Raw genomic sequence first — 50,844 nt, forward strand, 5'->3', positions numbered from 1 at the left:
ACGCGTGAGCTCGCCGTGCAGGTCTCCGAGGCGATGCACCGCTACGGCCACGAGCTGGGTACGCGCGTGCTGCCGATCTACGGTGGCCAGCCGATCGGGCGGCAGCTGAAGGCGCTGGAGCGGGGCGTCGACGTCGTCATCGCCACGCCGGGGCGCGCGCTCGACCACATCTCCCGTGGCACGCTCTCGCTCGGCGAGCTGACGATGGTGGTGCTCGACGAGGCCGACGAGATGCTCGACATGGGCTTCGCCGAGGACATCGAGGCGATCTTCCAGCACATCCCCGAGGAGCGGCAGACGATGCTCTTCTCGGCGACCATGCCGCCACGCATCAGCGGGATGGTGGACCACTACCTCACCGACCCCGCCCGCATCGAACTCGGCCGCGCGGCCTCGGCGAAGGACGAGCCCTCGACGGTGAGCCAGAGTGCGTACGTGGTCCCGAGGGGACACAAGCCCGCCGCGCTCGGGCGGATGCTCGACGCCGAGTCGCCCGCGGCCGCGATCGTCTTCTGCCGCACCCGCGAGGAGGTCGACCAGCTCACCGAGACGCTGAACGGCAGGGGCTACCGGGCCGAGCCGCTGCACGGTGGCATGAACCAGCAGCAGCGCGACCGTGTGGTGGAGCGACTGCGGTCGGCCACCGCCGACCTGGTGGTGGCCACCGACGTCGCCGCGCGCGGGCTCGACATCGAGCAGCTCACGCACGTCGTGAACTACAACGTGCCGAGCGCGCCCGAGGCGTACGTGCACCGCATCGGCCGCGTGGGCAGGGCCGGGCGCGAGGGCACCGCCATCACGCTCGCCGAGCCTCGTGAGCACCGGATGCTCAAGACCATCGAGCGGGTCACCGGCATGAAGATCGCCGTCCGGAAGCTGCCGACGATCGCCGACGTGAAGGCCCAGCGCCTCGAGCAGACCAGGGCCGCCCTGTGGGAGAGCCTGCAGGACTCCGACGGCTCCGACGGCCTCGACCGCTTCCGCGCGGTGGTGGAGCCACTGGCCGAGGAGTTCGACGTGATGGAGGTGGCGCTCGCCGCGGTCAAGCTCGCGCACGAGGCGGACGGCACGATCACCGACGAGGAGGAGATCCCCGAGGTCACCTCGTGGCCGCCCGCCGACGGCAGGCGCGGCCGCAAGGACGGGCCGGGCGGGCGTGAGCCGCGCCGCGGCCGTGCCGTGGGCCGGGGGATGACGCGCCTGTTCGTCGGCGTCGGGCGCACGGCCGGGGTCCGGCCGCAGGACCTCGTCGGCGCCATCGCGGGGGAGTCCCGGCTGCGTGGCCGCGACATCGGGGCCATCGACATCGCCGACCGGTTCTCGCTGGTCGACGTGCCCGAGGGCGCCGCCGACGACGTGATCGCCGCGTTGAAGGGCACCACGATCAAGGGCCGCAAGGCCACCATCCGGCGCGAACGGTTCCAGTCGCGCTGACGCGGTCCCGCCCGGCGTACCCCGAGGCCACCGTGGTCGCGTCGAGCGCGACGGAGCTGGCCGCGGGGAGCCCCGGGCAGGGTCAGTCGCGGCGGCCGGTCAGGCCCAGCAGGTCGGCGGCGAGCTGCTGGCCGCTCTCGAACGGGCCGCCCGTGTCCTTGGCCCTGCGCAGCGCCGACGGGCGGATCCGGCTGTAGCCGCGCACGGACACCGGGCGCCGGGAGCGGAGCTCGTACGCCGGTTCGCCGGCGAGCTGCTTCGCCAGCTCGCGGTCCACGAGGATCGTGCCCGGGCGGGCGATGGAGGTGAGCCTGCTCGCCAGGTTGACGGTCTCGCCGTACACGTCGCCGAAACGGCTCAGCACCCGCCCGGCGGCGAGCCCCGCCCGCACCGGCGGCAGCTCCTGGTCGGCGCTCGTACGCTCCGAGAGCGTCAGCGCGATCTCGGCGGCGGCCACCGGCGCATCGGCCACGAACAGCACCTCGTCGCCGATCATCTTGACCACGCGCCCCCTGCCCTCGGCGATCACCTCTGTAGCGAGCCCCTCGAAGCGCTCCAGCACGTCGCCCAGCACGGACTCGTCGATCCGCCGCGTCATGCGCGTGTAGCCGACCATGTCCACGAAGCCCACGACCTCGGTCCTGGACTCCAGGTCCTCGTCGGGCGCCGCGAGCGCCCGGCCCGCGTACGCCCCGAGATGCCGCCGCCACACGAAGCTCTGCACCTGCTCCAGCTGGGGCACCAGCTGTTCCACGAGCTTGATGAGCTTGCGCTCGTCGGCGGCGAGCTCGGGACGTTCCCGGATGAGCGACCACAGCAGGTCCGCCTGCCATTCGGCCAGGCGGGACAGGTGCAGGCCGAGCGCCCGCGTCACGGCGGTCTCCAGCTCCTGGTCGAAGATGCCGGCGTCGATCATCCGGTCGGCGATGCGGACGGCCTCGACGTCGGCGTCGGTGAACACCACCTGGTCGTCGGGCACGGCGGCGAAGCCCAGCGCCCGCCAGAGCTGCCGCGTCCGCTCCTCGGGCACCCCGGAGCGCTCGGCGACCTGGAGCCGGGTGTACTTGCGCCTGCCACCCAGCAGGATGCGCTCCAGCCTGCGCTGCAGAGCCTCGTCGGCCATCACGCCTACGTCGTGTGCACGATGAGCACGTCGACGCCGGACTTGCGCGCCACCTCCGACGGCACGGAGCCCAGGATGCGCCCGGCGAGCGTGTTGAGTCCCCGGTTGCCGACCACGAGCAGGTCGGCGGAGCGTTCCTTGACCACGGAGCGCAGCGCGTCGACGGGCTCCCCGCGCACGGCGACCGTCTCGACCTTCACCGCGCCCGCTCGCACGGCCCGGTCGCGGGCCGACTGGAGTGTGTCCTCGGCCGGGGCCGAGCCGACGACCTGGTACGCCTCGTCACGCAGCTCGTCCTGGGCCCGCTCGACCTCCTGCTTGCTCGCCGGGTAGTACGCACAGGCGATCACCAGCGTGGCGGCGGCGTCGGCGGCGACGGCCGCCGCACGGTCCACGGCGGCGAACGACGAGTCCGAGCCGTCGGTGCCGACGACCACGGTCTGATAGGCGGCCATCAGGTCCTCCTGCGGGGTGCACGGGCGGTCTGCACGAGGACAGTAGCGTGCCGCGCGGCACCGCGCAGCAGTAACCTACTCGCGAGTTGGCTTCGAGCCGACCGAGGCCGTGGCCTTCAGGTCGCGGCGGGTGGGGGCCTCGGATTCGTCGACGTCCCCGGCCCCGGCGTCGCCCGTGGCCGGAGCGTCCGCGGTCTGTGCCGCACCGTCCTCGAGCGCCTCGTTGGCCTCCGCGAGCATGGCGCGTGCCGCGCGCACCTGTTCGGCGATCTTGCCGCGCAGTGTGCGCAGCGACTCGACCTTGGCCGTGGCCTCGGCCAGCCTGCGGTTGGCCTCCTCGGTGGCCTCCCGCACCCGGCGGTTGGCCTCGTCGGTCGCCTCGGCGACGCGCGCGTTGGCCTCGTTGATCGAGTTCTGCTTGCGCCGGTTGGCGTCCTCGACCGACTCGCGCTGCCTGCGCTCGATCTCGGCGTGCGCCTTGGTCTGCTCCTCCGCGACCTCCTTGCGGATGGCCGCGGCCTCCTCGGTGGCCTCGCGGACCCGCCGTTCGGCCTCGGCCTTGCTGGCGGCCTCCTGCTCGGCGAGCAGGCGCATGGACTCCGTGCGCCGCGTCGCCATCGCGATCTCGAAGTCCTCTTCGACCTGTGTGCGGCGCTGCTCGGACTCACGGTCGAGGCGGTCGCGCTCCGCCTTGGCCGTCGAGGTGATCGACTCGGCCTCGGCGCGGGCGTCGGCGAGCACCTTGCGGTGCTCCGCCTCCATCTCCCTGCGGCGCTCGGCCAGCTCGGTGAGCAGCTGCTCGTAGCGGGCGCGCATCGCGCTGGCGTCGGACTCCGCCTTCGCGCGGATGTGCCCGGCCTCGGCCTCCGCCCTCGCCTTGGTGTCGTTGGCTTCCTCCTGCGCCAGCCTCAGCATGCGCTGCAGGCGCTCGGAAAGGCCCTCGATCGTGGTCGGTGGCTGCGCGAGCCGCTCGACCTGCCCGCGCAGGTCGTCGATCTCGATGCGGGCCGACTCGAGCTGCCTCGCCAGGTCGCCCGCCTGCGAGATGGCCGCGTCCCGGTCGGACGTGAGCATCTTGAGGTCGGCGTCCAGCCGCTCCAGGTGTTCGTCGACCTGCGCACGGCTGTATCCACGCTTCTCGAAGTCGAAGCCGGCTCCCAGCGGCACGAGCTCCCGTTCTTCGCCAAGGCTCATGTACCCACCCTAACGGGCGGCGAGAACTACACGCCGCGGAACGTCTCGATAGCGGGCAGGTGTTTCGCGCGCGTTTCCGCGTCGCGCACGCCGAGACCTTCCTCAGGGGCCAGGCAGAGCACGCCGACCTTGCCCTGGTGGAGATTCCGGTGCACGTCGTAGGCGGCCTGGCCGGTGTCGGCCAGTGAGTACGTTTTGGACAGAGTCGGGTGGATGTGCCCCTTGGCGATCAACCGGTTGGCTTCCCACGACTCGCGGTAGTTCGCGAAGTGCGAGCCGATGATGCGCTTGAGGTTCATCCAGAGATAGCGGTTGTCGAACTGGTGCAGGTATCCCGACGTCGACGCGCACGTGACGATCGTGCCGCCCTTGCGGGCCGCGTAGACAGACGCGCCGAACGTCTCCCTGCCGGGGTGCTCGAACACGATGTCCGGGTCCTCGCCACCGGTCAGCTCGCGGATCCTCGCGCCGAACCGTTGCCACTCCTTCGGGTCCTGGGTGGTCTCGTCCTTCCAGAAGCGGTAGCCCTCGGCGGTGCGGTCGATGACGAGCTCGGCCCCGAGCCTGCGGCACAGCTCGGCCTTCTCCGGGCTGGACACCACGCACACGGGAATCGCGCCACCGTTCAGCGCGTACTGCGTCGCGTACGAGCCGAGCCCGCCCGAGGCGCCCCAGATGAGCACCACGTCGCCCTGCTTCATGTCCGCGCCGTTGCGGGAGACGAGCTGCCGGTAGGCGGTGGAGTTGACCAGCCCGGGGCAGGCGGCCTCCTCCCACGTGAGGTGCGCGGGCTTCGGCATCAGCTGGTTGGCCTTGACCAGTGCGATCTCGGCGAGGCCACCGAAGTTGGTCTCGAAGCCCCAGATGCGCTGCTCGGTGTCGAGCATTGTGTCGTTGTGCCCGTCGGGCCCCTCGAGCTCCACGTCGAGGCAGTGGGCCACCACCTCCTGGCCGGGCTTCCACCGGTGCACGCCGGGGCCGGTGCGCAGCACGACGCCGGAGAGGTCGGACCCGACGACGTGGTAGGGCAGGTCGTGGCGCTTGGCCAGCTCCGAGACGCGGCCGTAGCGCTGCAGGAACTTGAACGTCGGCAGCGGCTCGAAGATCGAGGTCCACACGGTGTTGTAGTTGATCGCGCTGGCCAGCACGGCCACGAGCGCCTCGCCCGGCCCCAGCTCCGGCACCGGCACGTCGTCGAGGTGCAGCGACTTGCGCGGGTCCTTGTCCCGGCTCGGCAGGCCGGCGAACATCTCGACGTCCTCGGCGTGCACCGTGACGCCCCGGTAGGACTCCGGCATCGGCAGCGAGCCGACGGCGTCGGACTCGCCGGCGAGCACGGCCTGCAGGATCTCACTCAGCTCGTTCGCCATCGGGGGCCTCCGTGAGGTCGGGTGAGTGGGGCTGGGCGGCTGAAGTTACCCGGTGGTAACCAGTGGCACAACTGTACGACCGCACAGGTCACCCCGCATGCCCGCGAGTTACTCCGACCGTGACCAATCCGTGTTTGACCGGCCGGCCAACCAAGGCGCACGATGGTGGTGGAACCGCGTGCTCACGGTCTTCCCGCGGTGGATGCCCCGGCGTGTTCGCCGCGTCGTTGCTGCTCCTGGAGGTGATCACGATGGCAGATGTCTCGGCACGTCCCTGGACGCGTCCGCACGACTGGGCCGAGGTCGTGCTGGGTGCGGTGCTGGCCTTGTCCCCGATCTGGATGGACACCGACAACGCCGCGATGTGGACGATGATCGTGCTCGGCGCGCTCATCGCGCTGGACGGGCTCGTGTCGCTCGCGATGCCCGGCCTGATCTACGGCGAGGGCCTGCAGGTGGTTCTCGGTGCGCTGGCGTTCATCTCACCGTGGGTGATGACCTACACCGAGTTGGACGGAGCGGCCTGGACGTCCTGGATCGTCGGTGCGCTGACGGTGCTCGCGGGAGCGGCGGCGCTGCCTGTCGCCAACTCCGTCCACCGCACGGTGCGCGGCCACTGACAGCAAGTCCCCTCCGCGGGCCCGCGACCACACCGTCGCGGGTCCCGCGGCCGTGCGCGGCACGCTATCGTGACCGCGGGCGGTGAGGCGTCGAAAGGGGGACAGATGGCTCGCCAGCAGGCCGAGGATCCCTCGGCCAGGGAGCGCATCCTCCTCGCCGCCGAGCACCTGTTCGCCGAGACCGGCTTCGACGCGACCCCGACGTCGCGGATCGCCGAGGTGGCCGGCGTGCCCAAGGGTCTCGTGCACTACTACTTCCGCCGCAAGCGCGACCTGCTGACCGCGCTGGTCGAGCGGCTGCCCGACGAGCACATCGAGCCCGCGCACGTGGTGGTGCCCGGCGACATCGCCGAGAGCCTGCGCAGGCTCGTCGCCGAGCTGGACCGCAGGCTGGCGACCTCCCGCGTGCTGTCGCACCTGCTCTGGCGGGAGGCCGACACGCACCGGGCCGTGCGCGACGCGCTGCAGACGCGGTACGAGGTCCTGGTGAAGCAGGTGCGCACGGTGATCCTCGCCGCGGCGGGAGCGGGCACGCTCGCGCTCGCCGACGTCGACAGCGCCTCGGCGCTGCTCGCGCTCGCGGTCAGCTACCGGCACTCGATGGCCCGGCACACCGGAGAGTCGTCGGCCGACGAGATGGAGCGCGAGCTGACGTTCATCGCGGGCGCGCTCACCTCGCGCGCGAACGACTCAGTGCCCGGCGGCCGGCTCGACTAGCTCCACCAGCACGCCACCGGCGTCCTTCGGGTGGACGAAGTTGACCCGGCTGCCCGCCGTGCCGCGCCTGGGCTCCGGGTACAGCAGGCGCAGACCCTTCGCCCGGAGCGCCTCCGCCGCCGCCTCGATGTCGGTGACGCGGTAGGCCAGCTGCTGCAGGCCAGGGCCCCTGGTGTCGAGGAACTTGCCGATCGTGGAGTCGGGCCGCAGCGGCGCGAGCAGCTGCACCGCGGGGCCCGCGGAGTCGCCGGGCGCGTGCAGCATCGCCTCCCGCACGCCCTGCTCCTCGTTGACCTCGGTGTGCGTCACTTCGAGGCCGAAGTTCTCCGCGTAGAACGCGATGGCCTCGTCGAGGTCGGGGACGGCGACGCCGACGTGGTCGATCGTCGTGATGAACGGCTTCAGTGCCTCATTCATGGAGGCAGAATAGGGGGACGGCACAGGCGCCGGACGTGCGGATGTTCACACCCCGCGCGGCCTTTCGCGTTCGATTCAGAGCGCGCCGGAGCCGGTATCGTCGACGAAGCGGCTCGTGCAGCGAGGCAGCGTGTCGATCGAGATTTCAGGAGGCTGTTGTGTCCGGTTCCGTGATCCTGGGTGCCGCCCGTACGCCGATCGGCCGGCTGCTCGGCTCGTTGAAGGACTTCTCAGGGGCCCAGCTCGGCGGTATCGCCATCAAGGCCGCGCTGGAGCGCGCCGGCGTGGCCCCCGAGGCGGTGCAGTACACGATCATGGGTCAGGTCCTCACCGCGGGCGCGGGCCAGATCCCGGCGCGGCAGGCCGCCGTCGCCGCCGGCATCCCGATGAGCGTCCCCGCGCTGAGCATCAACAAGGTGTGCCTCTCCGGACTCGACGCCATCGCGCTGGCCGACCAGCTCATCCGCGCGGGCGAGTTCGACCTCGTGGTCGCGGGCGGACAGGAGTCGATGACCCAGGCGCCGCACCTGCTGCCCAAGTCGCGCTCCGGCTTCAAGTACGGCGACACGACGCTCGTGGACCACATGGCCTACGACGGCCTGTTCTGCGCGTTCGACCAGGTCGCGATGGGCAGCTCCACCGAGAAGTACAACGCCCGCTATGGCCTGACCAGGGAGCAGCAGGACGCCTTCTCGGCGCGTTCGCACCAGCTCGCCGCCAAGGCCATCGCGAACGGCGTCTTCGCGGACGAGATCGCCGAGGTGTCCATCCCGCAGCGCAAGGGTGACCCGGTGGTCTTCAGCACCGACGAGGGCGTGCGCGGCGACACCACCGTCGACGGCCTCGCCAAGCTGCGGCCCGCCTTCGCCTCCGACGGCACCATCACCGCGGGCTCGGCGTCCCAGATCTCCGACGGTGCCGCCGCCGTGGTGGTGGCCAGCAAGGCCAAGGCCGAGGAGCTCGGCCTCACACCGCTCGCCGAGATCGGCGCGCACGGCGTCGTCTCCGGCCCGGACGCGAGCCTGCACGAGCAGCCGTCGAACGCGATCAAGGCCGCGCTCGCCAAGGCGAAGCTCGACGTGGGCGCGCTGGACCTCGTGGAGATCAACGAGGCGTTCGCCGCCGTGGGGCTCGTCTCCACCGAGAAGCTCGGCATCGACCCCGGCATCGTGAACGTCAACGGCGGCGCGATCGCGCTCGGCCACCCGATCGGCGCCTCCGGCGCCCGGCTCGCCGTGCACCTCGTGCACGAGCTGCGCCGCCGTGGTGGCGGGCTCGGCGCGGCCGCGCTGTGCGGTGGTGGCGGTCAGGGTGACGCGCTGCTGATCAGTGTCCCCCAGAGCTGACGTAGGCCAACTGGTCGGGCAGACGCGGGACGGCTCGCCCCGCGCGATCGCCAGGCTGCTCTCGCTCGTCGAGGACGGGCACCCGCAGCTGCCCGAGATCGCGGCCGCGCTGACGCCGCACACCGGCAACGCGCGGATCGTGGGGCTCACCGGGCCACCAGGCGTCGGCAAGTCGACCTCCACGTCGATGCTGCTCACCGCGCTGCGTGAGCAGGGCAAGCGGGTCGGCGTCCTCGCCATCGACCCGTCCTCGCCGTTCTCCGGCGGCGCGCTGCTGGGCGACCGCATCCGGATGACCGAGCACGCCACCGACCCCGGCGTGTTCATCCGCTCCATGGCCACCCGAGGCCACCTGGGCGGGCTCTCCTGGGCCACCCCGCAGGCCGTGCGGGTACTCGACGCGGCGGGCTTCGACGTGGTGCTCATCGAGACCGTCGGCGTTGGACAGTCCGAAGTGGACGTCGTGCGGCTCGCCGACACCACCGTGGTGCTGCTCGCGCCCGGCATGGGCGACGGCATCCAGGCCGCCAAGGCCGGGGTGCTGGAGATCGCCGACGTGTTCGTGGTCAACAAGGCCGACCGTGCCGGCGCCGACGCGACCGTGCACGACCTGCGGCAGCTGATCGCCATGAGCCGCAGGGGCGTCACCGGGCCGGCGTGGCGGCAGCCGATCGTGCCCACGGTCGCCGCCGAGGGCAAGGGCGCCGCCGAGGTGCTGCAGGCCCTGCGGGACCACCACGACTGGCTCACCGCCCACGGCGAGCTGGAGCGAAGGCGGACCGTGCGGGCGAGCGCCGAGGTGGAGGCCATCGCGCTGCGGCGGCTGCGCGCCGAGCTGGGGGAGCTGCGGGGCGGCGACCGGCTCGCCGGGCTCGCCGCCCGCGTGGCGGCCCGCGAGCTCGACCCCTTCGCGGCGGCGGACGCACTGGTGGCCGACCTGCGCGGTCAGTAGCCTCCGGCCACCGCCCGCAGCGTCGCACCGGCATCGGCGGTGAGCGGGTCGCCGTGGCCGAAGCACACGACACGGGGATCGAGCCCGGCGAGCCGCTTCAGCGCCGCGACCGCGCGCTCGCGGTCCTGGTTGAACACGCCGAGCAGGACGTCGCCGCCGTGCTCGGCGACCGTGTCCCCGGTGAAGAGCACGCCGTGCGCAGGCAGGTGCACGGCGATGCTGCCCTCGGTGTGGCCGGGGACCCAGAGCGCCACGGCGCCGTCGCCGAAGCCCAGGTCGTCGCCGTCGTCCACCTCCACGTCGACCTCGGCGGGCGGGCCCGCCAGGTGCCCGCTCACGGCCTCGAACAACGGGCGCTCCCAGTCCTCGAGCACCGGCGGCGGCACCGGTCGCCCGCTGCGGACGTACGGCGCGTCGAGCCGGTGCGCGGACACGGTCGCGCCGCTCCACGCCCGGAGCTCGGCCAGCGAGCCGGTGTGGTCGCCGTGGGCGTGCGTGAGCACAATCCGGCCCAGTTGCCCGCCGAGGTCCTCGATCGCCCGCCGGATCTCCCCGCCCTGTCCGCGCGGGCCCGCGTCGACGAGTGTCAGCCCGTCCGCGTCGCGCCACAGGTACGCCTGCCCGACGTCGAAGCGGAGCAGGTGCAGCCGGTCGGTCAGCTCGACGACGTCCATGTGCCGCAACGTATGCGGCCTGCACGCCGGTGGCGAGCGAATCCGCTCAGCGCGAAACGTCGGCCAGCGTCTGCCCCAGCGCCGCCAGCGTCGCCGAGAACGCGTGCTCGGCGGGAGTGGCGTAACCCAGCACGAGCCCCTGCGGGTGCTCGCCCTGACTGATCCAGTGTGGACCGAGCCCCTGCAGCGCCAGCGACTGCCGTTTTGCCGACGCCAGCACCTCGGCCTCGCCCGGGCCGTCCTCGGGGAGGGTGAGCAGCAGCTGCACGCCGGCCGAGATGCCGTGCGGCGTGAGGTAACCGGGCAGCGCGGCGAGCAGCCGGTCGCGGCGGGCTCGGTAGGCGGCGCGGCAGCGGCGCACGTGCCGGTCGTAGTCGCCGGAGCCGATCAGGTCGGCGAGCACGAGCTGCTCCAGCACGGGGGTGCGCCAGCCGTGGGTCGCCATCGCCGCCCGCACCGGCTCCACGAGCGTGCGCGGCAGCACGAGCCAGCCGAGCCGCAGTCCCGGCGCGAGCGTCTTGCTCGCCGTGCCCGCGTAAGCCACGCGCTCCGGTGCGAGCGCCTGCAACGCGCCGACCGGCTTGCGGTCGTAGCGGAACTCGCCGTCGTAGTCGTCCTCGATCACGTACCCGCCCTGCTCGACCGCCCAGCGAGCCAGCTCGGCCCGTCTGCGCGGCGCGAGCGTCATGCCCAGCGGGTACTGGTGCGCCGGTGTCACCACCACCGCCGGACTGTCCAGTTCGGACACCCGGATCCCCGCCCCGTCGACGGGCACGCCGGTGATCCGGGCGCCCGCCGCGCGGGCGTAGTCGCGGAACACCCACAGCGACGGGTCCTCGAACGCCAGCTCGCCCCGTTCCCGCAGGGCGATCGCCAGCAGCGAGATCGCGTGGGCGTAACCGGCGCAGACGACGATCCGCTCCGGGTCGGCCACCACGCCCCGGCTGCGGGCGAGGTAGCCCGCGAGCGCCTCGCGCAACGATGCGACCCCGCGCTCGTCGACGTAGCCGAACGCGGAGGCGGGCGCGTGCTGAAGCACCCGCCGGGTCGCCGACAGCCAGGCCGCGCGGGGGAAGGCGGACAGGTCCGGGTGGCCGGGCAGCAGGCTCCAGCGGGCCTCGGGGGAGCGGGGCCGGGTGCGCGGCGGCGACGCCTGCTGGACGCCGTCGGCGACCACGACGGTCGGCGCGCCCTGGCTCGTGTGCACGTAGCCCTCGGCGGCGAGGTCGGCGTAGACGCGGGTGACCGTCCCGCGCGCGACGCCGAGGTCGCCCGCGAGCGCGCGCGTGGAGGGCAGGGCGTCGCCGCGGGCGAGCCTGCCCGCGCGGATGGCGTCGCGGATCGCGTCGGCGAGGCCCTCCCGCCCGGTCGCCGGGTCCCAGTCGAGATGCACGTCCCCGCCCCAACTGGTCCATGATCCCGCCATAAAACTGGACCATACTCGTGGGCCAGTGCGGGATACGTTGGCGGAGTGACGAAGCGAACCCAACTCAGCGCCGCGCTGCCCGAGGCGTACCAGCACCTGATCGCCGTGCACACCACCGTGGAGAAGGCCGCGGCCGACGCCGGGCTCGACCAGCGCCTCATCGAGCTGGTGAAGATCAGGGCGTCGCAGCTCAACGGCTGCGCGTTCTGCGTGGACATGCACTCGCGCGACGCGCGCAAGGCCGGCGAGACCGAGCGGCGGCTCTTCCTGCTCAGCACGTGGCGGGAGACCGAGCTGTACACCGACCAGGAGCGCGCGGCGCTCGCGCTCACCGAGGCCATGACCCGCCTGCCGCAGCACCAGGACGTGCCCGACGACGTCTACGAGCAGGCGAAGGCGGTGTTCACGGAGGAGCAGTACGTGGCCGTCGCCTGGGCCGCCACGGTGATCAACGCCCTCAACCGGCTCGGCGTCACGAGCCGCAAGCCGTTGCCGCCGGAGAAGCCGTGACCGCAGGCCTGCTCCGGGAGCTGCACGTGCCGGGTCGCCCGCTGGTACTGCCCAACGCGTGGGACGCCGACAGCGCGCGCCTGGTGGAGGAGGCCGGGTTCCCGGTGGTGGCCACCAGCTCGGTCGCGGTGGCCCGCTCGCTCGGCTACGGCGACGGCGAGCAGGCGCCCGCCGCCGAGATGTTCGCCGCGGCGGCCCGGATCGCGCGCGCCGTGAGCGTGCCGGTGACGGTGGACGCCGAATCGGGGTACGGCCTGGCGCCTTCGGAACTCGCCGAGCGGCTGCTCGCCACGGGCTTGGCCGGCTGCAACCTGGAGGACACCGACCACCCGCGTGGCGGGCTCCGCGACGCCGCCCAGCAGGCCGACCGGATCGCGGCGGTCCGGGAGGCCGCGGGCGAGGATCTCGTGCTCAACGCCCGCGTCGACGTCTTCCTGGGCGCCTCCGGCGCCGCCGGCGAGCGGGCCCTGTTGCCCGACGCGCTCGACCGGGCCCGCCGTTACCTCGAGGCGGGCGCCGACTGCGTGTACCCGATCCACGTGCGCGACCCCGGCGTGCTGCGGGCGTTCACGGAGGCGGTGCGCCCGGCGGCGGTCAACGCGACGTACCTGCCCGGCGGGCCCGGCCTCGCGGACCTCGCCGGACTCGGCGTCGCTCGCATCTCGCTCGGCGGCGGCCTCTGGAAGGCCACGCGCACGTGGCTGCGCGGCACCCTCACCGCCCTCGCCGACGGCACGCTCCCGTACTGACCCGGCCGCAGTGAAGGCCACCCTGCCTGCGCCCAACGCAGTGAAGGTGGCCTTCACTGCGGGCGCCTGCTTCTTACCAGCGCCCGAGCGGAGGTCTTCCGCGCCGCTGTGTCTGGTTCCACGCAGTGAAGGTGGCCTTCACCGCAGTCAGCCAGGCCACCCACCGCGGCGCGTTGCCGTCGCTACGGGGCGGGCGGGCGGCAGCGGACCACGGTCGCCTCGCCGGTCAGCTCCAGCTCGCCCGCCGCGTGCGGCACGACGAGCGTGTCGCCCTTGCCGAGCGGGAACGCCGCACCCGAGGAGGTGCGCAGCGCTCCCTCGCCGTCGAGCACCACCAGCACCGCGAACGAGGGGTCCAGCGCGAGCGCGGCACCGCCGGGGCGCAGCGTGTCCGCGCGGAAGAACGGGCTCGCGCCCTCGGCGAGCAGGTCCACAGTGGACGATGTGTCGGACGCGGTGTGCCGCACGATCGTCTCCAGCCGCCCCGCGTCCCAGCCCGCCGTGTCGAGCGCCCGCAACGCCGTGTCGAAGCCGATGCCGAGGTGGCCCTTGTCGGGCGAGGCGAGGAAGTCGCGCCACTCGAGGGTCAGCGAGAAGTCCGTCGGCTGCTGCAACTCCACCACGAAGACGCCCTCGCCGATCGCGTGCGGCAGCCCCGCGGGGATGTAGACGGTGTCGCCGGGCCGCACGCGGATGCTGTTGAGCGCGCCGAGCATCGCGGGCGCGTCCTGGTCGCGCACCCACTCACCGACCGTCGCCGGGTCCTGGGAGCGCTGGAACCCCGCGTACACGGTGGGCTCGGGCCCGCTCGTGCCGGCCACGATCCACGCCTCGGTCTTGCCGAAGTGCGAGTCGAAGTGCTTGCGGGCGAACGAGTCCGACGGGTGGAAGTGCACGGGCAGGCGCTGGCCCGCGTCGAGCAGCTTCACCAGCAGCGCCGTCGAGTCGCCGAAGCGCTCGACGTGGGCCGCGCCGAGCCAGCCGCGCGGGTCGGCGCGCACGGCCTCGCGCAGCAGCCGCCCGTCCGGCAGCCTGCTGAGCCCCTCGGCGTCCTTGCCGAAGAGCGTGGTGGTGGAGGCGACCCAGTCCTCGGGCCCGAAGTCCTGACTCGACTCCGCGCCGCGCAGCGCGGCGATCGCGGCGCCGCCCCGGTAGAACTGCGCGGGCTGGTTGGCGGGGAGCCTGACGGGTTCGTGGGTGCCGGTCATGCGGGAGCGACCTCTCCGGAACCGCGGGCGATGAGACGCACGGGCAGAACGACCTTTCTCGGTGGTGACTGATCTCCTTGCAGGCGGGCGAACAGCAGCTCGGCCGCCGTCCGCCCGAGCAGGCCGACGTCGTGCGCGACCACCGACACCGGCGGGTCGAGCAGGTCGGCCAGCTCGAAGTCGTCGAAGCCGACCAGCGCGGGACGGCGTTCGCGCCCGCCCAGCGCGCGGAGCAGCTCCACGGTGACACGGTTGTTGCCCGCGACGACCGCGGTCGGCGGATCCGGAGCGGCGAGCATCCGGTGCACCGGCTCCGCCACGCTGTCCTCACCGGGCTCGCGCATCACCACGACGCGTTCCTCCGGGCCGATGCCCGCGCGGGCACAGCCCTCGCGGAAGCCCCGCAGCCGCTCGCGTGCGGTGTGGATCTCCGGGCTGTCGCCGACGAACGCGATGCGGCGGTGGCCGTGCGCGGCCAGGTGGGCGGCGGCCTGGGCGGCGCCTGCCGCGTTGTCCACGAGAACGGTGTCGGCGGCGAGGTCGCCCGGCGGGCGGTCGACGAACACCACGGGCGTGCCGGAGCGCAGCTCCGGGCCGAGGTAGGTGTGCCGGTCCCCGGCGGGCACGATCAGCAGCCCGTCGACCCTGCGCCCGCAGAACTCCAGCGCCAGCTCGCGTTCCCGGTCCGGGTTCTCCTCCGACGAACCCGTGAGCACCTGCCTGCCGAACGCGGTCGCGACCCGCTCGACGGCCCTGGTCAGCTCCGAGTAGAACGGGTTGCCCACGTCCTCGACGATCAGGCCGAGCGTGCCCGTGGTGGAGCCCCGGCGCAGGTTGCGGGCGCCGGCGTTGCGCCGGAAGCCCAGCTCCTCGATGGCCGCCAGCACGCGGGCCGCCGTCTCGGGATGCACCGCGGGCTCGTCGTTGACCACGCGGGACACGGTCTTGATGCTCACGCCGGCCAGCCGGGCCACGTCGTTCATGGTGGCCCGGCGCGCGCTGTCCGAGGTCGACGACAACGTTGTCATAGCCAGTGGATCGAACACCGCCACGCCGGTTCCTGTCAACCCGGACCTGACCGGTGGCCCAGCCCGCTAATGTCCGTGGCATGCCCCCGACCTCGCCACTCAGCGTGTCCGGCATCCACCTCAGCTATGGCGACGTCCGCGCGGTCGACGGCGTCTCGTTCGACGTCGCCGAAGGCGAGTTCTTCGGCATTCTCGGCCCCAACGGCGCAGGCAAGACCACGACGCTGGAGATCGCGGAGGGCCTGCGCGAGCCCGACTCCGGCTCCGTGCGCCTGCTCGGCGAGCCGCCGTGGCCGCGCAACCTCGCGCTGCTGCCCCGCATCGGCGTGCAGCTGCAGGCGTCGGCGTTCTTCGACAAGCTGACCGCGCGCGAGCAGCTGGAGACCTTCGGCGCGCTCTACGGCGTCACGGCTGCGCGCGTGGACGAGGTGCTGGAACTCGTCGGGCTCACCGACAAGGCGGCCACGCCCGAGGCCAAGCTCTCCGGCGGTCAGCGGCAGCGGCTCTCGATCGCGTGCGCGCTGGTGCACGACCCGGACATCGTGTTCCTCGACGAGCCCACCGCGGCACTCGACCCGCAGGCGCGGCGCAACCTGTGGGACGTGCTGCGCGAGGTGCAGGCGCGCGGCAAGACGATCGTCTACACCACCCACTACCTCGACGAGGCCGAAATCCTCTGCGACCGTGTGGCGATCATGGACGACGGCCGGATCCTCGCGATGGACGCGCCCGCCCGGCTCGTCCGCGACCTCGACGCCGCCACCCGCGTGATCCTGGAGCGCGGCGCGCTGCCCGCCGAGCAGGCCCGCGCACTGCCCGGCGCTGACCAGGTCGCCGAGGACGAGCTGTCGCTCACCATCTCCACGCGCTCGCCCGCGCCGCTGCTCTCGGCGCTCGCCGAGCGCGGCACCCTCGACGGCCTGCAGGTGCGGACGGCGACGCTGGAGGACGTGTTCCTCGAGCTCACGGGACGGGAGTACCGGGCATGACCCTCATCGAGACCCCGCGCGAGCGGACCGCGGCCCGCCCCGCCTCGTCCACGGCGTTCCTGGCGCTGTCGAAGGCCGGCTTCCTCGGCTTCGTCCGGGACAAGGCGACGCTGTTCTTCACGTTCCTGTTCCCGATGATGTTCCTGGTGATCTTCGGGCTGCTGTTCGGCAACGAGGGCGCCTCCGGGACCTCGATCGGCATCGTCGGAGACGGCCCGGTGATCTCCGCGCTCGAACGGTCCGAGGCGGTGGAGCCGACGCGGCTCGACTCGGCCGAGGCCGCGCGCGAGCAGGTGCGCGACGGCGACCTGCCCGCCTACGTCGAGCAGAACGGCGACACGATCACGCTGCGCTTCGCCGCGAGCGACCGGACGCAGGCCGGGCTCGTCAACGGCCTCGTCGCCGGCGTGGTGAACCAGGCCAACATCGCCGCGACCGGGCAGGCTCCCCGGTTCACCCTCGACGCCGCGCAGGTGGAGGACGAGTCGCTCAAACCCATCCAGTACCTGACGCCGGGCATCATGTCGTGGGCGATCTCGATCTCCGCCGTGTTCGGCGCCGCGCTGACGTTCGTGAACTGGCGCAAGAAGCAGGTGCTGCGCAGGCTGCGGCTGGCTCCGGTGCGGCCCATGACCGTCCTCGGCTCGCGGCTGCTCGTGGCGCTCGGCGTGGCGGTGCTGCAGTTCATCGTGTTCGTGGGCGTGGCGATGCTGCCCGTGTTCGGGCTGCGGCTGTCGGGGCAGTGGTGGCTCGCGATCCCGCTGCTGTTGCTCGGCACGCTCTCGTTCTTCGCGATCGGCATGCTCGTCGGCGCCTTCTGCAAGACCGAGGAGGCCGCGAGCGGTGTGGCGAACCTCATCACGCTGCCGATGGCGTTCCTCTCGGGCGCACTGCTGCCGCTCGACGCCATTCCCCAGTGGCTGCAGAACGTGTCGCTGGTCTTCCCGATGCGCCACCTCAACGAGGGGATGCTCGACGTCATGGTGCGCGACCAGGGGATCGGCGCGCTCCTGCTGCCCGCCGTGGTGCTGCTCGGGTTCACGGCGGTTGTCGGCCTCATAGCGGCGAGGGTGTTCCGCTGGGAAGCCTGACGCGCCGCGCGTGGCGATGATCACCGGCCCCCGGTGTCCCGGTGATGGCCATCACGCCTCACACTGGTATCGAGACGTCCGACAGCGTGGTTGACGTGGACAGAAGTTGTATTCGCGGCCGCTGTTCGGGCGGTTTTTCGTGACCGAGGAGGAACCCTTGTCGAACAAGGCTGCCGTCTTGTTCCGCGTGGTCGCCGTTGCCGAAGCCTTTTCCTGGGCAGGCCTGCTGGTCGGCATGTTCCTGAAGTACGTCGTGGAGCTCGGCGAGGGCGGCGTGCCCGTGCTGGGCATGGTCCACGGCGTGATGTTCGTCCTCTACCTCGCCGTGACGCTCGCGGTGGCCCGCCCGCTCGGCTGGTCCGGCAAGGTCCTGATCGTCGCGCTGCTCGCCAGCATCCCGCCGCTGTTCACGTGGGTGTTCGAGAAGTGGGCGCTGCGCCGCGGCCGACTCGACGGCCCCCAGCGCCTGCGCAACGGCGGCACCGGCCTGTTCGTGACCGAGAGGGAGCCGGAGCCCGCCGGCGCCTGAGGGTTCACTCGGCGAAGTCGCCCGCCGCCTTGCGGACCTTCGTCAGCAGCTCGGTGAGCTGGTCGGTCTGCCGTGAGGTGAGGCCGACCAGCCCGAAGTCGATCGCCGTGACCGCCTTGGTCGCCTGCTCGCGCCGCACCCGACCCTCGTCGGTGATCTCGACGAGCGTGGTGCGCCGGTCCGTCGGGTGCGGCAGCCGCTTGACCAGGCCGTCCTTCTCCAGCCGGTCCACGATGTTCGTGACACTCGTGGGATGCAGCTGCAGGCGTTCCCCCATCACGCGCATGGGCAGGCTCGAGCTGCGCGCGAACGTCAGCAGCACCAGCGCCTCGTAGCGCGCGAACGTCAGCCCGTGCGGTTTGAGCGCGCCGTCGACGGCGGACTGGACGATCTGCTGCACCCGCATCAGGCCGGTCACGGCGGCCATGGTCTCGGAGGGCCCGATGCGGTCCTCCCACAGCTGCGCCGCGCGCGCGATCGGGTCGAACGGCAACGGACGGTTCATGGGCCTCGAAGTTAGCAGCGACTGTCGGCAAGCTGGGTACCGGTATCGCTCACTACGTGGAGGAACACATGATCGTCGCGGTCCGCGAGTCCGGTCTGCCCTGCGAGACGAAGGGCATGCCCGCAACATCCGTCGATTCAGCGCCCAGGTACGGAGGCTTGACATGCTGATCGCGTTCTCAGTCGCTCCATCCGGCACCGGCCGTGCCGACGGCTCGGTCTCCGACGCCGTTTCCGAGGCCGTGAAGGTCGTGCGAGCATCGGGCCTGCCCCACCGGACATCGGCGATGTTCACCGAGGTCGAAGGCAGCTGGGACGAGGTGTTCGATGTCGTCAAGCGTGCGACCGATGCCGTCCTGCCGTTCGGGTCGCGAGTCTCGCTGGTGATCAAGGCCGACATCCGGCCCGGCTTCGACGGTGAGCTTGAGGGGAAGCTCGAACGGCTAGAGACAGCGATCGAGGAGAGCTGAGCGTAACCAGTCCCCGCAGCCGCCCTAGCGGTCTCAACGCCTTCGCGACGAAGCCGGTCGTATCCCGGTCGTGGTGGGCCTGCGTGCGCCAGGTGCTCGATGTTGTCGGCTGCATCGGCCTGGCCTGCGGTTATGAGAGCATCCGAGGCTGCGGTATCTGTGCACGCGTCCGACGAGGGAGCCTGGGGGGCGGCGAAGCAGACGATCAATGTCCGAACGTGGTCCAAGACGGTTCCGTCGTACGGTCTGCGCCTGGCCGAGCTCGACCTGTATGTGTTGAAGAATCACGATGACATCGTCCGGGCCCTTGGCCACGAGCGGATGGAGGACGCGGCCTCGCGGAGGCGGAACGTGCTGGGTTGGGTTCTCTATCTGGTCGCTGTGTTGGCTCTCGTCGGCGGCGTGTCGACGCTCGGAGGCCCGATCTTGAGCACATTCGGCGGTAGGACCATGGTGACGGGCGAGGCGGACGCGCTCGATGACGACATCGGCATCCCGTTCACGAGCTGGTGTTTCGTCGTGGTGCTGCTGGGGGTGGCAGTGATCGCCTTCCGCTGGTGGCGGACCCAGCGGCATTGGGCGACTGGGGAGGTCGGCTATCTGGCGGCCACCGTTGTCTGCGGTGTTCTCGCACTGTGGCAGCTGGCGAGCGTCAGGGAGGTCGATGCGCTCGGCTTCGCCCCGGAGTCGATTCCTGTGTGGGCGTCGGTTGTGGTGGCTGCGGTCTTGCTCGTTGCGATGCGCGTCGCTTCACGTGGGCGTCGTGTGCCGGTTCCGAGGAACTTCCGCCTTGTCGGTACGCCAGATTGGGAGCGGGCCGTTGAATTGGTGGGCGCGCTCGAGCCGAGGCAGCGGGACAAGCTGCTCGATGAGCGACGCCGTGCGATCGCGCGGCTGCGGGAACGTGAGCTGATCGATGCGGCGGAGGCGGACCGAGTCGGAGCGTTGCCCTTGGGAACCTCCACGACCATTGCCGCCCCCTGATCGTCTGCGCCGGGCGGACGAGCGCTGCCTGGACGCTGGCGACGGACCGAGCCCTCGTTCTGAGGCGCAGGTCACCGACATCGAGGGCGAGTGGGACGAGGTGATGGACGTGGTCAAGCGCGTGGTCGAGGCGGCCGGTGAGGGTGCTCCCCGCGTCGGCCTCGTGCTCGAGGCCGACATCCGGCCCGGCTACGAGGGCCGGCTCGGCGCCACGGTGGAGCGCGTTGAGCAGCGCCGGAAAGGCGGCGCCTGACCGACCGCCCCACCAGCGGTGAAGTCGCCGCGCGTCCGTGCCAGGATGGAACCGTGACACAGCCACGTGGATCAGCAGGAAACTCGCCCGCGGTGTCCGCGGCGCTCTCCGGCGCGGTCGACCTCTCCGGGCTCAAGGCGCGGGCCGACGCGGCACGCCAGCAGCCGGCGCAGGACGGTGCGCCGCCCGCGGGGCCGCCTGCCGGTGGCGGCGGAGGCCCGCACGTCATCGACGTCTCCGAGGCGACGTTCCAGGCCGAGGTCGTGGAGCGGTCGCTGCAGAACCTGGTGGTCGTGGACCTCTGGGCCGACTGGTGCGGGCCGTGCAAGCAGCTGAGCCCGGTGCTGGAGAAGCTGGCCGCCGAGGGCAACGGCGCGTGGGTGCTCGCCAAGATCGACGTGGACGCCAACCCGCGCATCTCGCAGCTGTTCGGCGTGCAGTCGATTCCCACGGTGGTCGCCATCGCGGGCGGGCAGCCCGTCGACGCCTTCTCGGGCGCACTGCCGGAGCCGCAGATCCGGCAGTGGCTGAACCAGCTGCTCGACGCGCTCCGCGACAAGCTGCCCGGCATCAGGGCGGCCGAGCAGGGCGGTGGCGAGCCGGTCGAGGAGCCCGAGGACCCGCGCTTCACCGAGGCCGAGGAGGCCTTCGAGCGCGGTGACTTCGCCGCCGCCGAGGCCGCCTACCAGCGCATCCTGGACACCGAGCCGGGCAACGAGCTGGCCAAGGCCGCGCTCGTGCAGGTCCGCTTCGCCGCACGGGCGACGCAGACCGACCCGTCGGCGGTGGCCAAGGCCGAGGCCGACCCCGCCGACCTGGACGCCCAGCTCGCGGCCGCCGACTTCGAGGTCGCGCAGAGCCAGGTGGAGGACGGGTTCGCCCGCCTCATCGCGGCCATCCGGCGCACCAGCGGCGACGACCGCAACCGGGTCCGGGAGCACCTGGTGGGCCTGTTCGACTTGTTCGACCCCGCCGACGAGCGGGTGATCAAGGCGCGCCGCGACCTCGCCAGCGCCCTGTTCTGAGCCGGGTACGACGACGGCCCCTCACCGCGACGACGGTGAGGGGCCGTTTCGCATGGCGCGCGGTCAGCCGTAGTTCTTCGTGCAGGCCGACGAGCCCTCGAAGTAGCCGAGCCGCAGCGACTCGACCCGCGCGAACCCGTTCGCCACCGGGTGACCGTTGACGTCGGCGGCGAGCAGGCTCCGCGGCTGGAGCAGCTCGGCGATGGCCTCGTCGAGGTCACCGGAGGAGAGGATGAGCGTGTTGCCGCTGCCCGGGTCCTTGATCGCCCCGGCCCACGCGCCGACGAGGCACGACGTGCGCAGGCCCGCGTTCGCGTTGTCCAGCGCCGCCCCCACGCCCTTCTGGATGCCCTGCGTGTAGCGCGAGGCGATCTCGCTGAAGGCCGCGAAGTCGCCGAGCCCGCCCGCCGACTCGGTGCCCTGGAACTCGGCCTCCCTGTCCACGGGCTGGCCGATCGCGGCGAGCTCCTCCATGTCGATGCTCACCGTGTTGGTGTCGGCGCAGTACGACGCCGGTGGCGTGCTCCGGCCGCCGTCGCACTCGCCGCCGTCGTCGACGATCTGCGGCGGCTCCACGTTCGCGCCCGCGAACGCCTCGTCGAGGCTCTGCTGCAGCAGCCCGACGCTGTCGGCGTCGATGGCGATGTCGCCCGAGCCGGCGTCGCCGTCGTGGAACGGCTGCTCGGTGATGCGGGCGTCGACGTTCTCCTGGTCGATGGCGGCGCACTCCTTGGCGCCCTGCTCGAAGCCGAGCTGGAAGGCGTAGGTGCGGTCGAACGCGGTGCCGTGCGCGCCCTGCTCGGCGGCGGACTGGCCCGCCTCGTCGCGGATGAAGAACATCGACGCGAGCACCTGGTTGAGGCCCTCCGAAGTGGACACCGTGAAGTACTTGCTCTTGTCCTCGGCGATCCAGCGGAAGTAGGAACCGGTGAAGCAGTCGGCCTGCTGCTCCTTCACGATCGTCGAGGTCGACTCGTCGACACCGGCCTTGTCGCCGAGCCGGAACTGGATGGCGTGGCCGAACTCGTGGCCGAGCACGGTGACGATCGCCATCGGCCCGAACCGCTCCCGCAGCAGCGGCAGCAGCAGGCCCCGGTCCCACGCGACCAGATCCTCCGGCGGGCAGTAGAAGGCGTTCATCGCCGCGTCGGCCGTGGTGGCGCCGCAGACCTCGATCTCGGCCTCGTTCGGGTCGTAGGACAGCAGCTGCGCGACCGGCTCGAACTCCTCGCCCCAATGGGCGGGCATCTCCTGCGCCCAGTAGTCGCTGACGTCGGCGATCGCGGCGATCGCGAGCCGGTCCTCCTGGCTGTCGGTGGCGTTGCGGACCTGCAGCTCCGGCGTGGGCGCGTCGGGCTTGAGGCCGCTCTCGAAGTGCGTGACGGGCAGGCCGGCGATGTCGCCGGCCGTCTGCAGCTGCCCCTTGGTCTCTTCGCCGCACGCGGTCGCCGTGAGCGCGACGACCGCGGCGAGCCCGGTGATCAGTGCCCTGCGGCGGGCGCCGTGCCCCCCAGTGTGGTTCATGACCGGCACCTTACTGAGTGACCTGCGTCGGCACGCGCGGAATCACCGAGACGACGAACTCGCTGTCGCCCGCCCGTCACCCGACCGCCACCCCCCGTGGTGGCGCTGCGCGCCCCTGTGTTCAATCGACCCATGAGAGCAGTCCGCCGGTTCACGGTGCACGCACGCGTGCCTGATCAGCTGACGGGCCTGACGGCGCTGGCGACCAACCTGCGCTGGACATGGCATCCGCCGACCCGCGACCTGTTCGCCTCGATGGACGACGCCCTGTTCCGGCGCATCCGCGACCCGCTGCGGATGCTCACCGAGATCCCGGCGGCGCGCCTGGAGGAGCTCGCCGCCGACGCGGACTTCCTCGCCAGGACGAGGGACGCGATCGACGACCTGGAGCGCTATCTCACCGAGCCGCGCTGGTACCAGCGCAGGGCCGCCGAGGACGCGAACGGGCACCGGGCGCCGGACGCCATCGCCTACTTCTCGATGGAGTTCGGCGTGCACGAGGCGCTGCCGAACTACTCGGGCGGCCTCGGCGTGCTCGCGGGCGACCACCTCAAGGCCGCCTCCGACCTCGGCGTGCCGATGATCGGCGTCGGACCGCTCTACCGGGCGGGCTACTTCCGCCAGTCGCTGTCGCTCGACGGCTGGCAGATCGAGCACTACCCGGTGATCGACCCGAGCGGGCTGCCGCTGGAGCCGCTCACCGAGCCGTCCGGCGAGCCCGTGGTGGTGCACGTCGCGATGCCCGGCGGCCGGGAGCTGCACGCCCAGATCTGGAAGGCGAGCGTCGGCCGGGTGCCGCTGCTGCTGCTCGACACCGACGTCGAGGGCAACGACGAGGACCTGCGCGGCGTCACCGACCGGCTCTACGGCGGCGACGCCAACCACCGCATCCGGCAGGAGATCCTCGCCGGCATCGGCGGGATGCGCGCGGTGCGCCGCTACTGCGAGCTGACCGGGCACCCGCAGCCCGAGGTGTTCCACACCAACGAGGGCCACGCCGGGTTCCTCGGCCTCGAGCGGGCGCGCGAGATCCTCGCCGACGGGCGGCTGAGCTTCGACGAGGCGCTCTCGACGGTGCGCGCGGGCACGGTGTTCACCACACACACCCCGGTGTCGGCCGGGATCGACCGGTTCCCCGTCGACCTGGTGCAGCACTACTTCGGCGACGGCCGGCTGCTGCCGAACGTCGATCCCCGGCGCGTGCTGGCGCTGGGCGCCGAGGACAACCCCGGCATGTTCAACATGGCGCACATGGGCCTGCGGCTGGCCCAGCGTGCCAACGGCGTCTCGGCGCTGCACGGCCGGGTGTCGCGGCGCATGTTCGCGAACCTGTGGCCCGGCTTCGACGCCGACGAGGTGCCGATCAGCTCGGTGACCAACGGCGTGCACGGGCCGACGTGGGTGGCCAGGGAGATGAGCGCGCTGCTCGGCGGCAGCGACGAGGAGTGGGGTCACGACGGGCACGGCTCCGGCATCGACGAGTCGGTGACCGACGAGCAGCTGTGGGAGCTGCGCCGGGAGCTGCGCAGCAACCTCGTCGCCGAGGTGCGCCGCCGCGCGCGCGACGCGTGGCTGCAGCGGGGCGCGTCGGCGTTGGAGCTGGGCTGGACCGAGCGCATCTTCGACCCGGACGTGCTGACGGTCGGCTTCGCCCGGCGGGTGCCCACGTACAAGCGGCTCACGCTGATGCTGCGCGACCCCGAGCGGCTGCGGGCGCTGCTGCTGGACGACGAGCGGCCCATCCAGATCGTGGTGGCGGGCAAGTCCCATCCGGCCGACGAGGGCGGCAAGGCGCTCATCCAGCAGATCGTGCGCTTCGTGGACGACCCGGCGGTGCGGGAGCGGATCGTGTTCCTGCCCGACTACGGCATGTCGATGGCGCGCTACCTGTACCGGGGCTGTGACGTGTGGTTGAACAACCCGACCCGGCCGCTGGAGGCGTGCGGCACGTCGGGCATGAAGGCCGCCCTCAACGGCTGTCTCAACCTCTCCATCCGCGACGGCTGGTGGGACGAGTACTACGACGGCAGCAACGGCTGGGCCATCCCCACCGCGGACGGCGTCACCGACCCGCTGCTGCGCGACGACCTGGAGGCCGACGCGCTGTACGACCTGCTCGGCCAGCAGATCGCGCCGCTGTTCTACGACCGCGACGCCACCGGCGTGCCCAAGGGCTGGATGTCCATGATCTGGCACACCCTGCGCACGCTGGGCCCCCGCGTGCAGGCGTCGCGGATGGTGCGCGAGTACGTCGAGTCGTACTACCTGCCCGCGGCGACGATGGTGGCCGAGGCGAGCCGGGACGGCTACGCGGCCTCCCGCGCGTTCGCCGGGTACCGCACGCGCCTGGACCTCGCGTGGAACCGGGTGCGCGTGCTCGACACCGAGCTGGTGGTGGAGGGCGCCGACGCGCTCGTGGTCGGCGGGGACGTGCGCGTGCGCGCCGGGGTCGACCTCGCCGGGCTCGACGAGTCCGAAGTGGACGTCCAGGCCGTGGTGGGCCGGGTCGGGGACACCGACGACCTGGAGGACGTGGTGACCGTGCCGATGCGGCCCGCTGGCCGTGGTGTGTTCGATGCCACGTTGCGGTTGCCGCACGCGGGCGCGCTGGGCTACACGGTGCGTGTGCTGCCGAAACATCGCCTGCTCGCCAGCCCCGCCGAGCTGGGAAAGGTCGTCCTCGCGTGACGCGGGGCCGTGCGAGCGGGGCGTGGTGAGTCGGTGACAATGGCCCACGTGAACTCGGTGCAGGAGAACCTCGACGATCTCGTCGTCCACCTGTCGGGCGTCGAGGTGCGGCGCGGCGGCAACAAGCTGCTCGCCGACCTCGACTGGTCGGTGGAGCTCGACGAACGCTGGGTGGTGCTCGGGCCCAACGGCGCGGGCAAGACGACGCTGCTGAAGCTGGCCGCCGCGGAGCTGCACCCGACGGGCGGCACGGTCCACGTGCTCGGCGAGCGCCTCGGCCGCGTCGACGTCTTCGAGCTGCGGCCCCGCATCGGGTTCACCTCCGCCGCGATCAACGGGCGCGTCCCGCCCGAGGAGAAGGTCCGCGACGTCGTGGTCAGCGCGGGCTATGCCGTGCTCGGCCGCTGGCGCGAGGCCTACGACTCGCTCGACACCGACCGGGCCGACGAGCTGCTGGGCGCGCTGGGCATCGGCCACCTCGCGAGCCGGATGTACGGCACGCTGTCGGAGGGCGAGCGCAAGCGCACGCTGATCGCCAGGTCACTGATGACCGACCCGGAGCTGCTGCTGCTCGACGAGCCCGCCGCGGGCCTCGACCTCGGTGGCCGTGAGGACCTGGTGGCGCGGCTGTCGACGCTCGCGTTCGACCCGGACGCCCCCGCGATGGTGCTGGTGACCCACCACGTCGAGGAGATCCCGCCGGGCTTCACGCACGCGCTGCTGCTCGCCGAGGGCCGCGCGGTGGCGGCCGGCCTGCTCGACGACGTGCTGACCAGCGAGAACCTGTCCGCGACGTTCGGGCAGGACCTGCTTCTGGAACGCTCGGGTGATCGCTTCTTCGCCCGGCGCCGGTAACGTGCGGTGAACACCTAGCAGTCAAGGAGGATGGCGTGGGCGAGTTCGTACGTCTCGAGGTCGAAGCGGGGGTCGGCACGATCCGGCTCGACCGTCCGCCGGTCAACGCACTGAACTACCAGGTGCAGGCGGAGCTCAGGGAGGCCGCCGAGGAGGCCGCCGACCGCAGCGACGTCCGCGCCGTGATCCTCTACGGCGGGGAGAAGACCTTCGCGGGCGGCGCGGACATCAAGGAGATGGCCGCCAAGTCCTACGTGGAGATCTCGAAGTTCGGCGCCGAGCTGACGGCCTCGCTGACCGTGATCGCCGAGCTGCCGAAGCCCACCGTCGCCGCCATCACCGGCTACGCGCTCGGTGGCGGGCTGGAGCTGGCGCTCACCGCCGACCGCCGCGTGATCGGCGACAACGTGAAGGTGGGCCAGCCCGAGATCCAGCTCGGCATCATCCCCGGCGGGGGCGGCACGCAGCGGCTGACCCGGCTGATCGGCCCGAGCAAGACCAAGGACCTCATCTACACCGGCCGGTTCGTGAAGGCCGAGGAGGCGCTGGCGATCGGGCTCGTCGACGAGGTCGTGGCCCCCGACGACGTCTACGCGGCGGCGCACAAGTGGGCCGCGCAGTTCGTGAACGGTCCCGCCGTGGCGCTCAAGGCCGCCAAGGCCGCCATCGACGGCGGGCTCGACCAGGACCTGCGCAACGGGCTCAAGCTGGAGACCCAGCTGTTCACCGCCCTGTGGGCCACCGAGGACCAGACCGCGGGGATGCGGTCGTTCATCGAGAACGGTCCGGGCAAGGCCACGTTCGAAGGGAAGTGACGTGACGGACGTGATCGACCCGGCGCCGAACCCGCACGCCAGCGCCGAGGAAGTGCGTGCCGCCTACGCCGACCCGAAGCTCGCCAACGTGCTCTACCACGACTGGGAGGCGGGCACCTACGACGAGAAGTGGTCGATCTCCTACGACGAGCGCTGCATCTCGTACGCGACGGACGTGTTCAACGCGGTCGCCGGTGAGCAGGGCCAGCCCTACCCGACGGCGATGGAGCTGGGCAGCGGCACCGGTTTCTTCCTGCTGAACCTCATGCAGGGCGGCGTGATCAAGAAGGGCTCGGTCACCGACCTCTCGCCCGGCATGGTCCAGGTGGCGCTGCGCAACGCCGAGAAGCTGGGCCTCGACGTGGACGGCCGGGTCGCCGACGCCGAGCGGATCCCCTACGACGACAACAGCTTCGACCTCGTCGTCGGGCACGCCGTGCTGCACCACATCCCGGACGTGCAGGCCGCGTTCCGCGAGGTGCTGCGGGTGCTCAAGCCGGGAGGGCGGTTCGTCTTCGCCGGGGAGCCGACCAGGATCGGCGACTTCTACGCGCGCAAGCTCGGGCAGCTGACGTGGTGGCTCACCACCAACGTCACGAAGCTGCCCGCGCTGCGGGAGTGGCGGCGGCCGCAGGAGGAGCTCGACGAGTCCTCCCGCGCGGCGGCGCTCGAGGCCGTGGTGGACCTGCACACGTTCGACCCCTCCGAGCTGGAGCGCACGGCGCTCGGCGCGGGCGCGGTGGACGTCAAGGCCGTGACCGACGAGTTCAGCGCGGCGCTCGTGGGCTGGCCGGTGCGCACGTTCGAGGCGGCCGTCCCACAGGAGAAGCTCACCGTGCGCTGGCGGCTTTTCGCCTACCACCTGTGGCTCCGGCTGTCCGCAGTGGACAAGAAGCTGCTGTCGAAGGTGCTGCCGCGCGAGCTGTTCTACAACGTGATGATCACCGGCACCAAGCCGGCCGCCCCGACGGAACTGTAGTTGCCGTACGCCTTCTCGCTCGATGACGTCGCCTTTCTGCGATCGGCGCGGGGCGAGAAGGCGCTCGCGGCGTGTGCCGGGCTGCCGCTGACCGACGCGAGCCGGATCGCCGACGTCGGCACGGCGCGGCGCCTCGTCGGTGATCGTTACGCCGCCGCGCTGGAGACCGTGGTGTTGCGGCGCAAGGCCGTGACCAAGCTCGCGGGTGCGGACGAGTGGCTGTTCACTGGCGACGCCCTGCAGCAGGCGAGCGCCGCGCCGGTCGCGGCGTACCGGGCACGCAGGCTCGCCGGGCGCGACGTGCACGACGTGACGTGCTCGATCGGCGCCGACCTGGTGGAGCTCGCCGGTCGTGCCGCCCGGTGTGTCGGGTCCGATGTGGACGCTGTCCGGCTCGCGATGGCCGCGCACAACTGTGAGCGCGCCGGCGTGTCGCCGCTGCTGGTGCGGGCCGACGCGCTGCGGCCGGTGACGAGGGACTGCGTGGTGGTGGCCGATCCGGCTCGCCGGGACTCCTCGGGACGCAGGACGTGGCGGCCGGAGGACTTCGTCCCCGCGCTCGACGACCTCGCGACCACGTACGCGCGCCGGGACCTGGTGGTCAAGTGCGCGCCCGGCATCGAGCGCGCCGCCGTGCCGTGGGCGCGCGAGGTGGAGCTGATCTCGCTCGACGGCCAGGTGCGGGAGGCGTGCCTGTGGAGCGAGGGACTCGCCACGGCGGCGCGCCGGGCCACCGCGCTGCGCTCAGACGGGACACAGTGGACGGTCACCGACTCGGATCCCGACGACGTCGCGGTGGGAGAGCCGGGGGAGTGGATCGTCGACCCGGACGGTGCCGTGGTGCGAGCGGGGCTCGTGCGGCACTACGGGGCGCGGCACGGCCTGTGGCAGCTCGACGAGCGGATCGCCTACCTCACCGGCGACACGCCGCCGCCGGGTGTGCGGGCGTTCCGGGTGCTGGAGTTCGGCAACTACAGCGAGAAGGGCCTGCGGGCGACGCTGCGCAGGCACGACGTCGGCCGCGTCGAGATCCTCGTGCGCGGCCTCGACGTCGACCCCAACGCGCTGCGCCGCAGGCTCAAGCCCAAGGGTTCCGCGGAGGCGAGCGTGATCCTCACCCGCATCGGCCGCACCCCCACGGCGTTCCTCTGCCGAGCGGAACGCATCCCCGCCTGACGCTCGCGAGTCGTGCGTTCCCGCGCGCGAGTTGTGCGTTCCCGCGCGCGAGTTGTGCGTTCCCACTCGCGGACCGCGCGGTCCGGCGCATTGGAGTGCACAACTCGGCGTCCTGAGTGCACGACTCGCGGTCTGGAGCGTACGACTCGCGGTCGGGAGTGCACGACTCGCGGCCCACGGGGGTTCTCCTGCGCTTCACCTCCTGCTCATGATCGTCGGCAAGGCTGGCGCCATGTCCGACGACGACAGAGCGGGTCTTGACAGGCGGTCCTTCCTCGGCCTCACCGGGGTCAGCGCGGCGGCATTGGTGCTGGGCACCGGAACGTCCGCCTCCGCGGCTCCCGGCGGGGAGGGCCGGGTGCCCGGCGACCCGTTCGGACTCGGTGTCGCGTCGGGGGATCCCGAGCCCGACGGCGTCGTGCTGTGGACCCGGCTCGCCCCGGAGCCCCTCGCCGGGGACGGGCACGGCGGCATGCCGCTGCGGCCGGTCACCGTCGAGTACGAGGTGGCCGAGGACGAACGGTTCCGCCGCGTGGTCCGCAGAGGCAGGGCGCTCGCGTCGGCGGAGCTGGCCCACTCGGTGCACCCCGAGGTGCGCGGGCTGCGGCCGGGCCGCGAGTACTTCTACCGCTTCCGCGCGGGCGGGTACCTCAGTCCGGCCGGCCGCACCCGCACCGCGCCCGCGCCGCACCAGCGCGGCGGCACGCTGTCGCTCGCGCTCGCGTCGTGCCAGGCGTGGTACCACGGGCACTTCACGGCCTACCGCCACCTCGCCGCCGACGACCCGGACCTGGTGTTCTTCCTCGGCGACTACATCTACGAGTACGCGATCAACGCGGGAAACCTGTGGCGCCAGGGCGTTTCCGTCGGTCCCGTGCACGATGCCGAGACGCAGACGCTCGAGCAGTACCGCCTTCGCTACGCGCTGTTCAAGAGCGACCCGCACCTGCGCGCGGCACACGCCCGCGCGCCGTGGATCGTCACTTGGGACGACCACGAGGTGCAGAACAACTACGCCGACGCCCACTCCCAGTACGGCATCTCACCGGAGGACTTCGAACGCAGGCGCGCCGTGGCGTACCGCGCGTACTACGAGAACCTGCCGCTGCGCAGGACGTCGCTGCCGAGCGGCCCCGACATGCGGCTCTACCGCAGGACGCCGTGGGGCACACTCGCCGACTTCCATGTGCTCGACACCCGGCAGTACCGCGACAACGTGCCCTCCGACACGACGGCAGGCGGTGAGCACACCGACCCGCGCCGCTCGATCCTCGGCGAGGCACAGGAAGGCTGGCTGCTCGACGGGCTGCGCCGCTCGCGCGCGACGTGGAACGTGCTCGCGCAGCAGGTGGTGATGGCACAGATCGACCGCGACACCGGGCCCGGCCGGACGTTCAGCATGGACCAGTGGGACGGTTTCACCGCGAGCCGCGACCGCGTGCTCGGTGCCGTCCAGCGTGAAGGCGTGGACAACCTGGTGGTGTTCACCGGCGACATCCACCGGCACGTGGCCGCGGAGCTGAAGGCCGACTTCGCCGACCCTTCCTCGCGGACGATCGGGACCGAGCTGGTGACCGGGTCGATCGGCTCCGACGGCGACGGGGCACCCACCGACGGCTACACCGGCCTGTGGCTGTCCAATCCCCACGTCCGGTTCTACGACGGCCGCAGGGGCTACGTGCACTGCCGGCTCGACGCGACGCGGCTGACGTCGGAGTTCAAGGTCGTGGACTACATCGAACGTGACGACGCGGCGGCCGTCTCCACCGTCGCGCGCTTCGTCACCGAGGCCGGCAACCCCGGCCTGCGGGAGGCGTGATGAACACCTTGGTGAAACCCGTGCAGCGGCTCACGGCGACCACGGGCATCGGCTGGATCGAGCTGGCGTGGGCGGCGCGGTCGTACCGGCCGCTCGTCGACCATTTCGCCGTCTACGGCTCGCCGGACGCGGCGTTCCAACCGGGACCGGAGACGTTGCTCGGCAAGACGGTGTACGGCCGGTTCCGGCACGCCGAGCTCGGCCCCACCGGGCGCACGTGGCACTACCGCGTGGCGACGGTGGACGCGGCAGGCGACCGCAGCAGGCCGTCGGCGCTGCTGCGGGCGACGTCGGCGGAGTCGGTGACCGTGCGCGGGCGGCCGGTGGCCGTGATCGGCTCCTTCGACAGCAAGAGTCTGGAGCTCGCCCTCGCACCCGCGGGCTATCAGCAGTACTCCAGCCGCTTCCCGGACGGCGCCGACTACGTCGTCGGCGCCAGCAGCCCGTCGGCCGACTGGCCGTACCTGCACCCGGGCCCCGCCGACCGGTGGGCCGGCAGCAAGGCGCACACGTTCCGGTTGCGGTTCCGGCTGGAGGGCGTGCCCGCGCGGGACCTCGTGCTCGCGGTGTGGCTCATCGACACCCACGCCAGCATCCCCGGCTCGCTCGCGGTGTCCTGCAACGGCAGCGCGGTGGCGGACGTCGAGCTGGAGAAGGGTGCGACGAAGGGCTCGCTGCAGGGCGACGCGACGCTGCCCGGCAACCCGCTGCGGCCGTCCATTGTGGAGCTTCTGATCCCGGTGTCCGCGCTCCGGGTGGGGGACAACGTGCTGACGCTCGGCAAGCACGCGGGTTCCTGGCACGCCTACGACGCGCTGGGCGTCTTCGAGCCGGCCGATTAGCCGCGGGGCTTGGCGACGTCGTCGAGGCTGGCCCACCCGGGCCGCACGTCGGTCCAGTCGCCCGTGCCGGAGAGCACGGCGATCGCGGACGTCTTGAGCGTGCAGCCGCGATCGGCGAGTGTCGAGACGAAGTCCTCCAGGCCGGGGTTGTGGCCGATGAACAGCACGGTGTGCGCGTCACCCGGCAGCTCGCGGGCGATGCGGGTGAGCGTGTCGGCCGAGGCGCCGTAGAGCCTGCCGTCGTGGCTGACCTCCGGTGAGCCGCCCAGCTCCCGCCGCACGAGGTGCCAGGTCTGGCGGGCGCGCTTGGCGGTGGAGCACAGCACGAGGTCGAACGCGGGCACGTGTGCCCGCAGCCAGCGGCCCGCGGCGGGGGCGTCGCGGCGCCCGCGCTCGGCGAGCGGGCGTTGGTCGTCGGCGACGCCGTAGGGCCAGTCCGACTTGGCGTGCCTGAGGATCACGAGTTCTCGTCGCACACCCCCATCCTGCCCCCAAGGCCACCTTTGTTGCGTTCAACGCAACAAAGGTGGCCTTGGGGAGCGATCAGCTGGCTCGCTGGTAGGTGCGGAACGCGCGGGTGGCGAGCCAGCCCATCAGCAGGGCCAGTGCGAGGAGCAGGCCAGCGCGCCATGCCACCACGCCCCAGTCCGGGTCGGCCGTCAGCGCCTCCCGGCTGGCGACGGCGGCCCAGTCGACGGGGTTGAACCGCGCGACCTCGGCCACCCAGCCCGGCAGCAGCGCGGGCGCCATCATCACCGACGACAGGAACGCCAGCGGCAGGGTCAGGAACTGCGACACCCCGATCAGCGCCTCCTGCTGGCGCGTGAGCAGCGCCAGCGCGTCCGACAGCGCCGCGAAGACTACGGCGAGCAGGACCGTGCACGCCAGCACCGCGAGGATCCCGGTCACGCCGCCGGAGTAGCGCGCACCGGCCAGCAGCCCGACGCCGAAGACGATCAGCGACTGGATGACGGTGACGATGCCCTGGTGTACCAGCGAGCCGGTGATGAGCGAGCCGCGGCTCAGCGGCGAGGTGAGGTTGCGGTCCAGCACGCCGCGTTCCGCGTCGTCGATGAACGTGGTGCCGCTCCAGCCCGCCGACATCATCGCCGTCATCACGATCACGCCCGGCGTCAGGTACTCGAGGTAGGAGTCCACGCCGAAGCCCGGCAGCTCGGCGACCTTCGAGAACAGCTGCCCGAACAGCAGCAGCCAGACCATCGGCTGCACCAGGGTGAACAGCAGGTACGCGGGCTGGCGGGACAGCGTGCGCAGCGAGCGCAGCGTGAGCAGCCCGGTGTGCGTGGCGAACGTGGTCACACCAGCACCCCCTCGGCCCGGTCGGCCTCACGGAACGCGCGGCCCGCGTGGCGCAGGTAGACGTCGTCGAGCGACGGTCTCGCCATCGTGATCGCCGCCGGTTCCACCCCGGCCGCGTCGAGTGCGGCGAGCACGCCGGGCAGCGCGGCGGCTCCGTTGCCGACGCGGGCGCGCAGCACGCCGCCCTCGACGGTCACGTCCGCGACGCCCGGCACCGCGCCCACGGCGTGCCGGGCACGGTGCCCGGCGCCGTCGGCGTCCCCGCCGGCCAGTTCCACCTGCACGCTGTCGCCGCGCAGTTCGTTCTTGAGCTGCTCGGGGCTGCCCTCGGCGACAACACTGCCCGCGTCGACGATCACGAGCCGGGCCGCGAGCCGGTCGGCCTCCTCGAGATAGTGGGTGGTGAGCAGCACCGTCAGCCCGTCGCCGGCCGCGAGCCGGTCGATCTCGGCCCACAGGTCCGCGCGCGCCTCGGGGTCGAGGCCGGTGGTGGGCTCGTCGAGGAACAGCACGCGGGGCCGGTGGACGAGCCCCATCGCGACGTCGAGCTTGCGCTGCATCCCGCCGGACCACGTGCCTGCCAGGCGGTCGGCGGCGTCGCCGAGCCCGAAGCGCGTGAGCAGGCCGCGGGCCCGCTCGCGCGCGTCGTGGCGGGAGAGGCCGTACACGCGCCCGGACAGCACGAGGTTCTCCCTGCCGGTCGCCATCGGGTCGAACGCCGGCTTCTGCGACACGTAACCGATCGCGCGCCGCACCCGCGCCGGCTCGCGCCGCACGTCGACTCCGGCGACGCTCGCGGTGCCGGAGTCCGGTCTCGACAGGGTGCTGAGGATGCGGACCGTCGTGGACTTGCCCGCCCCGTTGGGGCCGAGCAGTCCGAACACGACCCCGGTGGGCACGGCGAAGCTCACGCCGTCGAGTGCGCGGACGGCTTTCCCGCCGCGGCCGTAGGTCTTGCCGAGGTTCACGGCCTCGATGGCCGTGGCGGATCTTGCGGTGGGCATGGTGGTGCTCCTTCTCCGATGTGGATGGAAGGAGCCGGGCCTCGCTCGGCCGCGTTACCCTGACGAGTGCGGGCACGCTGGGAACGGCGGTCTTTCGCGAGAGCGCCGGACTCCGGTGTGTCGAGGGGTTCCGGCCGTGGTGTTGCCGCACCGTGGCCGGAGCCCCTCAGCCCTGTTCGGGCCGCTGGGTGTCACTCAGTTCGCTCAGCCAGCTCAGTTCCTCCTTGAACTCCTCGGCGAGGAGCTGCTCGACGGCCTCGGGCGAGTGGCCTTCCCCGCGCAGCTCGTGCATCCGCCGCCACAGGGCGACGCCCTCGAAGGTGCCGGCCCGCAGCTCGTCCAGCAGCGCGCTCACGAACTCGATCTCCGTGCGCAGCAGTGCGTACTTGAACTCGGCCTCGATCAGGAACAGCCGGGGGAAGTTCGCGGGCGCGCTCGCGGTGCCGTGGTCGTAGGCCAGCCGCTGCTCCCGCAGGGACCGCAGCCGGGTCTCCAGCAGCGTGACCACCTCGTCCGGCCCGAAGATCGGCATGAGCGACAGCGCCGCCTCGAACTGCGTGAACTCCTTGACGGGGCGGGCGAGCAGGTCGCTGAGCCAGTCGGTCATCTCGGTGGTGCCGGCTTCGGTGATCTCGTAGACGGTGCGCTCGGGCCTGCGGCCCTCGCGGACGGTCTCCCGCGCCGTGATCAGGCCGCGCTTCTGCAGGGACTCGACCACGGAGTACAGCGACCCGTAGTTGAGCTTGATGCTGTCCTCCTTGCGCCGTTCGCGCAGGGTGCTAGACATCTCGTACGGGTGCATCGGGCGCTCGTACAGCAGGCCCAGCACGGCCAGTGCCAGCGGGTTCGCGCGAGTGCGGCCTGCCATCGCCACTCCAGATCAAGTGCTCGTGTCCGATTACTCGATCCAGAGTACTCCGTGGCGATGGAGAAGGCCAGAGGTCCTACGCGGGCATCGTGCGATACTCTCGACATTCAGATGATTAGAACATCCGAAATGAGGTGCGCGTCGATGACCAGTGCCGTTCCCGAGATCAGCCTCGCCGACCCCGCGGTGATCACGGACCCCTTCGCCGCCTACGCACCCGTGAGGGAGCGCTCGGCGGTGGCGCGGCTGACCGTGCCCGGGCTCGCCCCGATGTGGGGTGTGCTGCGGCACGCGGAGGCGAGGGCGATGCTCGGCGATCCCCGGTTCGAGCTGAGCGAGGAGACCTTCGCCCTGCGGCCCGACGTGCCCGAGGACTGCAAGCCGTACCTGCGGACGATGCAGGAGATGGAGGGCGCCGAGCACGCGCGCCTGCGCAGGCTCGTCGCGCCCGCGTTCACCGCCCGCCGCGCCCAGAGCTTCCGGCCGCCTATCGAGCGGATCGTCGACGGGCTGCTCGACGAGCTGACCGGCCACGCCGGGACCGGCTCGGTGGACCTGCTGCGGCACTTCGCGCGGCCGCTGCCGATGGACGTGATCTGCGAGCTGGTCGGCATTCCCGGCGCCGACCGGCCCCGCTGGCGCGAGTACGGCAGCGCGGTGGCCGCCGGGGCCGGCGAGGAGTTCGGCACGGCGATCCCGGGGATCATCGAGGGCGCGCGTGAGGCCGTCGCCGCCCGGCGCGCCGAGCCCGCCGACGACCTCATCGGCGACCTGATCAGGGCGCAGGCCGAGGACGGCGACCGGCTCAGCGACGTCGAGCTGGTCACTCTCGTGTGGAGTGTCGTGCTCGGCGGGCAGACGCCCACCAACCTGATCGCCAACTGCGTGGCCACGCTGCTCGCCAACCCCGGCCAGCTGGCCCTGCTGCGCGAGAACCCGGCGCTGCTGCCCGGTGCCGTCGAGGAGCTGACCCGCTGGTGCGGACCTCAGCTGCTGACGATGCCACGCTTCGCGCGCGAGGACACCGAGCTCGCCGGCGTGCCGGTGGGCAAGGGCGACTCGGTGACGGTGGTGCTCGCGTCGGTGAACCGCGATCCGCGCGTCTTCGCCGACCCCGGCACGCTCGACGTCACGCGTGCCGGGAACGGGCCGGGGCACCTCGGCTACGCGCACGGGCCGCATTTCTGCCTCGGTGCCGCGCTCGCGCGGGTGCAGACCGAGGTGGCGCTGGCGGCACTGCTGCGCCGGTTCCCTGCGCTGGCGGCGGCGGGCGAGGCGCCGCGCATGCCCGACCCCGGCACGTGGCGGCTCACCGCATTGCCCGTCACGCTCGGTTGATCTCCAGTAAGGTCGAGCTTCTACCGTCGTGGAATGACTACCACGACAAGGGAATCGGTCACCGTGCTCGGCCTCGGCGAGATGGGCGCCGCGCTCGCGCGCGCGTTCCTCGCCGGGGGCCATCCCGTGACCGGATGGAACCGCGGCCGTGCGAGAGCCGACGCGCTCGCCGCACACGGGGCCACGGTCGCGGAAACCGTGCGGGAGGCGGTGCTGGCGAGCCCGCTCGTGGTCGTGAGCGTGCAGGGCGACACCGCTGCCCGCGAGGTGCTGGAGCAGGCGGGCGACGCGCTCGCCGGCCGCGCCGTGCTGAACCTGACCGACGGGACGTCGGCCGAGGCCCGCGCGATCGCGCGGTGGGCGAGCGAGCGGGGCGCGGCGTACCTGCACGGGCAGCTCATGACGATCGCCCCCGGTGTCGGGCACCCGGACGCCACGGTGTTCTACGGCGGCTCCCGCGAGGTCCACGACCGGCACCACGCGGCGCTGGAGCTGCTGGGCGGCAGGGGAATCCTGGTCTCCGCCGACGCGGGTGCGCCGACGCTGTACGGCATGGCCGTGCACGGCACGATGTGGGGCGCGCTCAACGGTTTCCTGCATGCGGCGGCGTTGCTCTCGGGCGAGGGGATCGAGCTGACACGTTTCCTGGAGGCCGCGGACTCGTCGATGTCGGCACTGCTGTCGCTGCTGCCCTCGATCGCGAGCGAGGTGGACCGCCGCGAGTACGCGCTCGAGTTCGGCGGCCTGCGTCACCACCTGCCGTCGGTGGAGGACCTGGTGCGGGAGAGCCGGGCGGCCGGGGTCGACGACGACCTGCCCGCCAGGACGCTCGACCTGGTCCGCCGCGCCGTCGCCGACGGGCACGGTGACGACAGCTACGCGCGGCTGGTGGAGTACTTCCGCAAGGGAAGCTGAGCCTGACGCGGCCGCACCCGGCCGACCGCGGGGCCAAGCAGATCGTGCTCACCGTGGCGGGCACGCGGCGCAGGGCCAGCGTCGCCAGCCGGCCCTGTGCTCCGATGTCGGCCGGCTCCACCACCGTGGCGCCGCGCGCGATCGCCCGCCTCGTCCGCACGCCGGCGTCGTCCACGGCAGGTAGTAGGCCACGTGGGGCGGGATGCCGGGCGGGTAGACGGGGTTCGCGAGATCGTTCACGCCGCCGATCCGGTACCCGCCCGAGCCGGCCGTCGGTGAACTCCCAGCCGAGCGCCGAGGACAGGAACGCCGACGTGCCCTCGACGTCACCCGCCGACGGACTAGGGCGGTCCGCTCACGCGGTGGGCCTGCCCGCGCCCGCGAAACTGTCGCCGGGCTCGCGGTAGTTGTGCACCTGCACGGCCTGGCCGAACGTCGGGGCGTCGATCATCTGCTGGTTGCCGATGTAGATGCCGACGTGGTGGATCTTCGTCGCCGGGTCGCCGTAGAAGATCAGGTCGCCGAGCCGCGGCTCCTCGCCCGCTGGCACGAGGGGGACGCTGTTGTACTGCCAGTGCGCGGTGCGCTGCAGCGTCACCCCGGCCGAGGCGTAGGCCGCCGTGGTGAGCCCGGAGCAGTCGAAGCCGACATCGCCCTTCTCCTGGCCGTTGCCGCCCCACTCGTACGGCAGGCCGATCTTGTCGATCGCGAAGGTCACCGCCGTGAGCGCGGCGCGGTTCGGCGGCGTTCCCGCCATGCCGACGGTGCCGTAGACGTTCGCGGTCGCCAGCACGCGGTGCAGGAACAGCGGTGCGTCGTGGATGGCCGACACGCCCTCCAGCCACTGCCGGCCGTTGCCGAGGTTGCGCCCGCCGTCGCACAGCGCCCGGGCCGCCGCCAGTGCGGCGTCGTCGACGTCCTGGACGTCGGGTTCCTCGCCGGAGGCGCTGACCCGGTAGCGGTCCCACAGCGCGGGGGACAGCTGCAGCGGGCCCGCGGCGCCGTCGACGGAGATGACCTCGCCGGAGAAGTCCCGCAGCTCGATCGTGCCGACCGGCCGCGACATGGTGCCGTCGGGGCCGATCTCGCCGCCGCCGGCCCTGCCGTGGTCGGTGGTGGTGCTGCCGATGCCGGCGAGCGTCACCCACGACAGGTCGCAGCCTGGCTGCTCCTCGCCGAGCCGCACGGTGGCCGAGGCGTACGCGTACATTGCCCGCCTCGGGATGCCGAGCCAGTCGGCCACGTCGTCGACCCACGCCTCGAAGCGCGGGCCCGTCTCCTGAGGCACCGCGCTGTGGCTGGGCGTGGGCGGTGCCGAGGTGGTGGAGGCCGGGGTGGTGCCGCCCGGGGTGCTCGTGGTGCCCGCCGTGCCTGCCCGGCCCGCCGAGGCCGCCGTCGTCACGTCGTCGTCGCCCGGCGTCAGCCGCAGCGTGACCACCAGCGTTCCCGCCGCCACCACGGCCGCCACGAGCGCCACGATGAGCGTCCGCCTTCGGGGACGGGGCTTCGGAGCCTCGTCCTGGTCCGTGGTGGGTTCGTCCCCCAACGTCATGGCTTCAGAATAGGGAGCCGAGGTTGCGTCCCGGTGAGCGCGGCCCTCACGCCGGGCGCCCGGCGAGCCTGCCGAGCAGGAACTCCCGCAGCCCTTCGAGGTCGGTATCCACCGCGACCTGGGTGAACGGCCCTCCCGTGAGCCCGTCGGTGTCAGCCTTCTGCGCCTGCGGGCGCCGGTCGGCGATCGTGGCGCCCCGGCCGGGGCCCGCCGAGCACTCCACCCGCACCGGCGCCGGCACCGTGCGCAGGATGCCGGGCCGGATCGCCTCGGCGACCGCCACCGCGTCGTGCACGACGATGCCCTCGAAGCCGAGCGTCCTGCTGTAGTGGGCGAGGTAGTCGGGGGTCAGCGCGTCGAGCGCCGCGCCGACCGGGCCGGACGCCGCGAGCCTGCCGAGCCAGGCGGCGTCGACAGCGCAGCGGTGGGTCAGATCCAGTGGCACGAGCGTGCACGGCACCTCGCCGCCCGCGAGCACGCGGTGCGCCGCCTCGGGGTCGCTCCAGACGTTGAACTCCGCCGCCGCCGTGGTGTTGCCGCCGGCCAGCCCGCCGCCCATGATCACGAGCCTGCCGATCCTGTCCGCAAGGGCTGGGTGCGCCGCGAGCAGCGCCGCGATGTTCGTCAGCGGACCGATCGGGGCGATGGTCACGGGCTCGTCGGCGGCTTCCAGCAGCGAGGCGAGCAGCGTCACTGCGTCGGTGGGCTCCAGCTCGCGGGCCGGCTCGGGCAGCGCGGCGGAGCGGCCCGAGAGCCCGTCGCTGCCGTGCACCGGGCGGGCCTCCCTCGGCTGCGGGTGCACCAGCGGCCGCGCGGCGCCCGCGGCGACGGGCACGTCGTCGCGCTTGCAGAGCGCGAGCACCCGCCGGGCGTTGCGGGTGGTGGCGGTGAGCGGGACGTTGCCGAACACCGTGGTGACGCCGAGCAGGTCCACGTCGTCGGACAGCGCCGCCAGCGCGATCGCGAAAGCGTCGTCGACGCCGGGATCGGTGTCGATGATCAGCTTGGTTCCCAAGGTCACTCCTCGAACTCGGCGCTACCACCCACAGGTTACGGTCACCCCATGACGTCCATGTGGGGATCGCCGGTGCTCTCGCGGGTGCAGGCCTGGCGGCGGGGGCGCAGGGACCCCCGGCAGGCGAAGTTCCTGACCACCGACTCGCTGCGCTGGATCGTGCGCAACCGCGCCTTCACGCCGTGGTACCTCGTGCGCTACTGGCGCCTGCTGAAGTTCCGGATCGCCAACCCGCACATCGTGCTGCGCGGCATGGTCTTCCTCGGCAAGAACGTGGAGATCCACTGCCGTCCCGGCTACGGGCGGATGGAGATCGGCCGCTGGGTGCACATCGGCGACGGCAACGCCATCCGCTGTCACGAGGGCTCGCTGCGCATCGGCGACAAGACCGTGTTCGGCAGGCAGAACGTCGTCAACGGCTACCTCGACATCGAGCTCGGCGCCGCGACGCTCGTGGCCGACTGGGTCTACATCTGCGACTTCGACCACGTGACGGCCGACATCAACCTGCCGATCAAGGACCAGGGCATCGTCAAGTCGCCGGTGCGGATCGGCCCGGACACCTGGATCGGCACGAAGGTCTCGGTGCTCAAGGGCACGCGCGTCGGCCGCGGCTGCGTACTCGGCGCGCACGCGGTGGTGCGGGGCGACATCCCGGACTACGCGATCGCGGTGGGCTCGCCCGCGCGGGTCGTGCGCGACCGCAAGGCCGACTACGAGGCCGACGCCGAACGGCGCGAGGCCGTCAAGGACATGGCGCGCAAGGCGAACAAGGCGCTGCAGAAAACCCTCGGCGAGGGGTGAGGATCGCACGGATCCGGCATGGGGGACTTTCCGCCGTAGTAGTTAGCCGCTATAACTAACTATCACGGTGGCGTCACCGCAACACCACAGCCGACAAACCCGCGCTCCGGCGCGGGTTCCTTGCAGAGCCTGAGGAGTTGCCGTGCCCAGACGTTCCCTCCTGGCCGCCGTCACCGGCGCCACCGTGCTCGCGCTCGTCACCGCGACCACGCCCGCCCTCGCGCAGCCCGTCGCCCCGGGAGCCCCCGCGGCCGGGCAGTGCAGCGACGAGCCGCGCGACCTGCCCGTGCACGAGTTCACCGACCACCGCGAGCTGGGCGTCGAGCTCTCCCGCATCGAGCGGGTCAGTGGCGGCGCGGTGGACGTGACCGAGGTGGGCCGCAGCAACCGCGGCCGGGAGGTCTGGGCCGCGCGGGTCGGCACCGGGCCCAAGGCCGTGCTGATCACCAGCGAGATCCACGGCAACGAGAAGACCGGCACCGACGCGATCCTGCGCCTGCTCGACTTCCTCGGCACCAGCGACTCCCCCAAGGCCGAGCGCTGGCGGTCCGAGGTGACCGTGGTCGCGATCCCGAAGATGAACCCCGACGGCGCCGAGCTCGACCGCCGCGGCAACGACATGACGTGGGACGAGGTCACCGCCCGGTTCCCGCAGCTGCGCGGCAGCGAGCCCGCGTGGAACTACTACACCACCCCGCGCCAGGGCGACGACTACGCGCAGCGGCCCGGTTTCGACGTCAACCGCGACTACAACCCCGATCTGTCCTACGAGCCGAAGGCGGAGGACTTCCCCGGTACGTCGGCCGACACCGGCTGGTACATCACGCCCGAGTCGCGCATCGTCCGTGACGTCTACAAGGGCCTCGTCGCGGAGTTCGGTGAGGTGGACACCTACGTCGACCTGCACCACCAGGGCGCCTGCTACGTGATGCCGGACGACCCGGGCCGCTTCGTCACCCTGTCGATCTCCGGCAAGTTCGTCGACGACCCGGCCACCACCCCGGGCTACGAGGAGTACGCCGACACCTACGACCTGGACTACTCGAAGCAGCTCAACGTCGCCGTCTACAACGCACTGCAGGGCCGGGCCAACAACAACCCGCTCTTCGGCAACATCACGCTGTACCCGCAGGACACCAACCTCCCCGGCACGGGGCTCGGCTCGTTCGCCCTCAACGGCAGCGGCGCGGTGCTGTTCGAGGTGCGCGGGCAGACGCAGACGCTGGGCCAGAAATACCGGGCGCAGCTGACCCAGGCCGTCTACATCGGACTCGACGGCATGCTGTCGTCGATCGCGAGCGGCCAGGTGGAGAACCTCGACCCGGCCGTCTACGACACCATCCCGCCGCGCGGCCCCAGCATCGGTGACGCCGCCGAGCGACGGAGCCTCCAGGTCCTGGAGCCCTAACTCCTCTGCGGTCGGTGGTGCTCTGCGATGCCGGGCGGCACGATGGTGTCGTCGCTGGGGTCCGCGATCAGCGGGAGCGCCGGCGCGCCCGACCGCATCGCCACGGATCCCGGCAGGAGACACGAGACACCATGACCCACACCGAGCAGCGCGGCTCGCTCCAGCGGATGGACAACATCGCCATCGTCGTCGACGACCTCGCCGCGGCCACGGCGTTCTTCACCGAACTCGGCATGGAGCTGGAGGGCGAGGCGACGCTGGAGGGCGGCCTGGTGGACCGCCTCATCAGTCTCGACGGAGTGCGAACCGACATCGCGATGATGCGTCTCCCGGACGCGCCCGGACGGATCGAGCTGACCAAATATCACACGCCGGTGAGCCCGGGTGCCGACCAGCCCGCCCCGGTGAACGCGCTGGGCCTGCACCGCATCATGTTCGCCGTCCACGACATCGAGGACGTCATCGAACGCCTGAAGCCGCACGGCGCCGCACTCGTCGGCGAGGTGGTGCGGTACGGCGACAGCCATCGGCTCGCCTACCTGCGTGGCCCCGCCGGCATCGTCGTCGCGCTGGCCGAGCAGCTCGGCTGACCGGCAAGGTCCGTCAGGTGTCGGCCGCCTTCGGGACGGCGGGGTAGGGCACGAACGTGCTCGTGTTCTCGTCCACGGTGAGCTGCTTGCCGATGGTCGGGAACGCCCGCTGCGGGCAGGCAGGGCGGTCGCACACCTTGCAGCCCATGCCGATGGGGGTCGCGGCCGCCCGGTCGTCGAGGTCGAGGCCGGTCGAGTAGATGAGCCGCCGCGCGTGCCGCAGCTCGCAGCCGAGGCCGACGCTGAACATCTTGCCGGGGCTGCCGTAGCCGCCGATGTTGCGGGCGATCGTGCGCGCGATCCAGAAGTAGCTCTTGCCGTCGGGCAGCGTCGCGATCTGGGTGATGATCTTGCCGGGTGAGGTGAACGCCTCGTAGATGCACCACAGCGGGCACGCGCCGCCGACGCGGGAGAAGTGGAAACCGGCCGCCGACTGCCGCTTCGACATGTTGCCCGCCCGGTCGACGCGCACGAACGAGAACGGCACGCCGCGCGCCTTCGGCCGCTGCAGCGTGGAGAGCCGGTGGCACACCGTCTCGAAACCGACTCCGAAGTGGTCGCACAGCCGCTCGATGTCGTAGCGGTACTTCTCCGCCGTGGACAGGAACGGGCCGTAGGGCAGGATCAGCGCGCCCGCGAAGTAGTTCGCGAGCCCGACCCTCGCCAGTGAGCGGGCGGCCGGTCCGGAGAACGCCCACGAGTCGGCGAGCTCGGTGATCAGGTCGTCGTACTCCAGCAGCGCGATCTGCGAGGCCATGCGGAACGCGCGCTGCCCGATGCGCAGGCTCGGCGCGAGCCGCAGGATCCGGGCGTCCGGCTCGTACCGGTGCTGCTGGCCCGCCGCCTCGTCGATGCCCTCGCTGGTCACCGTCACGCCGTAGTGGCCGGTGAGCCGGTCGAGCAGCACGCGGTGCACGTCGCCGCGGCGCAGCCCCATCTCGGCCGACATCGCCTCAGCCCGCTCGTCGAGCTCGGCGACGTAGTTCTCCCGCTCGTAGAAGAAGTCGCGGACCTCCTCGTGCGGCAGCGCCGCGGCGGCGCTGCCGTGCAGGCCGGTGCCGTTCTCGGCGACCAGCGCGGCCGTGGTCTCCACGGCGTTGCGGTAGGAGCGGTGCAGTTTCACCAGTGCCTGCGCGATCGTGGGCAGGTTGGTGGCGAGCTCGTTGAGCTCACTCGTGGTCGCCTCCAGCCCGATCGCCTCGTCGAGCAGGGCCTCGCGCGCGTCGGCGACGAGCCTCGCGGTGTCGTTGTTGGCGAAGAACTCGGTGTCGACGCCGAACGCCTCGGTGATCCGCAGCAGCACTGGAACGGTCAAGGGGCGGGTGTTGTGCTCGATCTGGTTGAGGTAGCTGGGGCTGATCTCCAGCAGCCTCGCCAGGTCGGCCTGGCTCATCGAGCGGCTCTCGCGCAGATGCCGCAGCTTCGCGCCGGCGAAAGTCTTGTCCACCATCGGCCTTCTCCTCGGAGATCTTCCGGCCCGTACCGATCAAGGAACCGGTTCAGTCCCCAACTTTTCTGTGACGTGCGAAGCGGCGCTTCGCAACCTTCGCAACATGCTACGGAGATTTCGCAAAATTTGGCAAATTGGAGCTGTGGCGTCGTTTCCGCAGCACATGTCATGGTCAGACGGACAGCGAGGCAATCGCAAAGTTTGCAAAGGTGGAGACGTCCAATGGTTCAGAACCTCGAGCAGGCCGCCGCGGAGCTGGCGAAGCAGTGGGAGACCGACCCGCGCTGGAAGGGCGTGAAGCGCTCCTACACCGCGGCGGACGTGGTGAAGCTGCGTGGCAGCGTCGTCGAGGAGCACACGCTGGCCCGGCGCGGCGCCGAGAAGCTGTGGAAGCTGCTGCACACCGAGGACTACGTGCACTCGCTGGGTGCGCTGACCGGTAACCAGGCCGTGCAGCAGGTGCGCGCCGGCCTCAAGGCGATCTACCTCTCCGGCTGGCAGGTGGCGGCCGACGCCAACCTGGCGGGCCAGACCTACCCCGACCAGAGCCTGTACCCGGCCAACTCGGTGCCCGCCGTCGTCCGCCGCATCAACAACGCGCTGGGCCGCGCCGACCAGATCACCTGGGCCGAGGGCAACACCGACATCGACTGGTTCGCCCCGATCGTGGCCGACGCCGAGGCCGGCTTCGGTGGCCCGCTCAACGCGTTCGAGCTGATGAAGGGCATGATCGCCGCGGGAGCCGCCGGCGTGCACTGGGAGGACCAGCTCGCGTCGGAGAAGAAGTGCGGCCACCTCGGCGGCAAGGTGCTCATCCCGACCAAGCAGCACGAGCGCACCCTCAACGCCGCGCGCCTCGCGGCCGACGTGCTGAACGTGCCGAGCCTCGTCGTCGCCCGCACCGACGCGCAGGCCGCGACGCTGATCACCAGCGACGTGGACGAGCGCGACCAGAAGTACATCACCGGCGAGCGCACGTCGGAGGGCTTCTACAAGGTGCGCAACGGCATCGAGCCGTGCATCGACCGCGGCCTCGCCTACGCCGAGTACGCCGACCTGCTCTGGATGGAGACTTCCGAGCCCGACCTCGAGGTCGCCCGCCAGTACGCCGAGGCCATCAAGGCGAAGTACCCGGACCAGATGCTGGCCTACAACTGCTCGCCGTCGTTCAACTGGAAGAAGCACCTCGACGACGCGACCATCGCGAAGTTCCAGCGCGAGCTCGGCCACATGGGCTACAAGTTCCAGTTCATCACCCTGGCCGGCTTCCACGCCCTGAACTACTCGATGTTCGACCTCGCCAAGGGCTACGCCTCCGACGGCATGACCGCCTACGTCGACCTGCAGGAGCGCGAGTTCGCCGCCGAGGAGCGCGGCTACACCGCCACCAAGCACCAGCGCGAGGTCGGCACCGGCTGGTTCGACCAGGTCAGCACGGCGCTCAACCCGGAGAGCTCGACCACCGCGCTCACCGGTTCCACCGAAGAGGCCCAGTTCTAGGAGAGCACCCCTTTCAGAAGGGACGACGAGATGGCTGACACGCTCAACTACCGGCTCGAGGTCACCGGGCCCGCCGGTGACCGGTTCGACGAGATCCTCACCCCGGCGGCGCTGGAGTTCGTGGCGAAGCTGGACAACGCGTTCGCGGGCCGTCGGCGTGAGCTGCTCGACGCCAGGCGGCGCAGGCGGGACCGGATCGCCTCGGGTGAGGAGAAGCTCGGCTTCCTCCCCGAGACGCGCTGGATCCGCGGCGACGACTCCTGGCAGGTGGCGGCTCCCGCCCCGGGGCTGGAGGACCGGCGCGTCGAGATCACCGGGCCCACCGACCGCAAGATGACGGTCAACGCGCTGAACTCGGGCGCGAAGGTGTGGCTCGCCGATTTCGAGGACGCCACCTCGCCGACGTGGAGCAACGTGGTGGGCGGTCAGCTCAACCTGTACGACGCGATCCGGCGCAACATCGACTTCACCGACAAGGGCAAGCGCTACGCGGTCGGGGACGACCCGGCGACGATCGTCGCCCGGCCGCGTGGCTGGCACCTGGTGGAGAAGCACCTCCGGATCGACGGCCGTCCCGTGTCGGCCAGCCTCGTCGACTTCGGTCTCTTCTTCTTCCACAACGCCCGGCGGCTCGTGGCCAAGGGCAGCGGACCGTACTTCTACCTGCCCAAGCTGGAGAGCCACCTCGAGGCGCGGCTGTGGAACGACGTGTTCCGCCTCGCGCAGCGGGAGCTGGGCCTGCCGAGGGGCACCATCAGGGCGACCGTGCTGATCGAGACGATCACCGCGGCGTTCGAGATGGACGAGATCCTGTACGAGCTGCGCGAGCACGCGGCGGGGCTCAACGCGGGCCGGTGGGACTACATCTTCAGCCTCATCAAGACCTTCGGCACGGCGGGGCAGGACTACGTGCTGCCCGACCGCGCCCAGGTGACGATGACCGTGCCGTTCATGCGGGCCTACACCGAGCTGCTGGTGCGGACGTGCCACAAGCGCGGTGCGCACGCGATCGGCGGCATGGCGGCGTTCATCCCGAGCCGCGACCCGGAGGTGAACGCGACCGCGCTGGAGAAGGTGCGCCAGGACAAGGAACGCGAGGCCGGTGACGGCTTCGACGGCTCGTGGGTCGCCCACCCCGGCCTGGTCCCGGTGTGCCGCGAGGTCTTCGACGACGTGCTCGGCGGCTGGCCGAACCAGCTCGGCAGGCTGCGTGAGGACGTCGAGATCACCGAGGAGGACCTGCTCAACGTGGCCGGCGCCGGCGGCGAGGTGACCGAGCAGGGCCTGCGGGCCAACATCAACGTCGCGCTGCGCTACGTCGACGCGTGGCTGCGGGGCACCGGTGCGGCGGCGATCTTCGACCTCATGGAGGACGCCGCCACCGCGGAGATCGCCCGCTGCCAGGTGTGGCAGTGGATCCGCAACGGCACGAAGCTCGACGACGGCACGCTGGTCACCCGCGAGCTGGTGACCGAGTGGCTCGACGAGGAACTGGCCTCGGTCCGCGCCGACCTCGGCGACGGCAACCGGCTGGCCGACGCTCGGGAGATCTTCGTCGAGACGGCCCTTGGCGAGAAGCTGCCGAGCTTCCTCACCACGGGCGCCTACGCGCGCTACCTGACCAACGCCACGGCCGGGTAGCCGCAACCGCAGTGAAGGCCACCTTGCCTGCGTTCAACGCAGGCAAGGTGGCCTTCACTGCGTTCAGTGGGTCTTCAGTGGGTGTTCAATGGGTCTTGGTGGCTTCCAGTACCCGGGCGAGGGCCGAGTGGAGGGCCTCCAGTTCGGACAGTTCCATGCCGAGGCGTTCCACGACCTGGTAGGGGATCTTCTCGGCCTCCTGGCGCAGGTCCTGCCCCTGCTCGGTGAGGGCGACGGCGAGCGAGCGCTCGTCGCTGGCGTTGCGCTGCCGCGTGACGTACCCGAGCGCCTCGAGCCGCTTGAGCAGGGGCGAGAGCGTCGCGGGCTCGGAACGCAGCGTCTGGCTGAGGTCCCTGACCGATCGCGGCGAGCGCTCCCACAGCGCGAGCAGCACGAGGTACTGCGGGTGCGTGAGGCCGTAGGGCTCCAGCAGCGGCCGGTAGATCGCGATGACGCTGCGCGAGGCGACGGACAGCGCGAAGCAGACCTGCCGGTCCAGTGCCAGCGGGTCGTCACCCAGGTCGATCGATGTCACGAGCCTCACCTTATCAGTTAGCACGCTAACCATTAGCCTGTTAAGTATGGCGAGCGCGCGACCGAATCCCGTCCAGTGGCTGTGGTACGCGGCGGGCGGCAGGCTGCCCGGGCGACTGCGCGAATGGGTGCTGCACGACGTCACCGGCCGCACCTGGTTCCTGCGCGGCGCCGCGCGGAGCTCGGTGCTGGTGCTTCCGCTGGCGTCGGTGTGGCTGCTGCTGCCAGGGCCGCTGGGGCTGCGGCTCTCGCTGTGCCTGATGGCGCTCCTGGTGGGCTACTTCTACTCGCTGGCCTACCTGGAGGAGAGCTGCGAGCACAAGCTCGTCAAGCACGGCTACCGGTACGGCTCTGGCCGCGCGACCCGCAACGCCGCCAAGGAGGCCGCCGAGGCCGAGGCCCACGCCCGCTACGTGCAGCGCTACCGCTCCTGAGCCGACCCCCGACCGCAGTGAAGGCCACCTTCACTGCGGTGTCCGGGCCGCGGCCAGCAGGGTTGCCGCGGCGGCCTTGGCGGGGTGGGCCGCGGCCGGGTCGCCGGACATCGCGGCGATCACCGTCGCCCCTTCGACGAGGGTGAGCAGCTGGTCGGCGAGCGTGTCCGGGTCGGCGACGTCGAGTGCCGCCGTGAGCCCACGCAGGTACCGTCGCAGCGCGTCCTTGTGCGCCCGGCCGGCCTCGGCGATACGCGGTGACGTCGCGCCCAGCTCGCCGAAGGAGTTGATGAACGCGCAGCCGCGGAAGCCTCGCTCGGCGAACCACGCGTGCAGCCAGTCGAACACCGCCAGCGGCGCGTCCTGCGCCGACCGGGCGTTCGCCGCGACGTGGTCGGCGAGCGAGCGCCGCCACCGCTCGTCCCGCCGCCGCAGGTACGCCTCCACGAGCGTCTCCTTGGAGGGGAAGCACTGGTACAGGCGTTTGAGCGACACGCCGGAGCGCGCCCGGATCACGTCCATGCCCACCGACTGGATGCCGCGCTCGTAGAACTCCCGCTCGGCGGCGTCGAGCAGCCTGGTCGTGGCCTCGTCGGCGTTCATGGGCTCACCCCTGGTGTGGAGAACGATCATTCTCTATCGTAGACGGCCAGCGGAGAACGTCCGTTCTCCCTTCGTTCCCGTGGAGGAGTGAGCCCATGCCGCGTCCCCCGTTCCCGCCGTTCGACGAGACCACCGCCGCGCAGAAGGTCCAGGCCGCCGAGGACGCTTGGAACACGCGCGACCCCGAGCGCGTCGCGCTCGCCTACACCGAGGACTCCGTGTGGCGCAACCGCGACCGCCACGTCGTCGGGCGGGCGCAGATCGTGGAGTTCCTGCGGGAGAAGTGGGAACGCGAGCTGGACTACGCCCTGCGCAAGGAGCTGTGGGGCTTCCACGGCAACCGGATCGCCGTGCGGTTCCAGTACGAGTGCCACGACGGCTCGGGGCAGTGGTGGCGCAGCTACGGCAACGAGCTGTGGGAGTTCACCGACGACGGGCTGATGCGCAGGCGCGAGGCGAGCATCAACGACCACCCGATCACCGAGGCGGAGCGCCGCATCCACGGCCCGCGCCCGGAGAGCGAACGCGGCCTGCTGCTGCCGGTCTTCTGACTCTGCTAGGTCGGGTCTGACAATCCTCTGCCGTGCGCGCGGGGATCAGCGTGGTGGCTCGCAAGGCGGAGGGAAGCCCTCGTACCGGGCGTACTCGGGCCTTCCGCCAACGCATGCCCCGGGCGCGGGCGCCCCGCACGAACCGAGCGCCGCGCCGGCCCCGCGCAGCCGGCAACGGGATTGTCAGACGCGGTCTAATACTGCAACGGCAGTTAGGTGAGTGGGTGGCCGCGGCGTTTGTAGTGGCTGAGCCGGGCTTGGTGTTGTCGTCGGCGGCGCCAGCGGGACCAGGCCCAGACGTGGTGAGCGGTGTCGGTGACACGCAAGACCAACTTGGTGAGCAGGCGCCGGATCTCCGGTAGCGTGAACCCGATCATGCCCGGCTCAGCGACGTCAGCTCCCCTTTTGTGGCGAGGGATCGGGAGACGGCGAGCCAGGCGTGGGCGAGCATCGACAGGGTGATGTGGGCATACCACGCTCGCCAGGACCGGACCTGATATTGATCGAGTCCAGCTTCGTTCTTGGCTTGCTGGAAGCACTCCTCGATCCGCCAGCGAGCTCCGGCGATCCAGGCCAGATCCAGCAGGGTGGAGCGGCGGGGTCCGTAGCAGACGTAGTAGGCGATCTCGGTCGGGTCCGAGAGCGAGCGGCGGGCGAGCAGCCAGTGCCCGCGCCCGGCCTGCCAGCCGATCCGGATCGGCACCCGCGCCCAGTCATACTCTCGTGGCCCGTGTGCCCCGGCCCCGACCGACAACCGCCGCCACGCCCGAGCGGGCAACTCCGCGATCAGCTCATCGGCTCGGGCCTCGCCACCGCCGGTGGTGACCAGGGTGTCGTTGACCTTGGTGGCCAGCACGTGCGCGGCATCGTGGGCTTCCAGCCACAACCGCAGGTACTTGACCTGCCCATACGCCTCATCAGCAGTGATCCACGCGAACGGCACCTTCGCGGCGAACGCCCGCGCCAGCATCGCCATGGCTTGACGCGGCTTGGTCTCGAACTCGGTGCCCTCCGGGATCGCTGCCCGCCGGCACCGGTCCTGGTCGGCGATCCACGGCTCGGGCAGATACAGCTCCCGGTCGATCAGCGCATGCCCACGAGACGAGGCATAGGCAAGAAACGTGCCGATCTGGCAGTTCTCGATCCGACCGGCTGTTCCCGAGTACTGCCGCTGCACCCCGGCCGAGCGCGTGCCCTTCTTCAGGAACCCGGTGTCGTCCACGATCAGCACGCCACCGGGCTCGCCGAGGTGCTCGATGACATAGTCGCGAACGTCGTCCCGGACCCCGTCGATGTCCCAGTCCGCCCAGCGCAGCAGCCGCTGCATCCCATCCGGGGACACCTCCCCGGCCTGCTCGGCCAGCGTCCAGCCGTTCTTCCGCTCCAACCCTGCGACCAGGCCCGATACGTACTCCCTAGCCCGATTCCGCGGTTCAGACCGTCCGAACCGGCCCGCGATCCGCTCGTGCACCCGGTCCAGCTGATCCATCACCACATCGACCACCACCGGGATGATCTACCACAACACCGCCAACTGCCGTTGCAGTACTA

At 71.7% G+C, this 50,844-nt stretch carries 51 protein-coding genes (1 of these 51 only partly in view); 30 read left to right on the forward strand and 21 right to left on the reverse strand.

The features are described 5' to 3' along the window. Positions 1-1,434 carry the 3' portion of a DEAD/DEAH box helicase gene (locus BA062_RS18195; protein WP_110338172.1) on the forward strand. It extends 264 nt beyond the left edge of the window, so the window shows 1,434 of its 1,698 coding nt (coding positions 265-1,698); its start codon lies beyond the left edge, outside the window; the stop codon is at positions 1,432-1,434. 82 nt (positions 1,435-1,516) lie between these two features. On the opposite strand, the gene BA062_RS18200 is transcribed toward BA062_RS18195, so the two are convergent. The 4 genes from BA062_RS18200 to ccrA all read right to left on the reverse strand — a co-directional run bounded on the left by BA062_RS18200 (position 1,517) and on the right by ccrA (position 5,576). After that, positions 1,517-2,557, reverse strand: a complete 1,041-nt coding sequence (locus BA062_RS18200; RefSeq protein WP_110338174.1) for an adenylate/guanylate cyclase domain-containing protein — start codon at positions 2,555-2,557, stop codon at positions 1,517-1,519. Positions 2,558-2,562: 5 nt separating this feature from the next. Continuing rightward, positions 2,563-3,012 carry a universal stress protein gene (locus BA062_RS18205; protein WP_110338176.1) on the reverse strand — a complete coding sequence of 150 codons (450 nt, stop codon included), beginning with the start codon at positions 3,010-3,012 and terminating at the stop codon, positions 2,563-2,565. Between the two features lie 75 nt (positions 3,013-3,087). Next, positions 3,088-4,206, reverse strand: coding sequence for a coiled-coil domain-containing protein (locus tag BA062_RS18210; RefSeq protein WP_110338178.1), 1,119 nt, complete (start codon positions 4,204-4,206; stop codon positions 3,088-3,090). Positions 4,207-4,232: 26 nt separating this feature from the next. Then, the gene (ccrA, locus tag BA062_RS18215; protein ID WP_110338180.1) at positions 4,233-5,576 is read right to left on the reverse strand and encodes a crotonyl-CoA carboxylase/reductase; all 1,344 of its coding nucleotides are present in this window, start codon (positions 5,574-5,576) and stop codon (positions 4,233-4,235) included. Positions 5,577-5,827: 251 nt separating this feature from the next. Here ccrA and BA062_RS18220 point away from each other — a divergent pair, with 251 nt between their 5' ends. Beyond that, positions 5,828-6,196, forward strand: a complete 369-nt coding sequence (locus BA062_RS18220) for an SPW repeat protein (protein WP_110338375.1) — start codon at positions 5,828-5,830, stop codon at positions 6,194-6,196. Between the two features lie 105 nt (positions 6,197-6,301). After that, positions 6,302-6,913 carry a TetR/AcrR family transcriptional regulator gene (locus BA062_RS18225; protein ID WP_110338182.1) on the forward strand — a complete coding sequence of 204 codons (612 nt, stop codon included), beginning with the start codon at positions 6,302-6,304 and terminating at the stop codon, positions 6,911-6,913. Here BA062_RS18225 and mce read toward each other — a convergent pair. Next, the gene (mce, locus tag BA062_RS18230; protein WP_110338184.1) at positions 6,887-7,330 is read right to left on the reverse strand and encodes a methylmalonyl-CoA epimerase; all 444 of its coding nucleotides are present in this window, start codon (positions 7,328-7,330) and stop codon (positions 6,887-6,889) included. The two genes, BA062_RS18225 and mce, sit on opposite strands and share 27 nt — an antisense overlap. A gap of 158 nt (positions 7,331-7,488) precedes the next feature. Here mce and BA062_RS18235 point away from each other — a divergent pair, with 158 nt between their 5' ends. Both BA062_RS18235 and meaB read left to right on the forward strand, forming a co-directional pair. Beyond that, on the forward strand, positions 7,489-8,676 hold the full coding sequence (locus tag BA062_RS18235) for an acetyl-CoA C-acetyltransferase (RefSeq protein WP_110338186.1): 1,188 nt from the start codon (positions 7,489-7,491) through the stop codon (positions 8,674-8,676). Further along, positions 8,660-9,628 carry a methylmalonyl Co-A mutase-associated GTPase MeaB gene (gene meaB / locus BA062_RS18240; protein WP_110338188.1) on the forward strand — a complete coding sequence of 323 codons (969 nt, stop codon included), beginning with the start codon at positions 8,660-8,662 and terminating at the stop codon, positions 9,626-9,628. The genes BA062_RS18235 and meaB overlap by 17 nt, the downstream gene beginning before the upstream one ends. Here the strand turns inward: meaB and BA062_RS18245 are convergent. Both BA062_RS18245 and pdxR read right to left on the reverse strand, forming a co-directional pair. Continuing rightward, positions 9,622-10,302, reverse strand: a complete 681-nt coding sequence (locus BA062_RS18245; RefSeq protein WP_110338189.1) for an MBL fold metallo-hydrolase — start codon at positions 10,300-10,302, stop codon at positions 9,622-9,624. The two genes, meaB and BA062_RS18245, sit on opposite strands and share 7 nt — an antisense overlap. A 46-nt stretch (positions 10,303-10,348) precedes the next feature. Next, on the reverse strand, positions 10,349-11,728 hold the full coding sequence (pdxR, locus tag BA062_RS18250) for a MocR-like pyridoxine biosynthesis transcription factor PdxR (protein ID WP_110338191.1): 1,380 nt from the start codon (positions 11,726-11,728) through the stop codon (positions 10,349-10,351). A gap of 45 nt (positions 11,729-11,773) precedes the next feature. Here pdxR and BA062_RS18255 point away from each other — a divergent pair, with 45 nt between their 5' ends. Continuing rightward, complete coding sequence (locus tag BA062_RS18255; RefSeq protein WP_110338194.1) at positions 11,774-12,238, forward strand: carboxymuconolactone decarboxylase family protein; 465 nt, start codon at positions 11,774-11,776, stop codon at positions 12,236-12,238. Beyond that, complete coding sequence (locus BA062_RS18260; protein WP_110338196.1) at positions 12,235-12,987, forward strand: isocitrate lyase/PEP mutase family protein; 753 nt, start codon at positions 12,235-12,237, stop codon at positions 12,985-12,987. The genes BA062_RS18255 and BA062_RS18260 overlap by 4 nt, the downstream gene beginning before the upstream one ends. Positions 12,988-13,169: 182 nt before the next feature. Here BA062_RS18260 and BA062_RS18265 read toward each other — a convergent pair whose 3' ends face one another. After that, positions 13,170-14,195, reverse strand: coding sequence for a class I mannose-6-phosphate isomerase (locus BA062_RS18265; RefSeq protein WP_110338198.1), 1,026 nt, complete (start codon positions 14,193-14,195; stop codon positions 13,170-13,172). Continuing rightward, complete coding sequence (locus BA062_RS18270; protein ID WP_110338200.1) at positions 14,192-15,178, reverse strand: LacI family DNA-binding transcriptional regulator; 987 nt, start codon at positions 15,176-15,178, stop codon at positions 14,192-14,194. Before BA062_RS18270 ends, BA062_RS18265 begins: the two co-directional genes overlap by 4 nt. Positions 15,179-15,303: 125 nt before the next feature. Between BA062_RS18270 and BA062_RS18275 the strand changes: the two genes are divergently transcribed. From BA062_RS18275 to BA062_RS18285, 3 genes are all read left to right on the forward strand, one after another. Then, positions 15,304-16,212 carry an ABC transporter ATP-binding protein gene (locus tag BA062_RS18275; RefSeq protein ID WP_110338202.1) on the forward strand — a complete coding sequence of 303 codons (909 nt, stop codon included), beginning with the start codon at positions 15,304-15,306 and terminating at the stop codon, positions 16,210-16,212. Beyond that, positions 16,209-17,303 (forward strand): ABC transporter permease, encoded by a 1,095-nt coding sequence (locus BA062_RS18280; RefSeq protein ID WP_110338204.1) that lies wholly within the window; start codon positions 16,209-16,211, stop codon positions 17,301-17,303. The genes BA062_RS18275 and BA062_RS18280 overlap by 4 nt, the downstream gene beginning before the upstream one ends. A 157-nt stretch (positions 17,304-17,460) precedes the next feature. Beyond that, positions 17,461-17,832 carry a DUF3817 domain-containing protein gene (locus BA062_RS18285; RefSeq protein ID WP_110338377.1) on the forward strand — a complete coding sequence of 124 codons (372 nt, stop codon included), beginning with the start codon at positions 17,461-17,463 and terminating at the stop codon, positions 17,830-17,832. A gap of 4 nt (positions 17,833-17,836) precedes the next feature. On the opposite strand, the gene BA062_RS18290 is transcribed toward BA062_RS18285, so the two are convergent. Further along, a complete protein-coding gene (locus BA062_RS18290; protein ID WP_110338206.1) occupies positions 17,837-18,337 on the reverse strand; it encodes a MarR family winged helix-turn-helix transcriptional regulator in 501 nt (166 codons plus the stop codon). Positions 18,338-18,500: 163 nt separating this feature from the next. Here BA062_RS18290 and BA062_RS18295 point away from each other — a divergent pair, with 163 nt between their 5' ends. The 4 genes from BA062_RS18295 to BA062_RS18310 all read left to right on the forward strand — a co-directional run bounded on the left by BA062_RS18295 (position 18,501) and on the right by BA062_RS18310 (position 21,068). Then, entirely contained in the window at positions 18,501-18,806 is a 306-nt protein-coding gene (locus BA062_RS18295) for a thiamine-binding protein (protein ID WP_110338208.1), read from the forward strand. 159 nt (positions 18,807-18,965) lie between these two features. Beyond that, positions 18,966-19,790: a hypothetical protein gene (locus BA062_RS18300; RefSeq protein ID WP_110338210.1), complete on the forward strand. Its 825-nt coding sequence runs from the start codon at positions 18,966-18,968 to the stop codon at positions 19,788-19,790. Between the two features lie 28 nt (positions 19,791-19,818). Then, positions 19,819-20,043: a thiamine-binding protein gene (locus BA062_RS18305; protein ID WP_245959890.1), complete on the forward strand. Its 225-nt coding sequence runs from the start codon at positions 19,819-19,821 to the stop codon at positions 20,041-20,043. A 53-nt stretch (positions 20,044-20,096) separates the two neighbouring features. Continuing rightward, a complete protein-coding gene (locus tag BA062_RS18310; RefSeq protein ID WP_110338215.1) occupies positions 20,097-21,068 on the forward strand; it encodes a tetratricopeptide repeat protein in 972 nt (323 codons plus the stop codon). 63 nt (positions 21,069-21,131) lie between these two features. On the opposite strand, the gene BA062_RS18315 is transcribed toward BA062_RS18310, so the two are convergent. After that, positions 21,132-22,592 (reverse strand): neutral zinc metallopeptidase, encoded by a 1,461-nt coding sequence (locus BA062_RS18315; protein WP_110338217.1) that lies wholly within the window; start codon positions 22,590-22,592, stop codon positions 21,132-21,134. 132 nt (positions 22,593-22,724) lie between these two features. Here BA062_RS18315 and glgP point away from each other — a divergent pair, with 132 nt between their 5' ends. The 7 genes from glgP (at position 22,725) to BA062_RS18350 (ending at position 31,766) form a co-directional block, all read left to right on the forward strand. After that, positions 22,725-25,280: an alpha-glucan family phosphorylase gene (gene glgP / locus BA062_RS18320; RefSeq protein WP_110338219.1), complete on the forward strand. Its 2,556-nt coding sequence runs from the start codon at positions 22,725-22,727 to the stop codon at positions 25,278-25,280. 39 nt (positions 25,281-25,319) lie between these two features. Continuing rightward, positions 25,320-26,135, forward strand: coding sequence for an ABC transporter ATP-binding protein (locus BA062_RS18325; RefSeq protein ID WP_110338221.1), 816 nt, complete (start codon positions 25,320-25,322; stop codon positions 26,133-26,135). Between the two features lie 35 nt (positions 26,136-26,170). After that, positions 26,171-26,950: an enoyl-CoA hydratase/isomerase family protein gene (locus BA062_RS18330; protein ID WP_110338223.1), complete on the forward strand. Its 780-nt coding sequence runs from the start codon at positions 26,171-26,173 to the stop codon at positions 26,948-26,950. A 1-nt stretch (position 26,951) separates the two neighbouring features. Next, positions 26,952-27,929 carry a class I SAM-dependent methyltransferase gene (locus BA062_RS18335; protein WP_110338225.1) on the forward strand — a complete coding sequence of 326 codons (978 nt, stop codon included), beginning with the start codon at positions 26,952-26,954 and terminating at the stop codon, positions 27,927-27,929. Next, positions 27,930-29,105 (forward strand): class I SAM-dependent methyltransferase, encoded by a 1,176-nt coding sequence (locus BA062_RS18340; RefSeq protein ID WP_110338227.1) that lies wholly within the window; start codon positions 27,930-27,932, stop codon positions 29,103-29,105. It abuts the gene before it with no gap. Between the two features lie 232 nt (positions 29,106-29,337). Then, positions 29,338-30,924, forward strand: a complete 1,587-nt coding sequence (locus tag BA062_RS18345) for an alkaline phosphatase D family protein (protein ID WP_110338379.1) — start codon at positions 29,338-29,340, stop codon at positions 30,922-30,924. Beyond that, positions 30,924-31,766, forward strand: a complete 843-nt coding sequence (locus tag BA062_RS18350; protein ID WP_110338229.1) for a polysaccharide lyase family protein — start codon at positions 30,924-30,926, stop codon at positions 31,764-31,766. Before BA062_RS18345 ends, BA062_RS18350 begins: the two co-directional genes overlap by 1 nt. Here BA062_RS18350 and BA062_RS18355 read toward each other — a convergent pair. The 4 genes from BA062_RS18355 to BA062_RS18370 form a co-directional block, all read right to left on the reverse strand. Then, positions 31,763-32,242, reverse strand: coding sequence for a SixA phosphatase family protein (locus BA062_RS18355; RefSeq protein ID WP_210406913.1), 480 nt, complete (start codon positions 32,240-32,242; stop codon positions 31,763-31,765). The genes BA062_RS18350 and BA062_RS18355 overlap by 4 nt on opposite strands. 67 nt (positions 32,243-32,309) lie before the next feature. Beyond that, positions 32,310-33,086 (reverse strand): ABC transporter permease, encoded by a 777-nt coding sequence (locus tag BA062_RS18360; RefSeq protein WP_110338234.1) that lies wholly within the window; start codon positions 33,084-33,086, stop codon positions 32,310-32,312. Continuing rightward, positions 33,083-34,090, reverse strand: coding sequence for an ATP-binding cassette domain-containing protein (locus BA062_RS18365; RefSeq protein WP_110338236.1), 1,008 nt, complete (start codon positions 34,088-34,090; stop codon positions 33,083-33,085). Before BA062_RS18365 ends, BA062_RS18360 begins: the two co-directional genes overlap by 4 nt. A 166-nt stretch (positions 34,091-34,256) precedes the next feature. After that, positions 34,257-34,958, reverse strand: coding sequence for a PadR family transcriptional regulator (locus BA062_RS18370; protein WP_110338238.1), 702 nt, complete (start codon positions 34,956-34,958; stop codon positions 34,257-34,259). 144 nt (positions 34,959-35,102) lie between these two features. On the opposite strand from BA062_RS18370, the gene BA062_RS18375 reads away from it, so the two are divergent. Both BA062_RS18375 and BA062_RS18380 read left to right on the forward strand, forming a co-directional pair. Beyond that, positions 35,103-36,296, forward strand: a complete 1,194-nt coding sequence (locus BA062_RS18375) for a cytochrome P450 family protein (protein WP_110338240.1) — start codon at positions 35,103-35,105, stop codon at positions 36,294-36,296. Between the two features lie 33 nt (positions 36,297-36,329). Then, positions 36,330-37,211 carry an NAD(P)-dependent oxidoreductase gene (locus tag BA062_RS18380; protein ID WP_110338242.1) on the forward strand — a complete coding sequence of 294 codons (882 nt, stop codon included), beginning with the start codon at positions 36,330-36,332 and terminating at the stop codon, positions 37,209-37,211. Between the two features lie 355 nt (positions 37,212-37,566). Here the strand turns inward: BA062_RS18380 and BA062_RS18385 are convergent, their stop codons facing one another. After that, positions 37,567-38,763 (reverse strand): C40 family peptidase, encoded by a 1,197-nt coding sequence (locus tag BA062_RS18385; RefSeq protein ID WP_110338244.1) that lies wholly within the window; start codon positions 38,761-38,763, stop codon positions 37,567-37,569. Between the two features lie 46 nt (positions 38,764-38,809). Beyond that, positions 38,810-39,778 (reverse strand): nucleoside hydrolase, encoded by a 969-nt coding sequence (locus BA062_RS18390; RefSeq protein ID WP_110338246.1) that lies wholly within the window; start codon positions 39,776-39,778, stop codon positions 38,810-38,812. A gap of 48 nt (positions 39,779-39,826) precedes the next feature. On the opposite strand from BA062_RS18390, the gene BA062_RS18395 reads away from it, so the two are divergent. The 3 genes from BA062_RS18395 (at position 39,827) to BA062_RS18405 (ending at position 42,580) form a co-directional block, all read left to right on the forward strand. After that, positions 39,827-40,582, forward strand: a complete 756-nt coding sequence (locus BA062_RS18395) for an acyltransferase (RefSeq protein ID WP_110338248.1) — start codon at positions 39,827-39,829, stop codon at positions 40,580-40,582. A gap of 142 nt (positions 40,583-40,724) precedes the next feature. Continuing rightward, a complete protein-coding gene (locus tag BA062_RS18400; RefSeq protein ID WP_245959881.1) occupies positions 40,725-41,990 on the forward strand; it encodes a M14 family zinc carboxypeptidase in 1,266 nt (421 codons plus the stop codon). A 131-nt stretch (positions 41,991-42,121) separates the two neighbouring features. Beyond that, entirely contained in the window at positions 42,122-42,580 is a 459-nt protein-coding gene (locus BA062_RS18405; RefSeq protein ID WP_110338250.1) for a VOC family protein, read from the forward strand. 13 nt (positions 42,581-42,593) lie between these two features. Here BA062_RS18405 and BA062_RS18410 read toward each other — a convergent pair whose 3' ends face one another. Continuing rightward, positions 42,594-44,027: a short-chain fatty acyl-CoA regulator family protein gene (locus BA062_RS18410; protein WP_110338383.1), complete on the reverse strand. Its 1,434-nt coding sequence runs from the start codon at positions 44,025-44,027 to the stop codon at positions 42,594-42,596. A 225-nt stretch (positions 44,028-44,252) separates the two neighbouring features. Here BA062_RS18410 and aceA point away from each other — a divergent pair, with 225 nt between their 5' ends. Both aceA and aceB read left to right on the forward strand, forming a co-directional pair. Then, positions 44,253-45,530, forward strand: coding sequence for an isocitrate lyase (aceA, locus tag BA062_RS18415; protein ID WP_110338252.1), 1,278 nt, complete (start codon positions 44,253-44,255; stop codon positions 45,528-45,530). Positions 45,531-45,560: 30 nt separating this feature from the next. Continuing rightward, entirely contained in the window at positions 45,561-47,171 is a 1,611-nt protein-coding gene (gene aceB, locus BA062_RS18420; protein ID WP_110338254.1) for a malate synthase A, read from the forward strand. 85 nt (positions 47,172-47,256) lie between these two features. On the opposite strand, the gene BA062_RS18425 is transcribed toward aceB, so the two are convergent. Continuing rightward, positions 47,257-47,706, reverse strand: a complete 450-nt coding sequence (locus BA062_RS18425; RefSeq protein ID WP_391361564.1) for a MarR family winged helix-turn-helix transcriptional regulator — start codon at positions 47,704-47,706, stop codon at positions 47,257-47,259. Between the two features lie 46 nt (positions 47,707-47,752). Between BA062_RS18425 and BA062_RS18430 the strand changes: the two genes are divergently transcribed. Continuing rightward, positions 47,753-48,139: a DUF5313 family protein gene (locus tag BA062_RS18430; protein WP_110338258.1), complete on the forward strand. Its 387-nt coding sequence runs from the start codon at positions 47,753-47,755 to the stop codon at positions 48,137-48,139. A gap of 30 nt (positions 48,140-48,169) precedes the next feature. On the opposite strand, the gene BA062_RS18435 is transcribed toward BA062_RS18430, so the two are convergent. Next, positions 48,170-48,742 carry a TetR/AcrR family transcriptional regulator gene (locus tag BA062_RS18435; protein WP_110338260.1) on the reverse strand — a complete coding sequence of 191 codons (573 nt, stop codon included), beginning with the start codon at positions 48,740-48,742 and terminating at the stop codon, positions 48,170-48,172. A gap of 95 nt (positions 48,743-48,837) precedes the next feature. Between BA062_RS18435 and BA062_RS18440 the strand changes: the two genes are divergently transcribed. Continuing rightward, positions 48,838-49,293 carry a nuclear transport factor 2 family protein gene (locus BA062_RS18440; protein ID WP_110338262.1) on the forward strand — a complete coding sequence of 152 codons (456 nt, stop codon included), beginning with the start codon at positions 48,838-48,840 and terminating at the stop codon, positions 49,291-49,293. 373 nt (positions 49,294-49,666) lie between these two features. Here BA062_RS18440 and BA062_RS18445 read toward each other — a convergent pair whose 3' ends face one another. After that, entirely contained in the window at positions 49,667-50,800 is a 1,134-nt protein-coding gene (locus BA062_RS18445) for an IS701 family transposase (protein ID WP_110337431.1), read from the reverse strand. Positions 50,801-50,844 lie beyond the last annotated feature (44 nt).

Origin of the sequence: Prauserella flavalba (genome assembly GCF_003202235.1) — a bacterium.
In the GTDB taxonomy this organism is placed as follows: Bacteria; Actinomycetota; Actinomycetes; order Mycobacteriales; family Pseudonocardiaceae; genus Prauserella_A; species Prauserella_A flavalba.

Excerpts from the sequence above, each read along its gene's own strand:
- BA062_RS18200 (WP_110338174.1), bottom strand. The coding sequence starts at position 2,557 with ATGGCCGACGAGGCTCTGCAGCGCAGGCTGGAGCGCATCCTGCTGGGT.
- BA062_RS18205 (WP_110338176.1), bottom strand. The coding sequence starts at position 3,012 with ATGGCCGCCTATCAGACCGTGGTCGTCGGCACCGACGGCTCGGACTCG.
- BA062_RS18210 (WP_110338178.1), bottom strand. The coding sequence starts at position 4,206 with ATGAGCCTTGGCGAAGAACGGGAGCTCGTGCCGCTGGGAGCCGGCTTC.
- ccrA (WP_110338180.1), bottom strand. The coding sequence starts at position 5,576 with ATGGCGAACGAGCTGAGTGAGATCCTGCAGGCCGTGCTCGCCGGCGAG.
- BA062_RS18220 (WP_110338375.1), top strand. The coding sequence starts at position 5,828 with ATGGCAGATGTCTCGGCACGTCCCTGGACGCGTCCGCACGACTGGGCC.
- BA062_RS18225 (WP_110338182.1), top strand. The coding sequence starts at position 6,302 with ATGGCTCGCCAGCAGGCCGAGGATCCCTCGGCCAGGGAGCGCATCCTC.
- mce (WP_110338184.1), bottom strand. The coding sequence starts at position 7,330 with ATGAATGAGGCACTGAAGCCGTTCATCACGACGATCGACCACGTCGGC.
- BA062_RS18245 (WP_110338189.1), bottom strand. The coding sequence starts at position 10,302 with ATGGACGTCGTCGAGCTGACCGACCGGCTGCACCTGCTCCGCTTCGAC.
- pdxR (WP_110338191.1), bottom strand. The coding sequence starts at position 11,728 with ATGGCGGGATCATGGACCAGTTGGGGCGGGGACGTGCATCTCGACTGG.
- BA062_RS18265 (WP_110338198.1), bottom strand. The coding sequence starts at position 14,195 with ATGACCGGCACCCACGAACCCGTCAGGCTCCCCGCCAACCAGCCCGCG.
- BA062_RS18270 (WP_110338200.1), bottom strand. The coding sequence starts at position 15,178 with ATGAACGACGTGGCCCGGCTGGCCGGCGTGAGCATCAAGACCGTGTCC.
- BA062_RS18275 (WP_110338202.1), top strand. The coding sequence starts at position 15,304 with ATGCCCCCGACCTCGCCACTCAGCGTGTCCGGCATCCACCTCAGCTAT.
- BA062_RS18280 (WP_110338204.1), top strand. The coding sequence starts at position 16,209 with ATGACCCTCATCGAGACCCCGCGCGAGCGGACCGCGGCCCGCCCCGCC.
- BA062_RS18290 (WP_110338206.1), bottom strand. The coding sequence starts at position 18,337 with ATGAACCGTCCGTTGCCGTTCGACCCGATCGCGCGCGCGGCGCAGCTG.
- BA062_RS18295 (WP_110338208.1), top strand. The coding sequence starts at position 18,501 with ATGCTGATCGCGTTCTCAGTCGCTCCATCCGGCACCGGCCGTGCCGAC.
- BA062_RS18315 (WP_110338217.1), bottom strand. The coding sequence starts at position 22,592 with ATGAACCACACTGGGGGGCACGGCGCCCGCCGCAGGGCACTGATCACC.
- glgP (WP_110338219.1), top strand. The coding sequence starts at position 22,725 with ATGAGAGCAGTCCGCCGGTTCACGGTGCACGCACGCGTGCCTGATCAG.
- BA062_RS18325 (WP_110338221.1), top strand. The coding sequence starts at position 25,320 with ATGGCCCACGTGAACTCGGTGCAGGAGAACCTCGACGATCTCGTCGTC.
- BA062_RS18345 (WP_110338379.1), top strand. The coding sequence starts at position 29,338 with ATGTCCGACGACGACAGAGCGGGTCTTGACAGGCGGTCCTTCCTCGGC.
- BA062_RS18350 (WP_110338229.1), top strand. The coding sequence starts at position 30,924 with ATGAACACCTTGGTGAAACCCGTGCAGCGGCTCACGGCGACCACGGGC.
- BA062_RS18365 (WP_110338236.1), bottom strand. The coding sequence starts at position 34,090 with ATGCCCACCGCAAGATCCGCCACGGCCATCGAGGCCGTGAACCTCGGC.
- BA062_RS18370 (WP_110338238.1), bottom strand. The coding sequence starts at position 34,958 with ATGGCAGGCCGCACTCGCGCGAACCCGCTGGCACTGGCCGTGCTGGGC.
- BA062_RS18375 (WP_110338240.1), top strand. The coding sequence starts at position 35,103 with ATGACCAGTGCCGTTCCCGAGATCAGCCTCGCCGACCCCGCGGTGATC.
- BA062_RS18380 (WP_110338242.1), top strand. The coding sequence starts at position 36,330 with ATGACTACCACGACAAGGGAATCGGTCACCGTGCTCGGCCTCGGCGAG.
- BA062_RS18385 (WP_110338244.1), bottom strand. The coding sequence starts at position 38,763 with ATGACGTTGGGGGACGAACCCACCACGGACCAGGACGAGGCTCCGAAG.
- BA062_RS18395 (WP_110338248.1), top strand. The coding sequence starts at position 39,827 with ATGACGTCCATGTGGGGATCGCCGGTGCTCTCGCGGGTGCAGGCCTGG.
- BA062_RS18405 (WP_110338250.1), top strand. The coding sequence starts at position 42,122 with ATGACCCACACCGAGCAGCGCGGCTCGCTCCAGCGGATGGACAACATC.
- aceA (WP_110338252.1), top strand. The coding sequence starts at position 44,253 with ATGGTTCAGAACCTCGAGCAGGCCGCCGCGGAGCTGGCGAAGCAGTGG.
- aceB (WP_110338254.1), top strand. The coding sequence starts at position 45,561 with ATGGCTGACACGCTCAACTACCGGCTCGAGGTCACCGGGCCCGCCGGT.
- BA062_RS18430 (WP_110338258.1), top strand. The coding sequence starts at position 47,753 with ATGGCGAGCGCGCGACCGAATCCCGTCCAGTGGCTGTGGTACGCGGCG.
- BA062_RS18435 (WP_110338260.1), bottom strand. The coding sequence starts at position 48,742 with ATGAACGCCGACGAGGCCACGACCAGGCTGCTCGACGCCGCCGAGCGG.
- BA062_RS18440 (WP_110338262.1), top strand. The coding sequence starts at position 48,838 with ATGCCGCGTCCCCCGTTCCCGCCGTTCGACGAGACCACCGCCGCGCAG.